Origin of the sequence: Neoroseomonas oryzicola, from assembly GCF_012163135.1 — a bacterium.
Lineage (GTDB): Bacteria > Pseudomonadota > Alphaproteobacteria > Acetobacterales > Acetobacteraceae > Neoroseomonas > Neoroseomonas oryzicola.
In genome coordinates this window covers 1-57,047 of sequence record NZ_JAAVUP010000004.1, presented here as the reverse complement: position 1 = coordinate 57,047, position 57,047 = coordinate 1, and the positions used below count along the sequence as shown (strand labels likewise).

Annotated in this window: 50 protein-coding genes and 1 pseudogene (1 of these 51 running past the window's edge); 21 read left to right on the top strand and 30 right to left on the bottom strand. The window is 68.4% G+C overall.

Annotated elements, in window-relative coordinates; translation table 11 throughout:
* The 5 genes from GWK15_RS15080 to GWK15_RS15060 form a co-directional block, all read right to left on the bottom strand.
* Nucleotides 1-602: the 5' portion of a capsid assembly protein gene (locus GWK15_RS15080; protein WP_168042182.1), read on the bottom strand. It extends 139 nt beyond the left edge of the window; 602 of the gene's 741 nt are visible here — the first part of the coding sequence; it begins with the start codon at nucleotides 600-602; the stop codon falls past the left edge of the window.
* Between the two features lie 7 nt (nucleotides 603-609).
* Nucleotides 610-2,019 carry a portal protein gene (locus GWK15_RS15075; protein WP_168042181.1) on the bottom strand — a complete coding sequence of 470 codons (1,410 nt, stop codon included), beginning with the start codon at nucleotides 2,017-2,019 and terminating at the stop codon, nucleotides 610-612.
* Between the two features lie 4 nt (nucleotides 2,020-2,023).
* The gene (locus GWK15_RS15070) at nucleotides 2,024-2,263 is read right to left on the bottom strand and encodes a hypothetical protein (protein WP_168042180.1); all 240 of its coding nucleotides are present in this window, start codon (nucleotides 2,261-2,263) and stop codon (nucleotides 2,024-2,026) included.
* A 160-nt stretch (nucleotides 2,264-2,423) separates the two neighbouring features.
* Nucleotides 2,424-2,864 (bottom strand): hypothetical protein, encoded by a 441-nt coding sequence (locus GWK15_RS15065; protein ID WP_168042179.1) that lies wholly within the window; start codon nucleotides 2,862-2,864, stop codon nucleotides 2,424-2,426.
* Nucleotides 2,861-3,235 (bottom strand): hypothetical protein, encoded by a 375-nt coding sequence (locus GWK15_RS15060; RefSeq protein WP_168042178.1) that lies wholly within the window; start codon nucleotides 3,233-3,235, stop codon nucleotides 2,861-2,863. Before GWK15_RS15060 ends, GWK15_RS15065 begins: the two co-directional genes overlap by 4 nt.
* 182 nt (nucleotides 3,236-3,417) lie before the next feature.
* On the opposite strand from GWK15_RS15060, the gene GWK15_RS15055 reads away from it, so the two are divergent.
* Nucleotides 3,418-4,068 carry a S24 family peptidase gene (locus GWK15_RS15055; protein ID WP_168042177.1) on the top strand — a complete coding sequence of 217 codons (651 nt, stop codon included), beginning with the start codon at nucleotides 3,418-3,420 and terminating at the stop codon, nucleotides 4,066-4,068.
* Between the two features lie 6 nt (nucleotides 4,069-4,074).
* Here the strand turns inward: GWK15_RS15055 and GWK15_RS15050 are convergent, their stop codons facing one another.
* Together GWK15_RS15050 and GWK15_RS15045 are read right to left on the bottom strand one after the other, a co-directional pair.
* Nucleotides 4,075-4,719 (bottom strand): FABP family protein, encoded by a 645-nt coding sequence (locus GWK15_RS15050; protein ID WP_168042176.1) that lies wholly within the window; start codon nucleotides 4,717-4,719, stop codon nucleotides 4,075-4,077.
* 49 nt (nucleotides 4,720-4,768) lie between these two features.
* Nucleotides 4,769-5,875, bottom strand: a complete 1,107-nt coding sequence (locus GWK15_RS15045; RefSeq protein ID WP_168042175.1) for a DSD1 family PLP-dependent enzyme — start codon at nucleotides 5,873-5,875, stop codon at nucleotides 4,769-4,771.
* A gap of 37 nt (nucleotides 5,876-5,912) precedes the next feature.
* Here GWK15_RS15045 and GWK15_RS15040 point away from each other — a divergent pair, with 37 nt between their 5' ends.
* Nucleotides 5,913-7,163 (top strand): flavin monoamine oxidase family protein, encoded by a 1,251-nt coding sequence (locus GWK15_RS15040; protein WP_168042174.1) that lies wholly within the window; start codon nucleotides 5,913-5,915, stop codon nucleotides 7,161-7,163.
* Here the strand turns inward: GWK15_RS15040 and GWK15_RS15035 are convergent, their stop codons facing one another.
* From GWK15_RS15035 to GWK15_RS15010, 6 genes are all read right to left on the bottom strand, one after another.
* Nucleotides 7,164-7,505: a gamma-glutamylcyclotransferase family protein gene (locus tag GWK15_RS15035; protein ID WP_168042173.1), complete on the bottom strand. Its 342-nt coding sequence runs from the start codon at nucleotides 7,503-7,505 to the stop codon at nucleotides 7,164-7,166.
* Nucleotides 7,502-8,482, bottom strand: a complete 981-nt coding sequence (locus GWK15_RS15030; protein ID WP_168042172.1) for a Bug family tripartite tricarboxylate transporter substrate binding protein — start codon at nucleotides 8,480-8,482, stop codon at nucleotides 7,502-7,504. The genes GWK15_RS15035 and GWK15_RS15030 overlap by 4 nt, the downstream gene beginning before the upstream one ends.
* 259 nt (nucleotides 8,483-8,741) lie before the next feature.
* Nucleotides 8,742-10,154, bottom strand: coding sequence for a phosphoglucomutase/phosphomannomutase PgmG (pgmG, locus tag GWK15_RS15025; protein ID WP_168042171.1), 1,413 nt, complete (start codon nucleotides 10,152-10,154; stop codon nucleotides 8,742-8,744).
* A 10-nt stretch (nucleotides 10,155-10,164) separates the two neighbouring features.
* A complete protein-coding gene (locus tag GWK15_RS15020) occupies nucleotides 10,165-11,469 on the bottom strand; it encodes a UDP-glucose dehydrogenase family protein (RefSeq protein WP_168042170.1) in 1,305 nt (434 codons plus the stop codon).
* A gap of 66 nt (nucleotides 11,470-11,535) precedes the next feature.
* Nucleotides 11,536-13,491 (bottom strand): lysylphosphatidylglycerol synthase domain-containing protein, encoded by a 1,956-nt coding sequence (locus GWK15_RS15015; RefSeq protein WP_338147264.1) that lies wholly within the window; start codon nucleotides 13,489-13,491, stop codon nucleotides 11,536-11,538.
* Nucleotides 13,488-15,107: a lysine--tRNA ligase gene (locus GWK15_RS15010; RefSeq protein ID WP_408891897.1), complete on the bottom strand. Its 1,620-nt coding sequence runs from the start codon at nucleotides 15,105-15,107 to the stop codon at nucleotides 13,488-13,490. The genes GWK15_RS15015 and GWK15_RS15010 overlap by 4 nt, the downstream gene beginning before the upstream one ends.
* A gap of 183 nt (nucleotides 15,108-15,290) precedes the next feature.
* On the opposite strand from GWK15_RS15010, the gene GWK15_RS15005 reads away from it, so the two are divergent.
* Entirely contained in the window at nucleotides 15,291-16,304 is a 1,014-nt protein-coding gene (locus GWK15_RS15005; protein WP_168042168.1) for an aspartate-semialdehyde dehydrogenase, read from the top strand.
* A gap of 438 nt (nucleotides 16,305-16,742) precedes the next feature.
* Here the strand turns inward: GWK15_RS15005 and GWK15_RS15000 are convergent, their stop codons facing one another.
* Entirely contained in the window at nucleotides 16,743-17,240 is a 498-nt protein-coding gene (locus GWK15_RS15000; protein ID WP_168042167.1) for a hypothetical protein, read from the bottom strand.
* Nucleotides 17,241-17,647: 407 nt separating this feature from the next.
* Between GWK15_RS15000 and GWK15_RS14995 the strand changes: the two genes are divergently transcribed.
* The 6 genes from GWK15_RS14995 to GWK15_RS14970 all read left to right on the top strand — a co-directional run bounded on the left by GWK15_RS14995 (nucleotide 17,648) and on the right by GWK15_RS14970 (nucleotide 24,769).
* Nucleotides 17,648-18,835, top strand: a complete 1,188-nt coding sequence (locus tag GWK15_RS14995; protein ID WP_168042166.1) for a PDDEXK family nuclease — start codon at nucleotides 17,648-17,650, stop codon at nucleotides 18,833-18,835.
* Nucleotides 18,836-18,900: 65 nt separating this feature from the next.
* Entirely contained in the window at nucleotides 18,901-19,344 is a 444-nt protein-coding gene (locus GWK15_RS26705) for a transposase (protein WP_209442230.1), read from the top strand.
* A 473-nt stretch (nucleotides 19,345-19,817) separates the two neighbouring features.
* Entirely contained in the window at nucleotides 19,818-21,776 is a 1,959-nt protein-coding gene (locus GWK15_RS14985; protein ID WP_168042165.1) for an inositol monophosphatase family protein, read from the top strand.
* A 66-nt stretch (nucleotides 21,777-21,842) separates the two neighbouring features.
* On the top strand, nucleotides 21,843-22,328 hold the full coding sequence (locus tag GWK15_RS14980; RefSeq protein ID WP_168042164.1) for a YbjN domain-containing protein: 486 nt from the start codon (nucleotides 21,843-21,845) through the stop codon (nucleotides 22,326-22,328).
* Between the two features lie 72 nt (nucleotides 22,329-22,400).
* Entirely contained in the window at nucleotides 22,401-23,678 is a 1,278-nt protein-coding gene (locus GWK15_RS14975; RefSeq protein WP_168042163.1) for a hypothetical protein, read from the top strand.
* A 497-nt stretch (nucleotides 23,679-24,175) separates the two neighbouring features.
* Nucleotides 24,176-24,769 (top strand): hypothetical protein, encoded by a 594-nt coding sequence (locus GWK15_RS14970; protein ID WP_168042162.1) that lies wholly within the window; start codon nucleotides 24,176-24,178, stop codon nucleotides 24,767-24,769.
* Nucleotides 24,770-24,924: 155 nt separating this feature from the next.
* Here the strand turns inward: GWK15_RS14970 and GWK15_RS14965 are convergent, their stop codons facing one another.
* From GWK15_RS14965 to GWK15_RS26700, 7 genes are all read right to left on the bottom strand, one after another.
* Nucleotides 24,925-25,611, bottom strand: coding sequence for a DUF697 domain-containing protein (locus GWK15_RS14965; RefSeq protein ID WP_338147275.1), 687 nt, complete (start codon nucleotides 25,609-25,611; stop codon nucleotides 24,925-24,927).
* A gap of 245 nt (nucleotides 25,612-25,856) precedes the next feature.
* Nucleotides 25,857-27,287 (bottom strand): YcjX family protein, encoded by a 1,431-nt coding sequence (locus GWK15_RS14960; RefSeq protein ID WP_168042160.1) that lies wholly within the window; start codon nucleotides 27,285-27,287, stop codon nucleotides 25,857-25,859.
* A 254-nt stretch (nucleotides 27,288-27,541) separates the two neighbouring features.
* Nucleotides 27,542-30,919, bottom strand: coding sequence for a DEAD/DEAH box helicase family protein (locus GWK15_RS14955; RefSeq protein ID WP_168042159.1), 3,378 nt, complete (start codon nucleotides 30,917-30,919; stop codon nucleotides 27,542-27,544).
* Between the two features lie 2 nt (nucleotides 30,920-30,921).
* Complete coding sequence (locus tag GWK15_RS14950) at nucleotides 30,922-32,067, bottom strand: restriction endonuclease subunit S (protein ID WP_168042158.1); 1,146 nt, start codon at nucleotides 32,065-32,067, stop codon at nucleotides 30,922-30,924.
* Nucleotides 32,064-33,602, bottom strand: a complete 1,539-nt coding sequence (locus tag GWK15_RS14945; RefSeq protein WP_168042157.1) for a type I restriction-modification system subunit M — start codon at nucleotides 33,600-33,602, stop codon at nucleotides 32,064-32,066. Before GWK15_RS14945 ends, GWK15_RS14950 begins: the two co-directional genes overlap by 4 nt.
* Nucleotides 33,603-33,682: 80 nt before the next feature.
* Nucleotides 33,683-34,525 carry an NUDIX hydrolase gene (locus GWK15_RS14940; RefSeq protein ID WP_209442229.1) on the bottom strand — a complete coding sequence of 281 codons (843 nt, stop codon included), beginning with the start codon at nucleotides 34,523-34,525 and terminating at the stop codon, nucleotides 33,683-33,685.
* Nucleotides 34,526-34,695: 170 nt separating this feature from the next.
* The gene (locus GWK15_RS26700; RefSeq protein ID WP_168042156.1) at nucleotides 34,696-35,424 is read right to left on the bottom strand and encodes an endonuclease/exonuclease/phosphatase family protein; all 729 of its coding nucleotides are present in this window, start codon (nucleotides 35,422-35,424) and stop codon (nucleotides 34,696-34,698) included.
* Between the two features lie 495 nt (nucleotides 35,425-35,919).
* Here GWK15_RS26700 and GWK15_RS14930 point away from each other — a divergent pair, with 495 nt between their 5' ends.
* Nucleotides 35,920-36,210, top strand: a complete 291-nt coding sequence (locus GWK15_RS14930) for a hypothetical protein (protein WP_168042155.1) — start codon at nucleotides 35,920-35,922, stop codon at nucleotides 36,208-36,210.
* A gap of 84 nt (nucleotides 36,211-36,294) precedes the next feature.
* On the opposite strand, the gene GWK15_RS14925 is transcribed toward GWK15_RS14930, so the two are convergent.
* Nucleotides 36,295-36,918, bottom strand: a complete 624-nt coding sequence (locus GWK15_RS14925) for a hypothetical protein (protein ID WP_168042154.1) — start codon at nucleotides 36,916-36,918, stop codon at nucleotides 36,295-36,297.
* A gap of 102 nt (nucleotides 36,919-37,020) precedes the next feature.
* On the opposite strand from GWK15_RS14925, the gene GWK15_RS14920 reads away from it, so the two are divergent.
* From GWK15_RS14920 to GWK15_RS14885, 9 genes and pseudogenes are all read left to right on the top strand, one after another.
* A complete protein-coding gene (locus GWK15_RS14920; protein ID WP_168042153.1) occupies nucleotides 37,021-37,884 on the top strand; it encodes a WYL domain-containing protein in 864 nt (287 codons plus the stop codon).
* A 596-nt stretch (nucleotides 37,885-38,480) separates the two neighbouring features.
* Nucleotides 38,481-39,128, top strand: a complete 648-nt coding sequence (locus GWK15_RS14915; RefSeq protein WP_168042152.1) for a hypothetical protein — start codon at nucleotides 38,481-38,483, stop codon at nucleotides 39,126-39,128.
* A gap of 209 nt (nucleotides 39,129-39,337) precedes the next feature.
* A complete protein-coding gene (locus tag GWK15_RS14910) occupies nucleotides 39,338-39,640 on the top strand; it encodes a hypothetical protein (RefSeq protein WP_168042151.1) in 303 nt (100 codons plus the stop codon).
* Between the two features lie 468 nt (nucleotides 39,641-40,108).
* A complete protein-coding gene (locus GWK15_RS26585; protein ID WP_168042150.1) occupies nucleotides 40,109-40,294 on the top strand; it encodes a helix-turn-helix domain-containing protein in 186 nt (61 codons plus the stop codon).
* Nucleotides 40,295-40,422: 128 nt separating this feature from the next.
* Nucleotides 40,423-42,321: a site-specific integrase gene (locus GWK15_RS14900; protein ID WP_168042149.1), complete on the top strand. Its 1,899-nt coding sequence runs from the start codon at nucleotides 40,423-40,425 to the stop codon at nucleotides 42,319-42,321.
* Between the two features lie 62 nt (nucleotides 42,322-42,383).
* Nucleotides 42,384-43,436, top strand: a complete 1,053-nt coding sequence (locus tag GWK15_RS14895) for a site-specific integrase (protein ID WP_168042148.1) — start codon at nucleotides 42,384-42,386, stop codon at nucleotides 43,434-43,436.
* Nucleotides 43,433-44,512 (top strand): annotated as a pseudogene (locus tag GWK15_RS26000) (recombinase family protein); the annotation flags it as partial. The gene GWK15_RS14895 and the pseudogene GWK15_RS26000, both read left to right, overlap by 4 nt.
* Nucleotides 44,513-45,131: 619 nt before the next feature.
* Nucleotides 45,132-47,915 (top strand): ATP-dependent DNA helicase, encoded by a 2,784-nt coding sequence (locus GWK15_RS25995; protein ID WP_245211684.1) that lies wholly within the window; start codon nucleotides 45,132-45,134, stop codon nucleotides 47,913-47,915.
* A 65-nt stretch (nucleotides 47,916-47,980) separates the two neighbouring features.
* Nucleotides 47,981-48,493 (top strand): cupin domain-containing protein, encoded by a 513-nt coding sequence (locus tag GWK15_RS14885; RefSeq protein WP_168042146.1) that lies wholly within the window; start codon nucleotides 47,981-47,983, stop codon nucleotides 48,491-48,493.
* A gap of 49 nt (nucleotides 48,494-48,542) precedes the next feature.
* Here the strand turns inward: GWK15_RS14885 and GWK15_RS14880 are convergent, their stop codons facing one another.
* The 8 genes from GWK15_RS14880 to groES form a co-directional block, all read right to left on the bottom strand.
* A complete protein-coding gene (locus GWK15_RS14880) occupies nucleotides 48,543-49,568 on the bottom strand; it encodes an AbrB family transcriptional regulator (protein WP_168042145.1) in 1,026 nt (341 codons plus the stop codon).
* Nucleotides 49,569-49,757: 189 nt separating this feature from the next.
* Nucleotides 49,758-50,498 (bottom strand): enoyl-CoA hydratase-related protein, encoded by a 741-nt coding sequence (locus GWK15_RS14875; RefSeq protein WP_168042144.1) that lies wholly within the window; start codon nucleotides 50,496-50,498, stop codon nucleotides 49,758-49,760.
* Entirely contained in the window at nucleotides 50,495-51,673 is a 1,179-nt protein-coding gene (locus GWK15_RS14870; protein WP_168042143.1) for an amidohydrolase family protein, read from the bottom strand. Before GWK15_RS14870 ends, GWK15_RS14875 begins: the two co-directional genes overlap by 4 nt.
* Nucleotides 51,670-52,656 (bottom strand): threonine dehydratase, encoded by a 987-nt coding sequence (locus GWK15_RS14865; RefSeq protein WP_338147262.1) that lies wholly within the window; start codon nucleotides 52,654-52,656, stop codon nucleotides 51,670-51,672. The genes GWK15_RS14870 and GWK15_RS14865 overlap by 4 nt, the downstream gene beginning before the upstream one ends.
* On the bottom strand, nucleotides 52,653-52,856 hold the full coding sequence (locus tag GWK15_RS14860) for a cold-shock protein (RefSeq protein ID WP_168042142.1): 204 nt from the start codon (nucleotides 52,854-52,856) through the stop codon (nucleotides 52,653-52,655). The genes GWK15_RS14865 and GWK15_RS14860 overlap by 4 nt, the downstream gene beginning before the upstream one ends.
* A 180-nt stretch (nucleotides 52,857-53,036) precedes the next feature.
* Nucleotides 53,037-54,014 (bottom strand): Bug family tripartite tricarboxylate transporter substrate binding protein, encoded by a 978-nt coding sequence (locus tag GWK15_RS14855; RefSeq protein ID WP_168042141.1) that lies wholly within the window; start codon nucleotides 54,012-54,014, stop codon nucleotides 53,037-53,039.
* Between the two features lie 106 nt (nucleotides 54,015-54,120).
* Nucleotides 54,121-55,764, bottom strand: a complete 1,644-nt coding sequence (gene groL, locus GWK15_RS14850) for a chaperonin GroEL (RefSeq protein WP_168042140.1) — start codon at nucleotides 55,762-55,764, stop codon at nucleotides 54,121-54,123.
* 51 nt (nucleotides 55,765-55,815) lie between these two features.
* Nucleotides 55,816-56,130 (bottom strand): co-chaperone GroES, encoded by a 315-nt coding sequence (groES, locus tag GWK15_RS14845; protein ID WP_168042139.1) that lies wholly within the window; start codon nucleotides 56,128-56,130, stop codon nucleotides 55,816-55,818.
* A 298-nt stretch (nucleotides 56,131-56,428) separates the two neighbouring features.
* Here groES and GWK15_RS14840 point away from each other — a divergent pair, with 298 nt between their 5' ends.
* Nucleotides 56,429-56,707, top strand: coding sequence for an usg protein (locus GWK15_RS14840; RefSeq protein ID WP_168042138.1), 279 nt, complete (start codon nucleotides 56,429-56,431; stop codon nucleotides 56,705-56,707).
* Between the two features lie 74 nt (nucleotides 56,708-56,781).
* Nucleotides 56,782-57,047: transposase (locus tag GWK15_RS14835; protein WP_168042137.1), on the top strand; the 266-nt coding region annotated here is incomplete at its 3' end.

Sequence of the window (57,047 nt, the reverse complement as noted above, 5' to 3'; positions counted from 1 at the left end):
TGAGCCAGACCCGGCTCCTTCGCGTCCATCATGCGGTGCAGGGCAATCACGCCCTCCGCCGTGGTGGACAGCGCCTCGAGCACCGGCGCGGGCAGGTTCGTTCGGCCCCAGGCGCTGACCTGCGCGGCGATGCGGCGGAAGCGTTCCTCGCCGCCGAAATGCTCGCGCAGCTTCTCGACCTGGCGCTCGGCCTCGAACTGGCTCGCCGCCTCCGCGATCAGCGACAGCAGCCGCTCGGCCGCGAGGTCGTAGACCAGCTGCGCCTGGGACGGCGTGAAACCCGCTTCGTGCAGGCGCTGGTTCACGCCCGCATCGGCGCAGCACAGCTCGTGCTTCGGCTCGATCGCGTACTCCTCGGGCGTGTCCGGCACGCCGATCGCGCGGCGGAAGCGGATGCGATCCTCCTCGGGCGCATCGGGGGCCGGCGGCGCCAGGCGCTGGGACAGGCGCTTCTCGAGCTCCCGATAGGATTTCAGCAGCGCGTCGATGCGGACGGCGCCGGCCTCCTCGTCCCAGAACTTCTCGGGGACCTCGGCCGGGCGCGCGCCGCGGGGGTCGGCGCCATCATCGGCCAGGGCAGTCTGCAGCAGGTCCTCGGGCATGAGGCGCTCACTCCTTCTCGGCTTGGGCGGGGGGATTCAGGACCTCGGCGGGCGCGCTCAGCGTCCGGCCGAGCCAGCGGGCGGCGGCGGGCAGGTCGACCTGTGCGAGGGCCTCGGGGCCCATGGCGCGCACCGCCTGCAGGAACAGCAGCGTGTTCGCCGCATCGGCGCGCCCCTGCACCTGCGCGAGCGGGCTGCGGTAGCGCAGCACCGCCTCCCGCCCGTCGAGCAGCAGCGGCGGGATCTCCCCGCGCCGCCGCAGGATGGCGAGGCAGCGGCCGACCAGCGGCGTCAGCAGTTCCGCCTGCAGCCGCCCATAGGTCGCGCCGAGCAGCCGCGCCGTCTGCGCCGACCGCTCGAGCACCTCGGTCGCCGTCATGTTGTCGCCGCGCTGCGGCCCGAGCCGGTCGGCGAGCAGCGCGCCGCGGATCCGCTCGCGCAGATCCGTCAGCACCAGCTGCGAGACGTCGAAATTCCCCGGCGCCGCGAGCGGCGTGAGCCCCGAGGACCCCGGCGCCTTCGGGATGATCGCCCCGGGTTCGAGCCGCACCGTCGCCGGGTTCAGCACGCCGTCGTCATCGGCCTGCCAGATACCCGTCGCGGCGATGGAGGCGTTCTTGAGGACAAGTTCCACCACCTTGTTCGCCGTGCGGATGTCCGGCAGCGCCTTGGCGACGGGGCCGCGGCCATAGGCCTCGCCCGGCGCCTTCAGCCAGCGGAAGGCGACGAAGGGGCTCTCGGCGAAACGCCCCTCGGCGAGCACGGTCACGCCGCGATCACCCGCCAGCACCGCCATGAAGCGGTATCCGCTGTGGTCGGGCCAGACGGCCTCGACGACGCGATGACGCGGCGCCTCGGCATCCTCCTCGGCGCCGGGCTCGACCGGCGCGCCGGGATAGCGCGCGGCGAACGCCGCGCTGCCCAGCCGCGCCGCGCGGAACACGGTGTCGAGACGCCCGGTGGGACCTTCCTCGAGCACCGCCTCGCGCAGCGGCACGGCGGTGAAGCGCAGCGCCGAGGCCTCGCCCACCGGCGCTTCCTCGACCAGCAGCACGCCGGTGCCGGCGACCACCAGGTCGAGGAAGGCCTGGTGCATCTCGAGCGCGAAGTTCGAGCGGTCGAAATGCCCCTGCAGCGTCTCCGCCGCGTCCTCGAGCGCGATGGCCGCGTCGTTGTCGCCCTCGACGGGCCGCGCGGGGGCAAGGCCGAACCAGCGCGACCAGGGCGGCGTCAGTTCGGCGAGCAGCGAGGCGGCGAGCTGCTCCGCCGCATCGGCGGCGGTCGCGTCGAAGATCGCGACGCGCCCGCCGGTCGCCGGCGGCAGCACGTGGTCGTAGCAGTCCTGCCACAGCGCATCCTGCGCGCGGCGGCGGTCGAGCGCGCGGGCATGCCGCGCAAGGATCTCCTCCGGCGTCATTCCCTCACTCCCCGAGCAGCGACTTGCGGGTCGCGGCGATGTCGGCGCTGGCGCCGAGCAGGCCGCGGGCCGAGGTGGCGATGGTGCCGGCGAGGCCGCGGCGCGCCCGGTCGCGCGTTTCGGTGCGGGATGCGGCGGCGGTCTCCTCGGCGGCCATGGCGGGGGTGGGCGCCGCCTGGGCCGGCGCGGCGGCCGGCGGGGGCGCGATGAGGACAGGCTTCGGGGCACGGAACAGGCCACCCATGCGCGCGCGGCTCCTCTCGACGATCGGTGGAAGGGATCCCGGCCCCCAAAAAGCCGCGGGCCCGGCCTTCGCTTCGGAAGGACGGGCCCGCGCAGTCGATCGGGGGAACGGGAGGAAGACCTCCGGGCGCACTTCGCCCGTTGGCGAGGAGGGAGATAGCCTAGGTGCCGGGCATGGTCAAGACTTTTTTCCTATTATGCGACAGAATCTTCACCAGGCGCCGGCACAGCCCCCAGGGCGTCAGGGCGAAGGGCGCCCCGGCCCCGAGCACGGCCCGGCACAGCCCGACGCAGGACATCGGCAGCAGGCCCGGCAGGCGCACCGGCCGCGCCGGTCCGGGATGGAAGGGCCCCACCACCACCAGCCCCGCACGCTCGTAGAAGCCCGGCAGGTCATAGGCCGCCGGCACGGTCAGGCGTGCGACCAGCAGCCGGCCGGACAGGGGTTCGACCACGGTCCAGCCGGCCTCGTCGCGCAGCGCCGCGAAGCAGTGCCGGAAGCCGCGGCGCAGCAGCCGCAGCCAGGGCTGGTCGGCCTCCCCGCCGAAGGCGATCCAGACTTCCTGCCCGGCCTCCCGCGCCTGGCGCAGCCGCGGGGTCATGCGACGATCCCCTTCACGCGCAGCGGCCATTCCAGGCGGTTCATCGCCTCGCGCCACTGGGCATGGTCGGCGCGTTCCGAGGCATGCCGCGGGTCGGGCGCGGCGCCCCGTTCCCCCCAGACGCGCATCACACGGGCGTGGATCAGGTCGATCCGCCGCTGCCGGTACAGCCGGTCGAGGCACTTGATGACGTCGTCCGGCTCGCAGGGCCGCACCTTCTCGCCCTTGCCGGCGGTGACCCGCGCGCCGTCGCGGCGAGCGATCAGCGCGGCCATGGTCCAGAGCCAGGCCTCCTCGGCCGAGCGGAAGGGTTCCGCGGCGGCGATGCTGCCAAAGCGGGGCGCATGAGCGGTGCGGGGAGCAGGGCGCATGGGGGTCTCGCCTATGAGGGGAACAATACAAGAACATTAACCGCCAAGGTTGCGCCCGGCAAGGCAAAAAAGGAAAATGTCCCTATTGCAATCCGACACCAGACCTAGGATGTATTGCCCACGACTCGGGGCGACATCTGGATTCGCGTCCTGGGCCCGGCGGAACGGAACAGCAGCCCACAATGCGGCACGACGACATCTGGCGCGCACTCGACGCCCTGGCGGCCGAACACGGCCTCTCGGCCTCCGGCCTCGCGCGCAAGGCGGGGCTCGACCCCACGGCCTTCAATCCCTCCAAGCGCATCGGCGCCGACGGTCGCGCCCGCTGGCCCTCCACCGAGAGCATCGCCAAGGTGCTCGACGCGGTCGGCCGCGGCGTCGAGGATTTCGCCTCCCTGGTCTCCGGCGCCCCCGCCCTGACCCGCGGCTCGAGCCGCGGTGGCGCCGGAAGGCGCATCCCGCTGATCGGCCTCGCCCAGGCCGGCGGCGATGGCTATTTCGACGATGGCGGCTATCCCGTCGGCGGATCCTGGGACGAGATCTCGCTACCCGACATCGGCGACCCCAACGCCTATGCGCTCGAGATCTCGGGCGAATCCATGGAACCGGTCTTCCGCGACGGCGACGTCGTGATCGTCTCCCCCGCGGCGCCGGTGCGCCGCGGCGATCGCGTCGTGGTCCGCACCGCGAAGGGCGAGGTGATGGCCAAGGAACTGCGCCGCCAATCCGCCAAGCGCATCGAGCTCGCGAGCCTCAATCCCGCGCACCCGTCCTACAGCTTCGAACTGCCCGAGATCGCCTGGATGCACCGCATCGTCTGGGCGAGCCAATAGGTCGGATCAGCCGGACTGCCCGTTCAGGATAGCCTGCAGCGGGTTCACCTGCGGCGGCGCGACGAGCCTCAGCGTGTTCGTGTCGCGATGGCTGAAGGGCTGGGTGCCCCGGATCATCAGGTCCGTCTCGATCTCGTAGGACCAACTGCCGTCGTCGTTGAAGGTGATGGCACAGCTGTAGCGGTCGGTGCGGAACGCCTCGTCGAGGAAGGTGTTCGTGCAGATGCCGTAGCGCGCATCGCCGCGCTTCGCCGAGACCGAGATCCGCTTGTCCCCGGCATTCGCCTGCCCCGCGGCCAGCAAGACCTGCCCGCGCGGGATCGTGAGGCTCTGCAGGATCAGCCCCGTCGCCGGCTCCCACAGCCAGTAGCCGACCTGGTCGTGGAAGGTGACCTGCTCATCCGGCGTATTGATGTGGATGTGATAGCGCAGCCCGTAGAACAGCTGCGGCCCGTTGGTCTGCGGATCGATCGGATCCATCCGGATATGTTCGCGGAACACGCGACGTTCGGGTCCGGCGGCCTTGGGATTGATGTCGATGCCCTTGTCCGCTGCCCAGGTCCCCGCAAGTCCGCGCAACGGCCCGAGATTGGCGAGCGCGTCGGGGGAGGCCTCGGGCTCGGCATAGATGTCTGTCGGAACAGGCAGCATCGGGCGATCCTTCGTGGGTATCGCCCGAGGCTACCGCCATCCGCTCGGTTCAGGCCATCGCGCCGCGCGCGGCGATCGGCCAAAGGCACTCCACGCGCCCCTTCCTGACGCCGACATACCAGTCGTAGCGATCGACCGTCGGGTCGCAATGCCCCGGCACCAGGCGCAGCTTCTCGCCCAGCACCGGCGCCTCGCCGTCCTCGATCAGGATCTTGCCGTGCTCGTCCGAGGCACCGGCATAGCGCAGCCCCGGCCGCTGCCACACGCCGGGCATGCCGGAATCCACCGCCACGCCCTTGTGGCCGCAATCGACCACGGCGACGCCCGGCGTCGCGCGGCTCATCACCTGCGCCAGGACGAACAGCGCGTGGCGGAAGGGCGGCGCGTCCTCGTTCTTCGCATAGTCCACGTCCATGAAGGCGTAGGACCCCGCCTGGATCTCGGTATAGACGCCGCTCGCCGCCTCGTGCCGGAAGGTGCCGGTGCCCGCACCGCCGACGATCGGGCAGTCGAGGCCGCGCTGCTTCAACTGCTCCACCGTCCGGCGCGACCGCGCCGCGGCCTCGGCGATCGCCGCAGCGCGCTGCTCCGGCGTGCGCATGTGCTGCGCGCTGCCGTGATAGGCCTGCAGCCCGCCGAAGCTCAGATGCTTGCTCGCCGCGATCCGCTCCGCCAGCGCCACCGCGGGCGGGCCATGCTCGATCCCCGCACGGCCCATGCCGACATCGATCTCGACCAGCACCGGCAGGCGCACGCCAGCCGCCTCGGCCGCCTGCTCCGCCAGCGCGATCTGCGCGGGATCATCCACGCAGAGCCCCACCTTGCAGATCTTCGCCAGCGCCGCGAGCCGCGCGAGCTTCCGCGGGCTGACGACCTGATTCGTCACCAGCACGTCCGGAATGCCGCCCCAGGCGAGCTGCTCCGCCTCCGCGACCTTCTGCACGCATTGCCCGATCGCGCCGCGCGCCATCTGCAGCTTCGCGATCACGGCCGATTTGTGCGTCTTGGCATGCGCGCGCAGCTTCGCGCCCGTCGGCGCCAGCAGCGCGGCCATGGTGTCCAGGTTGTGCTCGAAGGCGTCGAGGTCGATCAGCAGCGCCGGCGTATCGACCTCGTCCTCACGCATGCCGGGTTCGGCGGGCGGCGCTTGCAGCATGGTTCATCCCCTGACCGTGTCGCGGCATGATGCGGCGATGTTCCCTTCCGATCCAGACGTGCTGGTCATCGGCGCCGGCTGCGCCGGCATCGCCGCGGCGCGCGAACTCGCCCTGCGCGGCAGGACCTGCGTCGTGCTGGAAGCCGGCCCCCGCGTCGGCGGCCGCGCCTGGACGGAGAGCGACAGCCTCGGCGCCCCCTTCGACCACGGCGCGTCCTGGCTCCACCAGGCGGATGAGAACCCGCTGACGCCCTTCGCCCACGCGCTCGGCCTCGCGCCGATCGACCATGACCGCTTCCGCGAACGCCGCCTCTTCGCCCAAGGCCGCCTCGCCCCGCGCGAGGAGCGCCACGCCTTCGCCGCCGCCGAGGACGCCTTCTGGACCGCCATCGACGCCGCCGCCCGCGACGGAGCCGCCGACCGCCCGGCCTCCGACGCGGCCCCACGCGGCGGCCCCTGGGACGCGACGGTCGCGCATTGGGAAGGCGCCCAGATCTGCGCGGCGGAGCTCACCCGCATGTCGCTGCACGACGTCGCCGCGACGGCGCTCGACGGCCCGAACCTGATCATGCGCACGGGCGTCGGCGGCCTCGTCGCCCGCCTGGCGGAAGGCTTGCCGATCCGACTGGACGCCCGTGTCGACCGCCTGCGCTGGGGCGCGCGCGGCGTCAGTGCCGAAGGCGCCTTCGGCAGCATCACGGCGCGCGCGGCGATCGTCACGGTCTCCACCGGCGTCCTCGCGGCGGGCGGCATCGCCTTCGACCCGCCCCTGCCGGCTGAAACCCAGGCGGCGATCCACGCCCTCCCCCTCGGCCTGCTGACCAAGATCGCCTTCCGCGCGGACCATCCGGACGCGCCGGACATGCCCCCCTTCGTCAGCCTGCGCCGCGCCGTCGAGCATGACGGCGACCGGCCGATGTCCTGGATCTCGCGCCTCTTCGGCGATCCGCTGATGATCGCCTTCTGCGGCGGCGCCCGCGCCTGGGAGATGGCCGGCGACGCCCGCCGCGCCGAAGCCGAGGCCCGCGCCGAAGCGGCCAAGGTGTTCGGCGCGCGCGCCGCCGCCGCCCTCGGTCCCGCGACGGTCACGCGCTGGGCGGAGGATCCGCTCTTCCGCGGCGCCTACAGCCACGCCGTCCCCGGCGCGCAGGCCGCGCGCACGACGCTGGCGCGTCCGCTTGACGATGGTCGCCTCTGCTTCGCGGGCGAAGCCTGCCACCCGCGCTTCGCCGCCACCGTCGCCGGCGCCTGGCTCAGCGGCGTCGAAGCCGCCCGCGCCATCCCCTGATCACGGCCAGTCGCGATCCGCCTCCGCCCGCCAGGGCGGCGCGATCCAGGCCTGCGCCCGCACCGGCCCGCGCGCCGTCTGCACGATCAGCGGCGTGAGGGCATAGGCGCTGCCCTCATAGTCCGACAGCCGCGCCAGCGCCGCCGGCCCGGCGCGCAGCACCGCGCCCTCCACGGCCGCCGCCGCATCCTCGACCAGCGTCGGATAGGGCGTCCCGCGCAGGAACACGCGCCGCCAGCCGGCCAGCCGCGCCGGCCGCAACCGCCGCGCCAGGGCCGGCTCGCCCGACATGCGGGCGAGGACGTCGGGATCGAGCAGCGTCCCGTAGAGGAACAGGATCATTCAGGCCGCAGGTTCACGCTCGCCACCAGCTCCGCGATCTTCGCCGATTGCGCGCGGACCATGACGCCGAAGGAATCGGCATCGGATCCGACCGGCTCCGCGCCCACTTCCTCGCAGCGCTTCACGAAGTCGGGGTGGCGCGCGGCGGCGGCGATCTCGCGGTTCAGCCGCGCCATCACCGGCGCGGGCGTGCGCGCCGGCGCGAAGAAGCCGTTCCAGCCCTCCAGTTCGAGCGACGGAAAGCCCTGTTCGCGCACCGTCGGCACGTCGGGCAGGATCGGCGCGCGGCGGGACGCGACATTCGCCAACCCCTTGAGCGCGCCCGACCGCACATGCTGCACACAGGTCGAGATCTGGTCCCCGCCGAACTGCACGCGCCCCGCAATCAGCTCCTGCACCAGTGGCGCCGCGCCGCGGAAGGGCACGTGCTCCATGCGGATGCCGGCATCGCGCTTCAGGACCTCGCCCACCATGTTCATGAAGGATCCAGGCCCGGTCGAGCCGTAGAAGGGCGGGCTGGGCTGCGCCTTCGCCCAGTCGACGAAGCCCTTGAGGTCGCTCACCGGCACGCCCGGATTGGCGAGGATGATCAGCGGCACGTTGGCGCCGAGCGAGAGCGGCGCGAAGTCGCGCTCGATGTCGTGCGGCGGGCGGCCGGCGAGCGCCATGGTCGCCGTCGTCGTCGGGAACGTGATGTTGTGGAACAGCAGGGTGTAGCCGTCCGGCGGCGCCTTCGCGACGACGTCGGCGCCGATCGACCCGCCGCCGCCGCCGCGGTTCTCGACTACGACGGACTGGCCCATCGTCTCGGTCATCCGCTGCGCGAACAGCCGCGCCAGCAGGTCGGTCGTGCCGCCCGCAGGGAAGGGCACGACGACGCGGATCGGGCGGCTGGGAAACTCCTGCGCCAGGGCGAGCCCCGGCGCGGCAAGGGTGGCGCCCGCGGCGAGCAGCAGCGAACGGCGTGCGAAGGTCATTCCCGGTTCTCCTCCAGGGCCCTGTCCCAGGCCCCTGGAGGGAAGGCTAGACCGCTACGCGGCCTGGCTGGAAGCCACGCCCATCCGAGCCCGTCGGATCGCGGCCAAGCCGCAATCCGCGAGCGCGCAGCGCGACCGCGCCCAGATCGCCAACCGCGGCCAGCACGCCAGTGCACGGCGCGAAGGCAAGGCCGGCGGATGCCGGCCGCCCGCCGTCTGAGGGATCAAGAAACCTACTGACGCTCGCCTTCGGCGACCGTCAGTGACCCGCGTTCTCGGCCGAGAAATCCGGCGCCTCGAGCCCGCTCGCCACCAGCTGCTTCACGAGCTGCGCCTTGAGCCGCTCGAGACCCGCCTCGCTCGACGCCTCGCAGCGCGCCACCAGCACCGCCTGGGTGTTCGACGCACGCAGCAGCCACCAGCCATCCTCGGTCAGCACGCGCACGCCGTCGACGTCCTGCACCTTGGCCCCCTCGGCGGCGAGGCGGTCCTTGACCTCCTTCACCACCTCGAACTTGCGGGCTTCCTCGCAGTTGAAGCGCAGCTCTGGCGTGTTGATCACCTGCGGCAGCGCGGCGCGCACGGTCGAAAGGCTCTCGCTCATGCGCGCGACGATGCCGAGCAGCCGGACGGCCGAATACGGCGCGTCGTCGAAGCCGTACCACTTGTCGGCGAAGAAGATGTGCCCCGACATCTCGCCGGCGAGCGGGCTGCCGGTCTCGGCCATCTTCGCCTTGATCAGCGAATGCCCGGTCTTCCACATCAGCGGATTGCCGCCGGCCTTCGCCACCTCGTCGAACAGCACCTGGGACGCCTTCACGTCGGCGATGATGGTCCCGCCAGGCTTGGACTTCAGCACGTCGCGCGCCAGCACGACCAGCAGCTGGTCGCCGAAGAAGATGTGGCCCTCATTGTCGACCACGCCGATGCGGTCGCCGTCACCGTCGAAGGCGATGCCGAGGTCGGCCTTCTCGCGCTTCACCTCGGCGATGATCTGCTCGAGGTTCTTGGCCACCGTCGGATCCGGGTGGTGGTTCGGGAAGGTGCCGTCGACCTCGCCGTTGATGACGAAATGCGTCCCCGGCAGCCGCGAGGCGAGCGCCTTCACGATCGGCCCGGCCGAGCCATTGCCCGGGTCCCACACGACCTTCAGCTTTCGGTCGCCGCCGTCCCAGTCCTGCAGGACGCGGTCGGCGTAGCTCGCGGCGATGTCGACCTGGCGATCGCTGCCGCGGCTTTCCGGCACCACGTCGCCCTCCGCGGCCATGCGCCCGATCTCCTGGATCGCGCTGCCGTAGAAGGGCTTCTTGCCGATCATCATCTTGAAGCCGTTGTAGTTCGGCGGGTTGTGGCTGCCGGTGACCATCGCCGCCCCGTCGGCCTGCAGGTCATAGGCCGCGAAATACAGCATCGGCGTCGCACAGAGCCCGATCCGGCACACCTCGAGCCCGCAGGCGCGCAGGCCCGCGACCAGCTGCGCCTCAAGCTCCGGCGAGGACAGCCGCCCGTCATAGCCCACCGCGACCCGCTTGCCGCCGGCGCGCACGACGACGGACCCGAAGCAGCGGCCGATCGCGAAGGCGTCCTCCGGCTTCAGGGTCTGCCCGACGATCCCGCGGATGTCGTATTCGCGGAGCACCGTGGAATCGAAGCGGTGGCGGAAGGCGGTCATGGTCGTTCCCTCAGGGGCGGCCGATGGAGGAATAGGTGAAGCCGGCCGCGCGCATCGCAGCCGGATCCCAGACATTGCGAAGGTCGAGAACAATCCCGCCCTTCATGGCGGACTTGAGGCGATCCGGTGGCAGGGCGCGGAACTCGTTCCATTCCGTCAGCACCACCAGCGCATCGGCCTGCTGTACCGCGGCCATGGCGCTGCCGGCGAACTCCACCGCCGCCGGCAGGGCCTGCCGCGCATGGGCCGGCTGCGGGTCGAAGGCGACTACCTGCACCCCGGCCGCGACCAGCCGCGGCAGGATCACCAGCGACGGCGCGTCGCGCATGTCGTCCGTCTCGGGCTTGAAGGTCACGCCCAGCACCGCGACCCGCTTGCCCGCCGGGCTGTCGCCCAGGGCGGCGATGATCCGGTCGGCCATCTGCGCCTTGCGCGCCTCGTTCACCGCGATGGTCGTCTCGACCAGGCGCACCGGCGCCCCGGCATCCTGCGCGGTGCGCGCCAGCGCCAGCGTGTCCTTGGGGAAGCACGACCCGCCATAGCCCGGGCCGGGATGGAGGAACTTCCGCCCGATGCGGCCATCCAGCCCCATGCCCCGCGCCACGTCGTGCACGTCCGCGCCCACCTTCTCGCAAAGGTCCGCGATCTCGTTGATGAAGGTGATCTTGGTCGCGAGGAAGGCGTTGGCGGCGTACTTGATCAGTTCCGCGCTCTCGATGCTGACGGCGAGCACCGGCGTCTCGATCAGGTAGAGCGGCCGGTAGAGCCGCTTCAACACGGTGGTGGCGTGCTCGTCATCGACCCCGATCACCACACGGTCAGGCCGCATGAAGTCGCCAATCGCGCTGCCCTCGCGCAGGAATTCGGGGTTCGAGGCGACCGAGATCTTCGCCTCCGGCCGCACGCGGCGGACGATCGCCTGCACCTCCCGCCCCGTCCCGACCGGCACGGTCGACTTGGTGACGATCACCAGCGGCCCGTCGGCCGCCTTCGCCACCTGCTCGGCCGCCGCGTAGACATAGGTCAGGTCGGCATGCCCGTCCCCGCGCCGCGTCGGCGTGCCGACCGCGAGGAAGACCGCATCCGCCCCCTTCACCGCCTCGGACAGGTCTGTGGTGAAGGACAGCCGCCCGTCCCTGACATTCTCGGCGACCAGCTTGTCGAGCCCCGGCTCGTAGATCGGCATGCGGCCCGCGCGCAGGCCCTCGATCTTGTCGGGGTCGACGTCCATCACGGTCACGTCGACGCCGAATTCGGCGAAGCACGCGCCGGAGACGAGGCCGACATAGCCGGCGCCGATCATGGCGATGCGCATGGAACTCCCTCTTGGCTGGGGCGGGCGGCGGTGGAATGGCCCGCCCGGCCCGGTCTTGCAAGCGCTTCAGGGGGCATCGGCGCCCCCGGGCAGCAACGGCATGAGCGCCTCGAGGTCCCGTTCCGCACGGCAGACCAGGAAGCGCGGCGCCGGGTCCGAGGCCAGCGGGAACGGCGTCAGGCCGATATCGCCATAGACGCGCAGCAGGTCCGGCCCGACGCGCCAGAAGGCCGGGTCGACACCCGCCTGGGCGCAGATGTCCCGGAACCGCCAGATCGCCGAGACCCGGTCCCGCTCCTCCCCCGCCGGATCGCCGAGGCCGAGCCAGATGCCGTCGCGCTTCACGAAGGCGAAGCCGGCGCGCCCACCCTCCCCGAAGACGGCGCCGTCGGCCCCGCAGGCCTCGGGCGCCATGGCCCCGAATGCTGCGAGCCGCGCGCGGACCCCGGCATCGTAGGCAAGCGCAGGCGGCCGGGCCGGGCGCAGCAGCCGCGCCGCTGCGACCAGCAGCAGCACCCCCGCGACGCCCACCGCGAAGCGCAGGGAGGGCGGCGCCTCGGCCGACAGCACCAGCCCCCACCACGACAGATCGGCATAGGCGCCCTGGTAGGCGACGGTCGCGAGCGCCAGCCCGCACAGCGCCGCCGCGGCGATCGCGCCCGCCGCCTCCTTGGTCAGCGGTTCCGCCGTCAGCCGCGCCCGCCGGTAGAAGGCCCCGCGCGCGCTGCCGATCACGCCTGCGATCAGCAGGAACAGCCCGATCAGCCACCAGGGTTCGCCCCGCAGCGCGGTGATCAGCGCCCCGTTCAGCAGCAGCAGCAGCGTCGCCCACCAGGCGATGGCGAGCCGCCGCATCAGCCCATAGGCCGCGACCAGCAGCAGCGATCCGACCACCGAGGCCGCGAAATGGTTCGCCGCGTCGTCCAGCAGGTCGAGGATGCCGTCGAGCGCGTTCGGCTTCACCGGCAGCGCGCCGATGACGATCAGCGCCATCGCCGCGATCACCGCCAGCGCGCCCATCGCCGGCACCTCGAAGGAGATGGCGACGCCGCGCTCGGCCGAAATCCTCTCGAAGACATGCCGGCGCTGACTCGCCTCGAAGCCCGCGAAGAGCAGCCCGGCCAGGAAGAGCGGCACGATGTAGTAGTACAGCCGGAACAGCAGCAACGCGCCGATCACCACCGGCGCCGCCATGTGCCCCGACAGGCCGAGCAGGACCGCCCCGTCGAACACCCCGATCCCGCCCGGCACGTTCGCCACGATCCCGGCCGACAGCGCCAGCACGTAGATGCCGAGGAAATGCAGGAAGGTCAGGCCTTCCACGGGGGGCAGCAGCATCCAGAAGATCATCGCGGTCACCGCGACGTCCGCACTCGCCAGCGCCGTCTGCGCCACCGCCATGCGCAGGCCCGGCAGGTCGATCTGGTGCCCGAACATGCGGAAATGCGGCACGAAGCGCGCGAGCAGGATGTAGGACCCGACGATGCTCCACATCGCAACGCCCGCAGCCTGCATCACCCAGCGCGGCGTGCCCTCCCCGAAGAAGGGCAGCACCTCGGGCTCCGCCACCAGCACCAGCCCGCCCAGCGCGAAGCCGCCCAGGCCGAAGGTCAGCGAGGTGAAGGCGACGACCTTGGCGATCGCCCCGGGGCTCAGCCCCCAGGCGGCATAGAAGCGATACCGGATCGCCGCCCCCGACACGGTCGAGAAGCCGAGGTTGTTCGCCAGAGAATAGGCGACGAAGGACGCAAGCGAGGTCCGCGCGTAGGACACCGGATGCCCCGCATAGACCGACCCAAGCCGGTCATAGGCGGTCAGCACCAGGTAGGCGAGCAGCGTGCACCCCGCGGCCCCCCACAGCGCATGCGCCGGCGTGCTGTGCAGCGCCCCCTGGATGTCGCTCCAGTGGAGGTTGCGGAACTCCCGCTGGACGACATAGATCGCCGCGACCAGCAGCAGCAGGCCGAAGACGGTCGGCCCGTGCCGCTTGACCAGCGCGAGGGCGCGCGCGCCAATGCTCACGCGACCGGCGTCTCCCCGCGCGCGAGCGCCGTCTCGATCAACCCGATCGTGCCGGCGATGCCGTACAGCGCCACGAAGCCGCCGAAGCGCGGCCCTTCCTCCTGCCCCAGCAGCACCTGGTACAGCGCGTTGAACCAGGCGCGGGAGACACCCATCGACCCGTCCTTGTTCGGCTGCAGGAAGGGCTCGCGGCGGCCCGCGTCATAGACCAGGTCCTGGATCGCGCGGGCGCGCTCCTCCGGCTCCATCGCCTCGAGGTCCGCCGCGCGGTCGCGCAGCGCGGCCATCAGCGCGTGCAGCGCCTCGCGTTCCGCCGGGCTCGGCTCGCGGAAGCGCTTCGTCGGCGCGACGAAGTCCCGGTAGTAGTGCACCGCGTGCTCGACCAGCTTACCGAGCAGCGGCTGCGTCCGCGGCGTCGCCCCCGGCGCGTAGCGCGCGAGGAACCCCCACAGGATCTCCGGATCGTCCGCATTCACCACGCTCGCGAGGTTCAGCAGCATGGTGAAGGACACGGGCGGCTCCGGGTCGTTCGGCGCCGCCCCGCCATGGATATGCCAGGCCGGCACCGCCGGGTCCGCCGCGACGCGCAGCCGCGCGCGATGCTGCAGGTATTCGTCCACCGCGCGGGGGATCTGGTCGAAGTACAGCCGCTTCGCCCGCTGCGGCTGGTTGAACATGAACTGCGCGAGGCTCTCGGGCGGCGCATAGCGCAGCCATTCCTCGATGGTCAGCCCATTTCCCTTGGACTTGCTGATCTTCTGCCCCTCGGCGTCGAGGAACAGTTCGTAGGTGAAGGTCTCCGGCGGTTCCCCGCCCAGCACCCGGCAGATCGCCGAGGACAGCTTCACGGAATCGATCAGGTCCTTGCCCGACATCTCATAGTCGACGCCGAGGGCGAACCAGCGCAGCGCCCAATCCGCCTTCCACTGCGCCTTGCAGTGCCCGCCGGTGATCCGCGTCGCGTGGCGCGTTCCGTCCGCCGGGTCGCGCCAGATCAGCAGGTCCTCGGCCGGCCGCACCTCCTCCATCGGCACCTGCATCACGATGCCGGTCTTCGGATGGATGGGCAGGAAGGGCGAATAGGTCGCGCGCCGCTCCGGCCCAAGCGTCGGCAGGATCACCGCGCGCACTTCCTCATGCCTCTCCGCCATGCGGATCAGCGCGGCATCGAAGCGGCCGGACTTGTAGTAGTCCGAGGAGGACGCGAATTCGTATTCGAAGCCGAAGGCGTCGAGGAAGGCGCGCAGTCGCGCGTTGTTGTGGTGCCCGAAGCTCTCATGCGTGCCGAAGGGATCGGGCACGGCAGTCACCGGCCGGCCGAGATGCGTCGCCAGCATCTCCTTGTTCGGCACGTTGTCCGGCACCTTGCGCAGCCCGTCCATGTCGTCGCTGAAGGCGATCAGGCGGGAACGCTTGCCGGTCAGCAGCTCGAAGGCGCGGCGCACCCAGGTGGTGCGCGCCACCTCCCCGAAGGTGCCGATGTGCGGCAGGCCGGACGGGCCGTAGCCGGTCTCGAACAGCGCGACGTCCTTGCCCGATTTTTCCAGGCGCGCGGCCACCTTGCGGGCTTCCTCGAAGGGCCAGGCGCGGGCGGCGGAAAGGTCGGTCGGCGCGATCGTCACGGGGTCGAACTCATCATCACAGCGGAGGGGCGTTATAGGTGGCCCGGCGCCCGGACGCGACCCCGGGGGCCGCCATGCCCCCCGCCCGGGGCGGCATTCCCAGGAAAGCATTGGTCTTGCTCGGCCGTTGCGCTATGCAACCGGCCCCTTCCAGCCGTCGAAAGGACAGAGAGGGACATGCGTGTCGGTATTGTCGGCGCCACCGGTGCGGTGGGCCGCGAGCTCGTGGACGTTCTGGGGCGCCGGGCCTTCCCGGTCACCTCGCTGAGGCTCTTCGCCTCCGCCCGCAGCGCCGGCACGAAAACGAAAACGCCCTTCGGCGACGTCACGATCGAGGAATTCTCGGACGCCGCCGTGCGCGACCTCGACATCGCCCTGCTCGCGGTCTCCGGCGACTTCGCCAAGGCCCATGCGCCGAAGATGGTCGAGGCCGGGGTGACGGTGATCGACAATTCCTCCGCCTTCCGCCTGCAGGACAACGTCCCGCTGGTGGTGCCGGAGGTGAACGCCTCCGCCATCGGCGCCCATCGCCTGATCGCCAACCCCAACTGCACCACGGCGATCCTCGTCGTCGCGCTCGAGCCGCTGCGCCAGGCCTTCGGGCTGAAGCGCGTCATCGTCTCGACCTACCAGGCAGCCTCCGGCGCCGGCGCCGAGGGCATGACGGAGCTCGAGCGCGAGAGCCGCCGCGTCCTGGTCGATGGCGAGAAGCCGCAGGCCGAGGTCTTCCGCTGGCCGCTCGCCTTCAACGTCATCCCGCAGATCGATGTCTTCCAGCCCAACGGCTACACCAAGGAAGAGATGAAGGTCGTGTGGGAGAGCCGGAAGATCATGGGCGTGGCCGATCTCCCGGTTTCCTGCACCGCGGTCCGCATCCCGACGATGCGCGTGCACGCGGAAGCCGTGACGATCGAGACCGAGCGCCCCGTGACGCCCGACGCGGCGCGGGAGGTGCTGCGCCGTGCCGCCGGCGTGAAGGTGGTGGATGATCCGGCGAACGGCCTCTACCCGATGCCGATCAACGCGACCGGCCAGGACGACGTCGAGGCCGGCCGCATCCGGGCGAACCCGGTGTTCGGCGATTGCGGGCTCGACTTCTTCCTCTGCGGCGACCAGCTGCTGAAGGGCGCGGCCCTGAACGCGGTGCAGATCGCCGAACGGCTGCCGGGCCTGGCGCGCAAGGCGGCGTGAGACGCGGAAGGGGGAGAAGGGAACTTCTCCCCCCTTCACCCCCCTCAACCTTCTTTGGGATTTTGGGTCCGGCCGCCGTGGCCGTTGCCCGTGACCAGAGAAGGGAGGGGGATCGGGGCCTGGATCCCCTTGTACCGAACTCGAATGTCTCCTCCCTAACCTGCTTCAAGCCCGATGACAGGTTCAAATCGGGGATGCGCTGACATCTTGATTTGCTGCTCGTCGGATGATGCGGGGGTCGGCATCAGCCTGCGCGAAACCGCGTCAACACGAAGCCACCCTTGACCGCGGACCGGTTCAGGCTTTGCCAAAGAACGAGAGATATCTCGGCTTTGGCGCCGCCTTTTGCAGTCCACTGAGCGGAGGCGGGTCCGCATGGTCCAACTCTCTTATAGCCGGTGCATCCCCAAGCAGCGGCAGGTCGCCCAGCTGATCGGCTCAGAATACGTCATCCTTCTCAGGCCGATCAGGGAGGCCAGCGTCGCGCAGACGGCGTAGGGTGGTAGTCCTCGATCGCGCCCCCGGCCACCGAAGCAGAAGCAGATCGCACAAGAACGCACGCCAAGCGCTGCGCAACGCGTCTGCCGCTTGGGTGATGCAGGGCAGATGATGGTCAAGGACGGCCTGCTCGCCGGAGCGAGGGGTGTACTCGAATACTCCGTCGGTTGGATCAGGGATCGATGCGTATAGGCGCGGTAGGCGGCGGGCGATCAGCGGCAACCCACGAAGCTGCGCCTCGCGCGGGCCGATGTCGTCCTCCCACCCCACGCCGAACTCTGTCAGCAGTAGCGTCAGAAGGTACTGATGCCAGGCAACCACGTCGCTTGCCTGTCCTTCTTGGCGAAAGGTCCAGTTAGCCAAGATGACCCCGGCTAGGTCCGGCAAGTCTATCGGCTGATCCGGGTCGCGCAACCAGCGGCCTGGGTAAAGCTCCATCGGGCCCTCCATCTGGAGCCGGCAGCATACTCAACAACTAGATACTGCCGGAGGCCTGCGCAGAAAGCACGGCACGGTGCCCTGACGATCGTCACCTGCTCGGTGCTCGGATCCACCGCGACCTCGATGCACTCGATAACGTTGAGTTGTCGCTCCCCGATCTCGTACTCGGAGAGAAAACTCTAGGGGCGCCCGATGCGGATCGCCAGTTCGGTCTGCGTCAGCCCCGCCACATTGCGTTTGGCAACGAAGACTTCCTTCAGCCCTGGTCGGCGAGGCGAACGGCGCGCGCGTCGCATGGAGGGGCCAATCCATTCTAAGCGGCTTGCTCGTTACAAACCTCGGCTCGGATAGCCCAGAATTGGATACGCTCGATCGCCTCGCCGAGGTCACAGAGGGGTGCGTGCATGATCTACGAATTCGACAATGAACAGAACCCCAAGGGTCACCGGCTTCACCGCTTCCAGATCTCCCGTGGGGTCTGTCAGCCGCCCGGTGGGGGCGGTCAGTCGCCCGAAGCTTGGCTGCAGGACCGGCTCTTCGAGAACCCGGATCTTCTGCTGGCCGGAGACGTCGACCCGCTCTTCCACGAGTTCAGGCCCCTCGCCAAGGAACTCCTCCTGGATGGGGGGACGCGCGCAATCGACCTATTCGGCATCTCGCCGCTCGGCGGCGTGGTGCTTGTGGAGGTAAAACTCGGCCGAAACAGCGAGGCCCGCCGCGAGATCGTGGCCCAGGCGCTCGAGTATGCGGGCGCGCTTCGACGGCTGGGCTACGACGGCCTCGAGCGCCAACTGCTCGGGCAACGAAGCGGCGTTCTCACACCGTCCGGCCCTGCGACCATTTACGAGGCTGTCGGCGCACCAGCCGGCATCGATCCGGCCGCTTTCGCGGAAGCTGTTGATCATAACCTGCACCTGGGGCGAGTGCTGCTAATCCTGGCGCTCGACACGGTTCCTCCGAGCCTTCGGCTACTCGTCGACGATCTTCGCGCTCTGCCAGGTCTTCCGTTCGAGATCGGAATTGTTGAGATCGGATGCTATCGGGGCGACGTGCCGGGGCGCTTCTTCATGACACCCCGCCTGATGCATCGCATGAAGTCGGTCGAGCGGAACATCGTTCGCATCGACGAGGCGAGGTCTGTCATCGTTACTGAGGCGACCTCGGACGCTGGACGACGCACCCTGACCGAGGAAGACTTCTTCCGGGAACTAGCCCAGGTTGATCCCTCTCTGCCAGAACGGCTGCGCACCTGCCTGGCAGAGCTTGAGCAGCTCGGGGTCTGGACCGACTGCCGTTCCATGCTTGCAGTACGAGGACCCACCCGGGAGGGCCAAGCTGTCGCCCTAGCGTACGTTGAACGCAACGGCTCCGTGACGATCAGCCCAGCACGACCGGCTCTCATCGACGCAGGGCTCGGAGATAAGCTGAAGGCTTATCTCATGTCCGTCGCGGGCGCCATCGGCGGTCAGGCGATGATCGACGAGAACCCTTGGAACTGGAAGGTGAAGGTTAACGGACGAAATCCAAGAGTATCGGACCTCGTCGCTGTGAGCCAGCCCTGGGCGTCCGCTATCGCCGCCCTGCTGGAGTAAGGATCGCGCCGCACAAACAATGACCTGACCCCCGCGCATCAGTTCGGCGGCCTGGTTTCTTCGATGTGGAGGAGAGGCTGCGCGAGCTGTATCCGAAGAATGACGACCTCGAGCGGATCGCAGCGCTGGTGAATTTCGCCATTTTGCGCGCTGCGTTGGAGTGGGCGGCGCCGCGCGCGGACGGTGCCCAAGGTGACCGACCCTCCTTCGATCACGTGTTGATGTTCAAGATGCTGCTACTGCACGCAAGGCACGGGCTGTCCGACGAGCGCTGCGAGTACGTGATCAAGGACCGTCTGTCCTTCATGCGCTTCCTTGGCCTGGGGGCTGGCCGACCCGATGCTAGACGGGATCGCAGGGCCGGGCGTGCGGGCGAAGCTGGACGAACTCGAAGCGCGTCGGCGAGAACTCGAAAACTGGGCGGTCGCGGCGCCGCCGGCTCCTCCAGCCCTCCCCCCACATGGCCCCGGTCTACGCACAGCAGATCGCCGCCCGGTAGAGGCACTTAACGCCGACGTTCGCAAGGAGGTGTTTGAGGCCGCCAAGGTGCTGATCGAGAGGGTCGTGATCTCGCCTCCCGATAACCCGGGCGATCCGCAGCGCATCGAACTGACCGGCAACCTCATCACCATGCTTCACGCCTCCGGGGTGAACACCGCAGCAGGTGGCGCTACCTTCGGCTCATGCCTCCCAGCCATAATCATAAGTTCGACAAGAGGGGGGCTGGGGGCATGGATCCCCTTATGCCGAACATTGATCAGTGTCGGATAACCACCCCAAGTCGCTCGACCACCTGATCGTCTCGACGGACCTGCGTACCACTCGACGGTCCGAAAATGCGCATTATCGTTGAACCAAGAGCTAATTTCATTTATACAAAGCGCCTCTTCAAAATTAATCGCTGCACGCCCTTCGAATACGCTTCGAGGGGCGAAGTATTTTTGCGCGCCTTCCACAAGCTAAATCCACAAGGAGGATCATATTGAAGAACATCGCACAGGACATTCTCCCACAGACCATCGAGATCGCGCAGCAAGCCGGCCGTATGCTCGCGAACGAATTCCTTCGTACTGAAGGGCCGCGCGGCAATCGCGGCCATGCCTCAATTGATGACGAGATTGCGCTGTTCCTCCGCGATCGCCTCGTTGACCTCTTCCCGACGCGCTGGGTCTGCGAGGAGACCCCACACGTCGACGAATATTGGCCTGAGGCCCCGGTAGAGCCCTTTCGAACCTTCGAATGGCAGGGCGTATCCGTTTGCTCCGGAGACTTCGGCTTCAACGACCGCGCGACCCGAGACCGCCGGATGGCCTTCGCTGCCAACCGCGGCTACTGCTGGGTTGTCGATCCACACGACGGCACCAGCGCCTTTCTTCAGGGCTACCGCGGGACGGCTGTCTCGATCGCGCTACTGAAGGCGGGTCGACCGGTCCTCGGCGTCGTGCACGCGCCACTTCCGCCGGATCGCAGCTCGGACACCATTGCCTGGGCGGAAGGCCGCGCGGGGGTCATTCGCAATGGCGAGACGTTGCCGAAGCTTCTCCCGAAGCGCGGCCTTCAGCCGGGGGACGTTGTATTCGTCAGCCAGGCCGCGAGCGGATGGCCGACCCAGAATGCTGAGGCCGTCGCGCCAGCGCGCTTCGTGGCACTGCCCTCAATTGCCTATCGGCTTGCGCGCGTCGCTTGCGGCGATGCCATTGCCGGCGTCTCACTCAATGGACCGTGCAGTTGGGACTACGCTGCCGGGCACGCGCTGCTCCTCGGGGCAGGCGGCACCGTTGTCGATCAGCTTGGCAGCGACGTCTCCTACACCAAGGACGGATATAGTCAGGTCGGCCAGTGTTTCGGTGGCGCCATTGGGGCGGCGGCGGAACTCGCTGTGCGAAACTGGCGTCTCGTGGGTCGCGGTCCACGTGAGGTGGCAGAGCATCGGCCCATCGTTCCCGGGATCGCAGACGCGACGAGCCTGTCGAGGGCCGTCGGCTGCCTACTGGGCCTGATCTCCGGCGACGCGCTTGGCAGCCTCGTCGAGTTCCAAACTCCCAAGGCGATTTCGGCTTCCTACCCCGCAGGGGTCCAGGATCTTGCCGATGGGGGAACCTGGGACACGATTGCGGGTCAGCCGACCGACGACGGCGAGCTGGCCCTTGCGCTCGCGCGCGTGCTCGCGGACCGCTCCCAATGGTGCGACGATGCAGTCGCGGCTGCCTATGCGAACTGGCTCGCCTCTGGCCCCTTCGATTGCGGCATGACAACCGGAACCGCCTTCCGTGCCGCTCTCATGGCCCAGTCGGGTCGCGCTGCAGCCGCGCGGGCTGCTGCGAATGCCGAGAGCGAGGCGAATGGCGCCCTGATGCGTGTAGCTCCGGTCGGCATCTGGGCGCGCGATCCTGCGGAAGCTGCGCGGGTAGCTCGGGAGGACGCCCTGCTGAGCCATCCCAGCCCTGTGACCAGGTCGGCGTCTGGCGCCTTCGCAGCAGCCATTGCCGTCGCCATTGCCGGCGGTGACAGGGACGCGATGCATAGGGCGGCGGAAGCGGAGGCCTCGGGCAGTCCTGCCATCGCGGACGTGTTGCGCGCAGCCAAGGCGGGCAACGGCGTAACGGATGCGGTGACGAACCAGGGCTGGGTTCTCCATGCCTTGAAGAACGCCTTCCACCGGCTCTGGCATGCGTCGAGCGTTGAGGCGGCATTGGTCGCCACGGTCGGGATGGGCGGGGATACGGACACGAATGGAGCCATCTGTGGGGCTCTGCTCGGCGCTGCCTATGGCGCCGATGCGCTCCCCACGCGATGGACGATGCAGGTGGCTAGTTGCCGACCGATCGCTGCTTTCGGAGCCATGCGGCCACGGCCGGCGGCATTCTGGCCGGTCGACCTGCCTAGCCTCGCAGAGAGGCTTCTGCAGCAGAGGAGGATCAAGCAAGGCCTGCCAGCCTAAGGCAACCCAGCGGCGCAGCATGCCGCGGTCGTGCCCCCAAACGGATCAACAGCAACGGAGAAGCGCATGAAGAGCATTAAGGAAAACGTTCAAACCTGGATCGATGATCAGGGCTTCCGCGGTGTCCACGTTGTGGAGCACGAGCCCACCGAGACGATGTTCGCATGGACCTACAGTTCGCGCGTCGCGACCTATGAAGCTTTCGTGGATGCCGACGAACAAGACGGCGTCCTCGCCATCACGATTTACCTGCCGCTGATGGTGCCGGCAGCGCACGAGGCTGCGGTCAACATGATGATTATGCGGCGGAACTACCATCAGCGCTTCGGCGCGGTGGAGTACGGCGGCCGCGATGGGCGCCTCCGGTATCGCACGACAACGCTCCTCGGGAGCGACCGCAATACCACGGAAACTGTCGACTTCCTGTTCTCCTGGGCCAATCGCATGGCGGACGAGGCCATGATGCAGCTCGGTGCTCTCCTCTTCCGGGATGCGCCCTCGATTGAGGCTCCGCGCCTCGAAGCGCTCGGCGCGCCGGCCACCGTTCACTGAGCGAACCAGGCGCGTCGCCGGCCGCGCCCAGAACCGACAACGGAAGTCCACACGAACAGGAAGGAGCCACGTATGATCGTCTTCCCGCACGCAAACCAGCAAACCATGGATGAGGATGAGTTCCTCGCGCGATGGCTTGTCTGGTTCGATGGTCCACGGTCCTTCGGTAAGGCCGAGGCCACCGACGCGGTCCCTCGTCTGCATTCGGCCGTCGGCTATCAAGCACTTCTCGATCAGGAGCGCGGCCACGGCCTTGACGCCTTCTGCCGACGCATCGTTCGGCCGCCCTACCGGAACACGATGCAGGCAACAGGGCCCTTCATGCGGGCCAACGCCCACGTGCTTAAGCCTGCAACCGTGATGAGCACGACGGGCAGAAATGCGCTGGGTGCAAGACTGCGCGCGGAAGTGTGCGCTCGCCTGGGGCGGATCCGCGCGAATTCTGCGCTGATGGTCGCCGCCGAGGCGCACGTCGCTTCAGATATCGATGTCGAACGGGCCGGCCAAATCTGGGAAGCTGTCGGCACGGCGCCCATATCGACGAACGACACCTCACGGGCTGCGAGACCCGCTGCACCTTCGGCCTTGAGGGGGCGGAAGGACTTCGTGAAGCAACTCGTGACTACGATCGCGGAGGAACCGTTCCAACCGAGATATCGTGGGCGCTGCATCGGTCAGCCTGTGGTGGGGTGGACCAACAGGCTGACGAGTTACTTCTGGCCGCGCCCGGAGGTCGGGCTCGAGCCGACGGCCGCGGCGCTGCATCAGCTTGAGGAAGAGGGGCGGATAGTTGTCGGGCTTCTGGACGACCGATCAGATGCGGCGCAACAGCGGACGGTAGAGTGGGCTGAACGGATCCTGGCGTGGGGTGGGGTCCCGCAACGGGCTGTCACCGCCGATATCGTCCGCGCAGTCATCCGCGCCGCTCTCACCCGGGAGCCAGGCAGTGCTCCGATGAACAGCGGGTGGACAAAGGTGGCCGCCTTCGCGACGGCGCCGCTCGAAGACCAGGACAGGGCGGACGCGATCTGGGACAGTCGCGTGTCGTGGTCGCTCGTGCGTCGGGCCGACGGCATCTTCTCAGCGGCGGGGATCAGCGCGTTGCCAGACTGGTTCTGGCCGATCGGCAAGGTGCCTGGCCGCGGCGGCACGCGCTGGAGCCAGCCCGTTCAGTCCTTCTGGCCGAATGGATATGGACGTTGGTCTGCGCATTTCGCGGCGGCCGACCTAATTCGGGCAATCCGGGACGAGTTGAATGGCTCCGGCGTCGCGGCGCATGATGCATCTGGAAGTCAGGTCGCCTGGTCCATCCGCGCGGTGGAAATGGTGCTCTTCATGGACGGGTACTGACCCATTGATTGGCGCACGCCAATGCCCACGTCTCGCTGTCGCGTGGGTTCAAATCGGGGACGCGCAAACGTCTTGATTTGCTGCTGACCAGCTAATGACGGCCTCCGGCGTCGTCAGCAACACTTCCCCGTTTGCCTGTCCGCCGTGACCACCTGACACGGCGGCGCAACCCGCTAATGATAATCGCTCCTACAACACGCGATAGAACACGATCTACGCGAAGGGCATTGCATTTACGGAAATCAATAAGTCAACATCGCGCGTAAGGCCAAGCGAGGTCGGCCATGACCGCGGACTGTGAAGAACCGAGGCAGGAGGAAATCGACCCTGCTCGTAACGCTCCATTGCCCCCATGGGCCGGCAAGAAGGCGCGGCTGAGCCAGGCCAGTCCCCCCAGCACACCGGCGACGCCTCCCCCTCCCGGCGAGCGGGAACGCCCAGAGAGATCTGCCGCCGAGGAAGCGCCATTGCCCCCATGGGCCCACAAGAAGGCGCGGTTGAGCCAGGCCAGTTCCCCCACCAGCACACCGGCGACGACCACCCCTTCCGGCGAGCGGGAACGCCCAGAGAGGACCGCCGCCGAGGAAGCGCCATTGCCCCCATGGGCCGGCAAGAAGGCGCGGTTGAGCCAGGCCAGTCCCCCCAGCACACCGGCGACGCCCCCCCGTCCCGGCGAGCGGGAGCGCCCGGAGAGAACCGCCGCCGAGGAAGCGCCATTGCCCCCATGGGCTCGTCGTGGCGCAAGCGGTTCGCTCGGCGACGCCTCCGATACCGTAGTCGCAGTTGCCAGCAAGATTGCAGGGGCAGCACATGCGGCCGCGCCGATCGCTGTTTCTGTAGGAGCCGCCAGCGGATTGGCCTTCGTAGCGGCAGCAAGGATGAGTGCGTCAGGTCTTCTGAAGGCAAGCGAAATCGCTATTGAAGCCGCCAAGAGTGATAAGGCACACGACATCTACAAGGCCATTGGCCATCTTGCGGAGGAAGCAGCGAGAACGGCACTGTGGGCGGCGAAACACGAAGTAACGCGCGCCGCCTTGGACGTTGCAAAAGATGCGATCATTTCCGTCATAGAGAACGCGCCCGAAGATTGAGAGATTATCGAAGAAGTTATCGGGATTACATTCAGTTAAATGAGTTCAAGATTTAGAGATCCGGCTGCGCGGCCTTGAACCCCATCATCGAGCGGATACACTGCGCGGTCACGACTTCGGGCGCAGTCGCAGTCCTGCAACTATTCCCTCAGCTTTCATACGGGCCGGCAACTCTCTGCCGTTGCGAATGCCAGGCGCAACATCCGGCGAGCGGCCACGGCTGCGCCCGCCGCCTGACCGGCTAGCCCTCCGGCCATCGGGGAGTTCAACAAAGCTTCTGTCGCAGAAGAAACAACGATGTCGACCGCCGCCACGGCACCGGCGTCGATTGCGACGCGTTGGAATAGCGCAACCGTACCAATCACGCCGGGCCGATGCCCGTAAAGCTGGGCAACTTGGCGGACCAGCCTTGCGCCACGCCAGATGACCAGAACTCCATCCAAACCAGGCCAAGGACTAACGGCAGTCGCCGCCAAGACCTGAACAGCTGCCGAATGTCCGACCGCAGAAGTTCTCTTTTCGACTTCAGCTAGAGGGCCGGCGCGTAGAAGGTCACGCAACGTCGCCGCGTCTGGCGCATTGATGATGACCTTCCGGACATCTGCGGAGACGCCAATGGCTTGCATCCAGCCTTCAGCGTGTCGCCGAGCGATCGATATGTCCTGGCTCGCCAGACCGCGTCGCAAGGCATCGATCTCCGCTAGAGCAACGTAACTGCGCCATTCCCGAATTGCGGACCACCCAACAACAAACGCCATCGGCGCAAGGGCAGCCGACGTAGCCAACCCAAGCCAACTTGATCGTGAGAATTGATCGGCGACGAAATTGACGAACTCGAGCACGGCCAAGCCGACGAGGAGTAGGAAAAGAGCGATCACTCCAGCGGTAAATGGAGCCCGCTCGAGGGATGGCACCGACAGGGTGGCAACATCACCGTGCCGGACTGCGCCTTGGGGGCCCTCGGCGTCGCTTAGCCAACCGCGTAATCCGACCACCGCAGGCTCTGGCGGAGATGGCGCTGGATTGGCGGTCGCACCGCCTGGGGCGGAGGAGGGCTGTGGCTCATCGAGGAAGCGTGGCCCCTGTGTCATAGCTCATCCCTCAGCAAGTCGGCGAGGACGGCATCGAGGTTGATGTGCTGGATCGGATGTGCGTCGCCGGGTGCAAACTCAGGAGGCGCAAGCTGGGGCATCACGAAATATGGGTTCGACCAGTAGGCCTCCGGCACCTCTCCTGCCGGCACGAAACCAGGCTGGAACGGACGTTGCCGGTTTTCACCCAATGGTAGGCCCTGGACGGCCCGGTGCGTGCGGCCTTCCGCATCCCTCACGTCGATATCCGTGGTGCACCTCACGGCGGCGACGGTGTGGTACGTGGCGCGCCCACGCTTCGGAACCTTGCCGGCCTCGATGTAGTACTGGAGGGTCTTACGCAAGTTGTCCCTTTGCAGATCGTCGACGTGATCCGACTTGGTCGCGGCGAACGCAATGGACTTGATACCTCTTCCCGGAAGCCAATCACGTTCCAGCAGCCGCGCATACGCCTGTCCGATACTCCGTAGGGCACGCGTTGTGTCCTCGAATGCCTCGCGACCCGCGAACAATGCACCCAACACGTCCACGAGCACCACCTGACGCGTGAAGCGGCTAAAGTGCTTCTCGAAAAAGTCTGCGCGCACGTGCTTCTTGTACTCCTCGAAGCGATCGCGCAGCAGCGCACCTAACGTGCCACGAACCGGCGATGGTGCGCCCAACCAGGGAAAAAAGTGCATCAGCGGTATCTCGCCGGCTGGTCCCGGCATTAAGAAGCGCCCGGGTTGCAGCCATCGTAGGCCGGCGTCCTCGCGGGCGCGCCGCAGCGCGTCGCGATAGAGACGAAAGCCGTGGGTCGCAGTCTTGTCGGATGCGGGCGCAGCGGATTGAAGCGCTCCCAGGAAAGCAGTGAATTCCGCCGCGAACCTCGACCGTGGAGGCTGCGACAGATCGGCAAGGACCTCTGCTGACCAAGTCTCGTAGGATTGTTCCAACAAGGGCAAGTCCATAAGCCATTCGCCAGGATAATCGAGCAACTCGAGCCGCAGCACGCGGTCACCCGCAAACTGACCAAGCCTCGAAGAACGGCGCAGCTTCAGTCTCAGCGTAGTCATCGCCGGGCGGTCGGTAACGGGCGGCCAGGTCGCTGCCGTCCCCCGCGCAAGTTGATCTCTCAGGCCTTCGTAGTCAAAGAACGGAAAATCCTGTGTTCCGGCGTTTTCTATTTCGGCATCCAGCAGACGTGAACTGCAGGCATCGTTCTCTCTGAGTAGATCTGCCAGCTTCGGGAGCGTATTCTTTCTATTCCCTGCCACTCCGCGACCCATCGCTAGCAGATTACTGATCATTGATACCAGGAAAACTGTCTTTCCTGCCCTGCTAAGACCCGTTACCGCGATACGCTCGGTATCTAAGTTAACAGCATTCCAAGCGGCGTCCCGGGTCGCGTGGAACCCATCTCGAATGACGATCCCAAAGCTGCTCATGCGCGGTGCGTCCTCCCGTCGGGAACACCCCGCCCCGGAGCGGCGCCCCCAAACAACGCCTGGTCAGCGGGCTTCAGCGACCTGCGGCCCCAGCCTCCCGTTCGGTCATCCTTGGCAATGTGGCCCCCGTTGATCCACCCCATCGGCATCACTCCACAGCAACAACCTTCGGCACCCCATTCCCAGAGGGGATCGGCATGCGAGTTCGTCATTCTGCTCGCGTCGACACCGTCTAGCGCTCGGAGGCGGAGAGATCAGGCTGCGGCACGATCACGGACCCTTCTGAGAATGGCTACGAGTTCGTCCACATCCCTTCCTTGAAATACACCCTCCACACCCTGGTCGTTGATGTGCGTGAAAGGCGGCTCGTAGAGACGCTCGATCTTCACCGCTCCTTGCTCGGTCAGGTGCTCGACGATGATGTCAATGAACTCAATTTGAGCCGGACGCAGGGTTTTGCCCGCCAGGAACTCAGCGAAGGCAGCCTTCGCCGCACCGCGGTCCATCCCAACAAGCGAGCGCACGAACAGCCCCAGCCCTTCGCTATCCCTCTTCGCGCGCTCGATATCTTCGGGCGTTCCGATCCCTGCTTCCCCAAGCATTCGCTCCAGTTCCTCGAGGTCCGTCGGCGTCAACGGCCGGTTCATGCGCAGCTTGTTCACCGCGACGTGGTTCTCGTGCTCGAGCAGGAAGTGCCGTGCCTTGCGGCGGAACTGCTCGTAGCTGTCGCCGACCGAGAGCTTCTCGAACTCCACGTGGACGCCGTCGCCGATCTCGTCCTCGAAGTCGGTGTAGATGATCGCGCGCTTCTTCACCTCAATCAGGTGCACCAGGCCGCGCAGCTTCTTCCGGGCCGTCTCCAGCATCCCGACCGTGACGTCCTCCCACCAGGCGTCGCTCTGAAGGTCCTGGATCAGCTCCAGCTCGGCCTTGATAGCGGGGATGGTCGACTGTTCCTCCAGCGCGCCGGCGATCTTCGCCACCTGCTCCCGCAAGCGGTCGAAGCCGGGCTCGCTCTTCAGTACGCAGAGCTGCAGGTTCAGCAGCAGAAGGTCGAAGCGCTTCGCCTCTTCCCGCTCCGCCTCGGTCTCGGACGGCAGGCCGGCGAGACCCTCGGCCAGCTCATGCCGGGCCGTATCATCCAGCGCCTGCCACGCCTCGGGCTTGGTGTATGCCTCCACCAGCCGCCGCCGTGGGCGGACGATGAAGTTGTCCAAATTCATCGCCGCGACCTCGGTCCGCAGCGTCTCGGCGGCCTCGGCGCGGAGCGGCGGCTCGGTCTCATGCGCGGTGCCAGCAGCCACGCGGCTGTCCACCGCGCCGATCAGCTCCAGCCGCGCCTTGAAGAGCTTGGCGCCCAGGCCTTCCCCGACACTGCCCTCAACGCCAGCCGCCTCCTGGCTGAAGAACTCCAGGTTCTGGCAGAAGTCGAAGACGTAGAAGAATTCCTTGTGCCGCCCCGGCCCAAACAGGTCCTTCCGCAGCCGGGTGCCGCGGCCGATCATCTGCCAGAACTTCGTCTTCGACCGCACCAGCTTGAAGAAGACGAGGTTCACCACCTCCGGCACGTCGATGCCGGTGTCCAGCATATCCACGCTGATGGCGATGTGCGGCGCCTTCTCTGCCGCCGAGAAATCATCGATCAGGCTCTGCGCATAATCGACCTTGAAGTCGATCACCCGGGCGAAGCTGCCCTTCAGGTGCGGGTAGGCAAGGTTGAACCGCTCCTCGATGAAGACCGCATGGGCGTGGTTCTTGGCGAAGACGATCGTCTTGCCGAGCCGGTCACCGCCCGCGACCTTCTGGCCCCGCTCCATCAGGTGCTGCAGCACCTTGTCTACGGTGTCGGCGTTGAAGAGCCATTTGTTGACCGCCTCGGCCTCCACCCGGTCGGGCGGGCCGTCCTCCTCACCCCATTCGGCGGCGTCCCACTCCTCCTTCTCCTCCTCGGAGAGCTTGTCGTAGGCGATGCCGTCTCGGACGAATTTCAGCGGCACCGACACGGCCTTCATCGGCACCAGGTAGCCGTCCTTCACCGCCTCATCGAGGCCGTAGACATCCGTCGGCACGCCGGTCTCGAGTTCGAACAGCCGGTAGGTGTTGCGGTCGATCTCGTCCTTCGGCGTGGCGGTCAGGCCGACCAGCAGGCTGTCGAAGTAGTCGAAGATGGCGCCGTACTTCCGGTACACCGACCGGTGCGCCTCATCGATGATGATTAGGTCGAAATGGCCGGCGCCGAAGCGGCGCTGATCCTCCCGAGCCTCGTCGATCAGCTTCATCATCGTGGGGTAGGTGGAGACGAAGACGCGGCCCTCGGCCGTCTTGTCCGTGACCAGGTTCACCGGGGAGGCCGCCGGCAGGTGCGCCTTGAAGGCGTTCACCGCCTGGTTCACCAGCGCCACGCGGTCCGCCAGGAACAGGATGCGCTTGGCCCAGTTGCAGCGCATCAGCAGGTCGGCCAGGGCGATGACGGTGCGCGTCTTGCCCGCCCCCGTCGCCATCACCACCAGCGCCTTGCGGAGGTTGTCGTCCTCGAAGGCTTCCCCGATGCGGCGGATGGCGCGGGTCTGGTAGGGGCGCTCGACGATCTGCCCGTCGATCACCGCATCCTTCAGCTTGCGGCGGGTGGTGCGGCGCTGGATCAGTAGTTCCAGCTCCGGCTTCTTGTAGAAGCCCTGCACCTCGCGCGGCGGGTAGCGCGTATCGTCCCAGATCCAGTGCTCATAGCCGTTGGAGCAGAAGATGACCGGGCGCTGGCCGGTCATGCGCTCCAGGCAATCGGCGTAGAGCTTCGCCTGCTGCTGGCCCTTGCGCGGGTCGTGGCGGGTGGCCTTGGCCTCGACCAGCGCCAACGGCCTGCCGTCGTCGCCCCACAACACGTAGTCCACGAAGCCCTCGCCCTTGGCGTTGGGCATGCCGGTGACCGGGTACTCGCGGACATTCGCGGCGTCCGGGTCCCAGCCGGCCTCGCGCAGGAGGCGGTCGATCCAGAGGTCGCGGGTAGCGGCCTCGTTGTAGTCGTGGGTGTCGGGGCGCGCGGCGGCGGCGGCGCGGGCGGCGGCTACTTCCTCCCGCAGGCGGACCAGCTCGGCGTCGAGATGCGCGCGGTCGGCCAGCAGCGCGGCCAGCTTCTCGTCCTTCGCGCGGAGCTCGGCCTCCAGCTTCTGCAACTGCGCAAGCGTCTGCTGCGCCACGGCGGCGGCGGGCCTGGGCACCTTCGCCTGGTCGAAGGCGAGGCCATCCGGCGGCGGCGCGCCGCGCGCATAGGAGCGGACGAGCCAGAAGGTGAAGTGGAACAGCTCCTTCAGCGCGGCCAGCGCGTCGTACTGCTTGAAGGGCTTGGCGCTGTGGACGGCCTGGTTGCCGAGGTCCTTGATCAGCCGAGCCTTGGCGAAGATGGCCGGGCCGACGGCCTCGCGGAAGCTCGGCTCGTGGATCAGGGCGCTGAGGTTGTCCTGGTAAGGCAGGACGAGCGTCTTGTCGGCCTTGTAGAGCCAGGCGACGGCGAGTTCGAGGGTGCGGCGGGCGTAGAAGGCGGAGGCGCGGGCATCGGCCAGCGCCAGGGCCTCGGCGCGCGCCGCCGCGTCATGTAGGTCCGGCCATTCCGTCTTAAGGAAGCCGAACTGCGACATGGCTAGAGTTCGCCCCGGAAGGCGCGGTGTTGGAGGGAGGTGAAAAGGGCGTCGAGCTCTGTGGCAGACCGGCGCTGTCGTTCCACGCTCTCATCCAACTCCGCGATGCGTTCGACATACAGAGCTTGCAGCGCCATGGGGGGAACGAAGAGACGGAGGGATCGAACGTCGTGCTGGTTGATGCTCGACTGGTTCACGGCGTTCTTTGCGGATGCCAGAATTTGCTGCTTGATGAAGGGTGATTGCAGAAACTGGATGACATACTCAGGAAGAACCCGCGCCCGATCGACGGATAACCGCATCATATTCGATTCGAATACGGTGCACTCGGGAAGCTCGGGCACAAGCGCGCTTTTCCCCAGGTACTCCAAGCTGTTCACGCGATTGATGAGAACGTCGCCCGGCCGCAATCCAAACAGCATCTGATCTTCCGATGAGATCCGGAGCCGCCGAAGCGATGCGAGCTTTGTGATGCGCCCATCGTAGAATGCGTCGATCCGAACGATAGGCGTCCCGCTCCCGTAATCGGACGACGGCTTATACAAGCCGTTCTGCGGCCCTTTGGTGATTAGCTCGCCGAGCGAGGCAGTGGGCCATTGTCTGGGATTGCCCGCTGGATCTCCGAACATCTCGACAAAGATCGCCCGTGCCATCCCGTCGAATTGCGTCAACGCCGCGCGCCGTTTCGCCCGCAGCGCGTCGGCCTGGTCGAGGATGGCGGCGATGCGGCGCTGATCGGGAAGGGAAGGCAACGCCAGCACCAGGCTTCGGAGAACTTCCGGATCAAGATGCGGGACCGTCGCACCCTTCGCCTTTTCCCGAAGATGGGATTGGCTTGCCCTAACGAAATGGCCGAGGAAGCCCGTATCCACGTTTCTCGATCGCGGCCGTAGGCGCGCAAGCGTGCTCCCGATCGCCCCGGACAGCCCGAAGTTTGACGTACCCGCGTTGGCGCCATCCCAGGCAATGATGATGTCCTCGGGAACAGCGTAGACCATGCCGCGTTCACTCGGCGCGTATTTGAGAACGGCTTCGGGCCTCAGATCGTCGATCTGCAAGAGCCTAACGGAACCGGGCGCTTCCTCCGCCAAGATCCGCGAAGGCTTGCGACCCTTCGCGATATCTACAAGTTCACCCAACGGGATCACGCCAGCATCCCCTCCAGCGCCTTCATCCCGTCGCGGATCTCATCCTCCAGCCGCATCAGATCGGCCAGGATCTCCTTCGGCGCCCGGTGCGCCACCTCCTCCCGCACCACCTCCTTGTAGCGGTTGATGGACAGGTCCCAGCCCGCCGCCGCGATCTCGGCCTTCGACACGCAAAAGCTCTGCGCCGTGCGCGGGCGCTCGCGTTCGGCGCCGTTGCGCGCCTGCCAGCGCGCCAGCGCGTCGGGCAGGTTGTTCCGCGCCTGCTCGGCCTGATCCAGCGAAGCCCGTGGCACGGGGCCGAGCTTCTCCTCCGGCAGCAGCGGCTGGCGCTTGTCGTCCAGGCTCCAGCCATCCGCCTGCATGTCGTAGAACCACACATCGCCCGTGCCGCCGCTATCCGTGCGGGTGAACAGCAGGATGGCGCAGGACACGCCGGCATAGGGGCGGAACACGCCCGACGGCAGTGAGACGATGCCGTCCAGCTTCTGCTCCTCCACGAGGATGCGCCGCAATTCCTTATGTGCCTTCGATGACCCGAACAGCACCCCGTCCGGCACGATCACCGCCGCGCGCCCGCCGGGCCGCAGAAGGCGCAGGAACAGTGCGAGGAACAGCAGCTCCGTCTTGCGCGTCTTGACGACGGCGGCCAGGTCCTTCGCCACGCTCTCGGCGTCCAGCGCGCCGGCGAAGGGCGGGTTGGCGAGCACCAGGGTGTAGCGCCCCGCATCCTCCGCATGGTCCTGCGCCAGGCTGTCGCGATACCGGATGTCCGGGTTCTCCACCCCGTGCAGCGCCATGTTCATGCTGCCGATGCGCAGCATGGTGCTGTCGAAGTCGAAGCCGTGGAACATGTGGTGGTTGAAATGCTCGCGCAGAGCGTCGTCACGCATCACCTGCGGGTGGTGCAGGCGGAGGTATTCGCTCGCCACCACCAGGAAGCCCGCGGTGCCGCAGGCCGGGTCCACGATCACGTCCTTCGGGCCCGGCGCGGTCATCTCGACCATCAGCTCGATGATGTGGCGCGGCGTGCGGAACTGCCCGTTCTGCCCGGCGGTCGCGATCTTGCCGAGCATGTATTCATAGAGGTCGCCCTTGGTGTCGCGGTCCTCCATGGGCACGTGGTCGATCATGTCCACCACCTTCGCCAGCAGGCCGGCTGTCGGGATGGTGAAGCGGGCGTCCTTCATGTGGTGGGAATAGGTGGACCCGTCCCCGCCCAGGGTGCGGAGGAAGGGGAAGACGTGCTCGGCCACCACGCTGTGCATCTCGGCCGGCGCCATGTGCTTGAAGCGGGACCAGCGGAGGTCGTCATAGGCGCGGCCGCGGCTATCCTTGCCCTCGGGGAAGACGCGCTTCTCCATGGGTCGGTTCAGCCGGGCGGATTTGCGTTCCTCGAGCGTGTGCAGCTCGTCCAGGCGACGGATGAAGAGGAGGTAGGTGATCTGCTCGATGACCTCGAGCGGGTTGGAGATGCCGCCGGTCCAGAAGGCGTTCCAGATGGCATCGACCTGGTTGCGGATGTCGCCTGTGAGCATTTCGGTTCCTGTTGGTGCCGGCGGCTCGGTGCTTGGACCGGGTAGCCGGCGAGTTCATCTATTCTTGAGGGGGATCGGTCTTACTGACCAGAGGTTTCGTCGCGTCCGGCGCTTCTGGCATGACAGGCAGCGCGCGCAGCCGCGAGTACTGCGAGGTCCCGCTCCCGGCCCTTGGCGTTCGTGGTCTGGGCGATGAGGTCGGCGGCCTCGTCGAATGTCGCCCAGCGGATCGAGGCAGTCTCCTTGTCGAACTTCCCTGGAGCACCGGCCGGCACCATCAGGAAGTAGCGGTTCACCGTGGTACCGCCGGCAAAGCTACCTGGCAGGGGCCTGGTGATCTTGGCCTTGTAGCCGGTCTCCTCCTTCACCTCGCGGAGGGCGACCTGTTCCGGCGTCTCGGGCTTGTCTTTGTCGGGCTGACCCTTCGGGAAGGTCCACACATAGCCGTCGAAGTGCCTGGCTGGCTCGCGCAACAGCACGCGGTTTTCAGCATCGAGGACGACGCCGCCATAGGCCACCTTGAGGCCGTCGGTCGACACCTCGGCGGCCTTCGGCACCGAGGACACGGACGCAGATTTCGAGGCCTCGTCCGCCTTCAGGCCGAACAGGACATCCCAGACCTTGCCGTAGGTTGCCGCACGGGTCTTTCCCTGCCGCTTCGCTACCTCGTCCTTGAAGTTCCCGTACTCGATGCTCATCGCGATATTGGCGAGAGCAACAGCGACGTCTCCCCGCGGCGCCCGCGCGCGATAGCGGTAGTCGGTACCAGCATGCTCCTTGGTCGGACCCAGGCTCGGGAGGAACTCGGACCGCAAGCGATCAAGGTCACCTGCGACCCGGGCGCGCACGGTGAGGCTGCCTTCTGCCTTGTCACCTGGCTTCTGGACGACACTGAAGAAACCGAAGGACGTGATCAGCCACATTGCCTTTTCTTTCCTTCCACTGGCCGCGCAGTCGGCTCGGTTGTCTTTCCATCGTTGTCAGCCCAACGGCAGCACGACCTCATTTCGCCGGCATCGCAGCCGCGAAGCATCCGGGTCGCACAAAGTGTAACGCTCGGGGCTACGCGACGAACTGAGGGAACGCGTGGACATTATCGGGAGCCGGCACGCCGCAGCTGAATGTGCAGCCCGAAGTGATCACTCAGTGGACGGCCGGATGGGCCCACGTTCGAGAGACTGCGAACGAACGCCACTTCCAGGTCCAGTGAATGGTGCAGGTGATCGATCGAGGCCTTTCGAAGAGGCTCAATGGCCCCTTCCGTCGCGCACCGAAGGGACGATGGAAACGCCGCCTGCAATTCCCGATGAACCTCTACCGGCGTGTACCGCCGCGGCAGGCGTTGGTTGTAATCGCCGAGGACCAAGGTCGCCCGCGATGGGTCTTCGGATCTCAGCATCCTCCCGAGCCCCGCTACGAATTGGCGGTGCTCATCCCAGGGGCGCCTATCACGCCGTCCCGAACGAACATGCGCTTGGGCCCAAGGAATACAGATGCCGTGGACCCGAATGGTTCCAGCCCGCGTCTCGGTCGTCGCGGAGACATACCTGCCTGGCGGAAGTTCGTGGTCCCCGACCGCATCGATGTTGCGCCACGGCGCCCGGCTCCACAGCATCACCTTCAAGCGGCCATCGCCATTCGGATACCCATAGTTCGCCGACGCGACAGCTGTGTGCGGGAGATCAAGGAAATCAGGATGACCCTCCGTGATGCAGACGAGGTCAGGTTCACATTCCTCAATTCGAGCCCTTAACTCGCGCCCGTCTCGAGAGTGACGATCACGAAATTCAATGTTCCAAAGAACGATGCTAAGGGCAGTCATTCGTAGATCGCATTCCGCAGGTTGAGTGGGGCTGACACGCCGCAGGCCCAAAACGCGCTCCAGATGTCATCGACCTGATTACGGATTTCGTCCGTGGGCATTTCGGTGCCTGTTGGGGCCGAGGTCCGGGTGCTTGGCTGGCCCTCCCCCCCGGCGATGTCATGCATGTTTGTGAGACGGCGAACATTCGCGCCAGAGCTTTTGCGGCCAGGGTCAGGAGATGCCCGACGCCCAGGCCGCGTTGTGGGTGGCGAGGCAACCATGGCGGACGAAGCGGTTGAATGGCCGCGCGCATCCGTATAGGTTTGCAAGGCGCCGATTTGATCGACGCAGTCAGTGAGTGTCGAAATCTGCCGGTATGACTTCGACCTCACCGCCATACGATGGCGGCACGGCTTGGCAAGGCAACGTTCACCCGTCGGCAGGGGGAACACTCCGCCTGAACTGCATGGTGCAGTTGGCAGACAAAGGAGCCTTGCTTTGAGCATTCTTTTGATGTCCCGCTTCAAGCCCTCGCGTGGTGGACACGCGCCGGGCGACCTGCGCGATGCCTTCTTCGAGCTTCTCGATCGCTTTGAGGATTGGGAAGAGGGCGACCCTGCGCCGACCATCGAACTCCGCGGCAATACGCTTACGGCGGCTGCGCTTTGCGGCCTGCTTTGGAATTGCACGGACATCCTCCCCTACGGCCACCGGGAACTTCTATCGGACGCCGGGTTCGAAGGTCGCGGCACGTTCGGCTGCGCCGCGCGCTGGCTCCGGCAGGAGTACTGGCCCGCGTCGTAAAGGACGACGCGGCCCGGCTTCGATAGGCTGAGAGTTGGGGCGGCGGATCCCGGGGGCTGCTGGGACCCGCCGCCCTCCCCCTGGTCAGACGCCCGTGCGGGCGGCCTGGCCAAGCTGGTGCAGTCGCCGCAGTTCGGCGTCGCGATCCCGTTCGAGGATCCCCATGGTCCGCTCGCATTCGCGCATCGTGGCGTCCGTGCAGGAGGCGCGCGCCGCGGCGATACGCTCGTCGTAGCTGCGGCGGATTTCGGCCGCGCGGACGGCGTAGTCCTCCGGCGTGCTCGGAGGGGTGGTGGGCACGCCGGGAACTGCCCCATCCGCGCGCGGCAGAGAGACCATCACGCTTCCCGGGTAGCTTCCGGCGGCCCCGGAGGCCGCGTCGATGGCGATGCCGATCAGCCCGCCGATTAGGATGTTCCCCGCCGTCATCGGCTGGAAATCCGAACCAACGGCGGCGGTGCCGACGCCATGCCCCGGCCGCGTGCAACGCACGTCGATCGCGCGCATGGACTTGCTGACCGAGACGCTGCCCGGCGTCGGGTTGACGATGCCGACCGTCTCGCCGCCGCGGATCAGGGTGCAGGATGCACCTGGCGGGTCGGTGACGACCGAGATGGTGGACGTGGTGCCGGTGGTTATTGTGGCGCAGGCCGGCACGGTCAGCGCGAGGAGCAGCGGCGCCAGGAGGCGCCTCAGGGGGAGAGGCATCGGACTGGAGTTTCCCGGTTGAGGTGGTCTGGGCGCCGCCTCGCGGCACGAATAGAAACTATGCTTGTTGTGCCGACACGTCAACATAGTTTCTATGTGCATATGGATCCCAACTCGCCGCCCCCTCCCACCGACATGCGCCATGGTGCTCGCGCACGGCTGCGCTTCCTGGACGAGCAGGCGTTCTGGGAAGGCCGGGTGAACCGGGCGGACCTGATGGAGCGCTTCGGCGTCTCAGTCCCGCAGGCGACGGCCGATCTCGGGAAGTATCAAGAGCTGGCGCCAGGCAATCTGCTCTACGACCGGCACGCCAAGGCATATTTGACGACCGATGGCTTCCAACCAGTTTTTGGGACGCCATCGGCCGAGGCGTGGCTCCACCGTCAGGCAACTGGCGTTCCGGGCCAGAATTTCGCGGTCGAGGTACTGCCGATGCCCCGGCGTGAACTGAATGCGTGGCTGGTGCGGCGCGTCGCAGGCGCCCTGCGCAGGCGGCGTTCTCTCGAGATCCTGTACCAGACCATGGAGGCGGAGGAGCCGGACCCGACCTGGCGATGGGTGACGCCGCTCGCCATCGCCTCGGATGGCCTCCGCTGGCACATGCGGGGTTTCAACCATGCCGCTGAGCGGCACGAGGACATGGTTTTTCCGCGCATGCTGGAGATCCGGGGAGAGCGCGCAGCCGAACCAGTACCGCGCGACGAGGATTGGGAAACACTGGTCTCCGTGCACATCCGGCCATCGCAGGACCTGAGCCCGAGCCAGCAGCGGGCGGTCGCCGCCGACTTTCAGATGCAGGACGGCATCGTCGAGGTGCCGGTGCGCGCCGCGATGCTCTTCAACTTCCTGCGGCGGATGCGGCTGGATCGCGGAGGCAGGCTGATCGAGCTCGCCAACGAGGCCGACGTGAAGAAGGTTCTGCGGAGCGTGAGCACACGCTACTCGCGCACAGGTGAGTTCTTCTGACAGGCAGCCAATTCGGCAACTGTACTCGGATTAATGCAGACCGGGAGCATGGCCAACGAGCGCCTCAGGGCGCTTCGCGACGGCCGTCGAAAATCGACAGGTTCTTCCAGCAACATTCCCGTGCCGACTGCCATGCGGCGCCGTACGTCCGACGCGCTCTGTGCCCTGCCATGGGCACACGGCCGGACGGCGTGGTCGGTTTCAGACGGCAGCGCGCCGAACGAACGGGAACTGTGGGACTGGTGGCATTCACCCAAAGGGCACCGCTGACGCTCGATGCCCAAGGCCACCCGGGGGTGCAGGCAGCCCTCGTGAAGAAGCGAGCGTGCCGCGTGTCCGCCTCCAGGGGCACGCGGGCCCAGGGCGACGGGCCGGCTCCGCCGGAACAGATCGCGAGGGCAGGCGGGACCATCCGGCGCTTCGGCGCGGGACTGGTCCCGCTTTGCCCGAAGCTCCGAGCCTCACCACCAGAACAGGGACTTACTACTCATAGTTGAGCGGACGCGATTTTGCTTCGGTTTCGGGACGATCTATTGCGGCCTTCGCGCGTTTGATCTTCACCTTCTCCCTGCTTCACCCCCGCCGATGAGACACGGATGACCTCGACGCCCGACTACGACCTGCTGGCTGTCACCTACCTCGGCGCGCAGCAGGCCGGTCCGCGCCTGCGCGATCTGGCCTTCCTGGTCGCGAAGTATCGGTCGACCAACGAGACGCCAGGCCGGCGCAGCGCTCGCAAGGCGGACCTCAACGCGGTCGCCGGTGCCGCCGGGCGCCTCCAAGCGGCGCTGGGGAAGATCGATCTCCGCTCGCAGGTGGAGGCCCTCCAGTTGGGCGTCGAAAGGCGCGACGAGCTCGCTCGCGACGCCGCGTCCCTGGCGTCCCAAGCCTCGAAGGCTCCGGCCGAGGTCAGCCAGCACCAGTACCAAACGCGCCTGACCGAACTGCACCGTCTGGAGAACCTGCTTGCGACGGTCACGCTTGGGTTCGGAGCGCTCGCTGACCAGCAAGCGGTGGCGACGGGTGGCGGGCGTCCCGAACGGCACGATGCGCTTGTGATGGGCCTCGAGTGGCTCCTGGGCCTCTGGAAGCAGTACCGGTCGGACGCGCCAACCATGAGCGAGAACGCGAAGGGCTTTGGCGCATTCGCGTTGGAGATGCTCGCGAACGACGCCGTCGGTTTTTCGGCCGGGACCGTCCGCGGAGGCGTGGTTGAGATCCTGAAGTCCACGGGCAGTCGCTGAACAGGTCGCACCACCATCCCGGCCCCTTAAGAACTGCACTGTATTAAGAGGGCATATGCCTAATATTATTGTGATTTCTGCGGATTTTTCGCCGTAATTATTTGATTTATTCAAAGGGGTGACAATATAGCGGAAGCGGGCGGATATCCTCCCGCTTGATTGGCGGCGCATGAGCAGCCGCCAAGCCAATCCTCGTGAAATTGGAGCACATGATGACCGAGCAATCGGAGCCGGGCGCGCCTGCGCGCCTGGATTGGCTCGAGCTGTCCGAAGACCTCCAGGCTGTCGTCGACGCCTCGCGTGACGTCGCGACGGCGGTAGACCGCCTCACGGCGGAACACGACCGCCTGGGCGGGACGAACGACGCGCGCCAGCTGCAGGAGGCGTTGGACAACGCGAACCAAAACCTGGCGAGCGCGGCAGACGCCCTGGATCGCGCAACGCGGCGGCTGTCCGAAAAGGCCGTCGCGATCGTCGGCTTGGCCCTCGATGCGGAGCACGGGCGAATGTAGCCCGCCACTATGACCAAGACCCCGTCGGAGCAATCCGGCGGGGTCTTTCGTTTTCCTGCTTGGTTGGCGCGCCTGGAGCGACGGAGCGGAGGAGCCCAGGCCGCCGGCCGCAGTCCGCGTCGAAAATCGGGAGGTTTTCCGAGTAGCGCGTTCTCGCACGCGTCCGACCATGCCGTTACTCGGCTTGATCGCCATGAGCGGTCGCCGCACCCCGTCATGCCAGAGCGCCAGCCACCGGAACACGCCGGCGACGAAGGCGTTGCCGGGGACCGGTGCTGATCGCGAGCAGGGTCACGCGCTCGCCTCCCACGAACCTCCCGGTTGCGAAGACTTCACACGGTGGTTTGCCCTCGTCGACGCGCTGGCGGACGATGCGGTGCGCCGCTCCTGGGAAGGGGCCCGTTCTGTCCCCCAGCCAAGCTCCGCTGCGACGATGGCGAGCGCCACGCGGCACAAGGGTCGCCCGTCGTGACAGACGACAAGGAGCCGCTCCTCCTAACCGCGCCAGAGGTCGCGCAGATCTTCGGCATCGGCGTCCGCACGCTGTGGAACTGGGAACGGGACGGGATCCTGCGGCCCGCCACGCGCATCTGTGGCCGCCGCTACTACGCGCGCGCCGACGTCGAGCGCCTGATCCGCTCAGGGTGGCTGTGAAAGCATTGCGTTTCCAACGGCTTCGTACGTCCCCTGCGAAAGGGTCGGCCGTTGATCTCCTGCATGATGGGTGGGCCGCGCCGAAGAACTACCGGCTGTTTCCTGTTCGCCAAAAATGGATACCCACGATGAACAAGATGACCCCGCCCGCCGCGATGATCGCGGCCAACGCTAAGCCCTCCGCTGCCTCGCGCATCGCACCGCCCCTCAGCGCGCTCGCCGTCGCCGGCCGCAAGGCGACCCGCGCCTGCAAGCGCATCGGCAAGGCCGGGCTGCCGGCGATCCCCGGGCTGATCGACAGCTGGGACGACCTCACGCCCTCCCGCCGCCGCGACCTCCGCACGGCGGTCACCATGCTCGGGCGCGCCGCCGGCACGGACCTCGGCGCGATACCGTTCACCGTGGATAACGTCCGCGCCATCCTCTCGGCGACGACGCCCGCGGCCTGCGGCGTCAGCGACACGACCTTCAAGGCCTACCGCGGCTGGATCGCCTACCTTCTCAAGCGCCTCGGCCTGATGGAGGAGCGCCGCCGCAGCGCCGCCGACCTGCTGCCGTCCTGGGAGCCGCTGATCGCGGCGATGTCCGACGACAAGGGCTGGATCCGCCTGCGGGCCTTTGTCCGGTATTGCTCGGCGCACGGCATCGTGCCCGCGGCGGTGAGCGATGCAACGGTGGGCTGCTATCGGGAACACCTCCGACAGCGCGACATCCGGGGCACCGCTCACGCGACGATCCGCCGCGTCGTCAGCGCCTGGAACAAGGCCACCGCGACCGTGCAGGGCTGGCCCGCGCATCGCCTCTCCGCGCCCCTTGTCGAGCCGCGACAGTATTCCCTGCCGCTCGAGGCGCTCCCGGCTTCGCTGCGGGCGGATATCGAGGCGTTCCGCCAGCGGCTGTCGGGCGCCAACCGCAAGGGGCTGTTCCAGCATGACGGGCTGCGCCGCCCGCTGCGTCCGCGCTCGGTGCAGACGCGCATGGTCGCCCTGCGCCTCGCCATCGCCGGCCTGGTCCACTCTGGCTTTCCCGTCGAGCGCATCACCGCCCTCGCCGTGCTGCTTGAGCGCGACAACCTCCAGACCCTGCTGAACTGGCACCATCAACGTGGGGGCGGGAAGGTCGGCGCGCAGCTTGGCATCATGGGTGCGACGCTCGCGATCCTGGCGCGCCACCACGTCAAGCTCCCGACGGATCGTCTCGGCCCGGTCCTCGAGGATCTCAAGGAGGTTCGCCCGCCCAAGCAGCGCTTCATGACGGCCAAGAATGAACGGCGCCTCAGCCAGTTCTCGGACCCGGACAATCTCGGCGCGTTCCTTCATCTGCCGAACACGCTGTTCAGCCTGGCCGAGCGCATCCGCGACGGCACCCCCGAGCATCCCGGCGTCGAGGCCCGACCGCCATGCCCGCGCGAGGCGGCCTGGCTCGCCGCCATCGCGCTCGCCATCGAACTCGAATTCTGCTGCCCGCTGCGGCTGAGCAACCTTGCGTCGCTCCGCATGGGCCAGCACCTGCTCCGGCTCGGCCGCGATCGCGAGAAGGTCACGCACCTGATGATCGCCGGCGAGGAGACGAAGAACTCGGATCCCATCCGCTGGCCGGTCAGCGCGGCGCTCGCGAGGGCGCTGGATCGCTACGTCACGGGCTTCCGCCCCCACAGCGGGCCCGGCTCCTCCTCCGACTGGCTCTTCCCGCATCGCGACCGCGCGGACGCCCATCGCGACCCGGGCGGCCTCGCCAAGGCGATCGTCGACGCGGTCCATCGTCACGCCGGGGCCAAGGTGAACGTCCACCTGTTTCGCGCCTTCTGCGGCTCGCTGGTGCTGGAGGAGACGCCCGAGGCGATCGGTGACCTGCAGCTCCTGCTCGGCCACAGGACCATGGAAGTCAGCATGATCTTCTACCGCTCCCGCAAGACCGACCGCGCCGCAGAGCGTCTCGCGGGCATCATTGAGCGGCGCCGCAAGGAGACGCGCGCTCTGGTGCTCGGCAAACAGGTCCGTAGCCGGATCCGCCGGAGGAAAACGTGAGGGGCCCGCGCCTCAGTCTGCCCTTCCCGGCGTGGCCGGCGGAGGACCGGCGTCTCTGGGAGATGCGGACCACACCGTCGGCAGGGCTGTTCGGCCCCAACCGCCTTGCGCGTCGCCTGCGCCCGGCGACGCTGCGCAAGGCCTTCCAGGACTACGGCGTCTGGCTCGGGTTCCTCGCGCGGCACGATCTCCTCGATCCCGGCACGGCGCCGGCCGTCCGGGCAACGCCGGCGCATCTCGACGACTTCATCGAGGACCAGCGCGCGCGGGGGAACCGCAACACCACCATCCGGGCTCGCCTTTCCGGCCTGCGCATCGCGCTGCGGCTGATCGCGCCGGAGGCGGATACGCGCTTCATGGTCCGCCCGCACGGCATCCCGCTCCGCCGCTGGCTGCCGGAGCAGCCCCGCGCCCGCCCTTACCTTCACCTGCGCGAGATCGCCGATCGCGCACAGGCGCATTTCCGGGCTGGGCTCTCTGGGCGCGGCTATGCCAACGGCGCCTGCGCCATCCGCGACGCCGCCCTTATGGGCATGCTCGCCATGCGCGGGCCGCGCATCGCCTCCGTCGCCAGCATGGCGATCGGCAAGGATATCCAGCGCCAGGCAGACCGCTGGGTGATCAGGCTGCCGCCCGAACATGTGAAGACCCAGGTGCCGATCACCTGGCCGGTGCCGGATGAGATGAGCGAGATGCTCGACGTCTACGTCGAGGTGGTCCGGCCCAAGCTTGCCGGCGCGGCACCGACCGATGCCTTCTGGATCGGGGCGGGCGGTACGCCGCTGACGACGCGCGGATTGACGGACGCCGTCCGGCGCCGCAGCCGAGAATGGTTCGGCTGGTCCTTCGGGCCGCATGCCTGCCGCCGCTTCATCACCACGACGGTCGCGACCGAAGCACCGGAACTGCTTCCCGAGGCCGCCGCCATGCTCGGCCATGGCGCCGAGGTCCAGATGAAGAACTACAATGAGGCCAAGGCAGACGCTGCCGCACGGCGCTATGCTGACCTGATCGAACGTCTGCGTCAGGAAACGGAAATCCTGGCGGCGAGGAGGTACGGGTGGGATCGGATCGGCCGCGGCGGACGGCAGCGCCAGGGACGGGGCAGCCGATGAGCCTCCGGGTCGCCATCTACGCGCGCTTCAGCTCGGAACTGCAGAACGCCGGATCCATCGAGGACCAGGTGCACCATTGTCTGGCGTATGCGGAGGGGCAGGGCTGGACCGTCGTAGAGACTTTCACCGACGCCGCGATCTCCGGCGCCACCACCCTTCGCCCCGGGTACCAGGCCCTGCTGGCCGCCATGCGGGCCGGAGACGTCGACGCCGTCCTCGCCTGGAGCCAGGACCGCTTCTCGCGCGACCTGGAGCACGTGGCCGCGTTCGACAAGCAGGCGCGCTTCCTGGGCGTGCAAATGCATACGGTCACCGAAGGCGAGATCGACCCGCTCAAGCTCGGGGTGAAGGGCATCTTCAACGCCCAGACGCTCGTCGACATCGGGAAGCATACGCGGCGAGGGGAGGCGAAGCGTGTCCGTCTGGGACGCAGTTTCGGCCGCGTACCCTACGGGTATCGCATGATCCGCCGCCTCGGTCCCGACGGCGAGCCTGAACGTGGCCTGCGCGAGCCCGACCCGATTACCGCCCCCGTGGTTCGGCGGGTCTTCGAGGCATATTGCGCCGGGCGCAGCCCGCGCGCGATCGCACGGCAATTGAATGCAGAGGGCGTCCCTGGCCCGGACGGCGCGCCTTGGAACGACGCGACGATCCGCGGCCGACCGAAGCGCGGCGATGGCATCCTGAGAAACCCGATCTACGTCGGCCGCCTGGTCTGGGGACGCCACAAGAAGCTCCGCGAACCGGTCGCCGGCCGCAAGGTGCTGCGCATGGCTGACCCAGAGAACATCATCGAATGTGCGGTGCCCGAGTTGCGCATCATCGATGAGGCGCTTTGGGAGAAGGCGCAGGCTCGCCTCATGGCCGAGGCGGCGCCTGTCTCCGCGGAAAGCCGCCCGGCCTTCTGGGAACGCCGCCGGCCTCGGCACCTGCTCAGCGAGAAGGTCGTCTGCGGCTGCTGCGGCCGGACCTTCACTTCGCTCGGCAAGGACTACCTCGGCTGCTCCGCGGCGCGAAACGGCCACGGCTGCCGCAATACGCGGCGGCTCCGGCGGCCCCAGCTCGAGGCGCAGGTGCTCGAGGCGCTCGCTGCCCGGCTGATGCATCCCGAACTGGTCAAGCGGTTCTGCGCCTCGTTCATCACGGCCTGGAACAAGCGCCGCGCGGAGGCCGCCGGCGCGAGCGCCGGACGGGAGCAGGAGCTACGCGCCGTGGAGCGCAAGCTCGCGAACCTCGTCGACGCCATCGCGGACGGGCTGAAGGCACCTGACCTTCAGCAGAAGCTCGACGAGTTGCGGGCGCGTCGCGACGCCTTGCAGGCCGAGATCGGGCGCGAGATGCCGCCCGCGCCAGCGCTGCACCCGAACATCGCCGAGGTTTACGCCTCGCAGGTCGCCCGCCTCCGGGAGGCGCTCGACGCAGAGGGCAACCCCGCCGCGCTCGAGGCCGCCCGGGCACTGATCGACCGGGTGATCGTCTCCCCCGGCGACGGGCCCGATGACCCGCCGGGAATTGAGTTGGTCGGCCGGCTGATGCAGATGCTTCAGGCGGCAGATGCTTTCAGGCCCGGGGAAGTGGACACCGCCAGCGATATCGTTGCCTCTATGTCCACATGTTCGGCAAAAGAGGAGATAGGGGCAGGTTCCCCTCCCCCGACCTTCACGCCAGCGCCGCCCACGCCTGCTAGGGTGCGCCATGGCCACCGCTCCGCGACTCCTCCTGCCCGACGTGCCGTCGCTCGTCGCGGGCTTCGGCCGTGCCGTCCTGCTGACGACGGATGGCGAGATCGAGGTCCTCGACACCCAGGCTGCGGCGAAGGCGGTGCGCGACACCGCGCCGCTGCTCGTCCACGCGCCGGCGACGGCGCGCCGTCTCGGCCTGCCGGACTTCGACGCCGCGCACGACCTGCTGGAGCTCTTCGCCTTCTGCCGCCCGGCGGAACCCTGCGCACCGACGCCGCGCGGCCTCGCCCTCGCGCTCGACCTGCCGCAGCCGGCCGATGAGGAATCGGCGGTCGCGCTGCTGCCGGACATCGCGACACATCTCCTCCAGCACCTCGCCGACACGCGCGAAGCCCCGCGCAACCGCGATGCCGCCGCGCTCGCCGCGCGCATGGGCGAGGCGGGCTGGCCCTGGGCGCCCTCGGTCCTGGCAGCCCTCGGCGACCCCAAGGCCAAGCCCGACGCCCGCGCCTACAAGGTCTGGCGACGCCTCCCGGAATGGGAGGACAACGCGCCACCGACCCCGGCGGCCTCCTTCCCGGTGGAACCGGCCGAGGCCCGCCGGCGCCTGGCCGAGATCCTCGGCCCCGGCGCGGAACAACGTCCCCAGCAGGCCGACTACGCCTCCGCCGCCGCCGGCGCCTTCCAGCCTCGTGCCTATCCGGGCGCGCCTGCCGTGGTGCTCGCCGAGGCCGGCACCGGCACGGGCAAAACGCTCGGCTATGTCGCCCCCGCCAGCCTCTGGGCCGAGAAGAACGGCGCCCCGGTCTGGATCAGCACCTTCACCCGCAACCTGCAGCGCCAGATCGACCAGGAGACCGCGCGGCTTTTCCCCGACCCCGAGGAACGCCGCCGCCGCGTCGTCCTGCGCAAGGGGCGCGAGAACTACCTCTGCCTGCTGAACCTCGACGACCTCACCGCGGCGATCCCGGCCCCGCACCTCGCCGTCGCGCTCGGCCTGGTCGCGCGCTGGGCGCTGGCGACACGCGACGGGGACCTGCTCGGCGGCGATTTCCCCGGCTGGATCGCGGAGCTGTTTGGCCCCTCCGCCGTACTGCCGCTCGCGGACCGTCGCGGCGAATGCATCCATTCCGCCTGCCCGCACTACAAGGCCTGCTTCGTCGAGCACTCGATCCGCCGCGCCAAGACCGCCGAGATCGTCGTCGCCAACCACGCCCTCGTCATGGTCCAGGCCGCCCTCGGCGGCGGGGAGGACGGCCCGCCGCTGCGCCTGGTCTTCGACGAGGGCCACCACCTCTTTGACGCCGCCGATTCCGCCTTCTCCGCGGATCTCTCCGGCGCCGAGATGGCCGAGATGCGCCGCTGGCTGCTGGGTGCCGAGGGCGGCCGGTCCCGAGCCCGCGGCCTGCGCCGGCGGCTCGAGGAACTGATCGGCGACCGCCCCGACCTCGACGCGCAGCTCGACGCCGCGCTGCAGGCCGCCCGCGCCCTGCCGGTCCATGGCTGGCCGTCGCGGCTCGGTGGCAGCACCCCCGCGCGCCCCGACGAAACCCCCAATGCCGGCGAGACCTTCCTCCGCGCCGTGCGCGAACAGGTCCTCGCCCGCACGCAGGACAGCCGGGACGCCGGACTCTACGATTCCGAATGCGACCTCTTCCCGGTCGCCGAGGCGCTGCCACCGGCCGCGGAAGCCCTCGCCCGCGCTTTGTCGCGCCTGGAGGAACCCGCCCGCGCCCTGCGCGACCGCCTCGCCGCGCGGCTCGAGGAAGAGGCCGAGGAACTCGAGGTCGGCGACCGCATCCGCATCGAGGCCGCCTGCCGTGCCCTCGAACGCCGCGTCCTGATGCCCTGCCAAGCCTGGCAGGGGATGCTCGCCACCATCCAGGGCGATCCACCTGAACCCGGCATGCGGCCGACCTTCGTCGACTGGCTCTCCCTCGAACGCCGCGGCGGCGCGGACACGGACGCGGGCATGCACCGCCATCACCTCGACCCGACCGAGCCCTTCGCCCGCGCCGTCGCCGCCCCCGCCCATGGCGTGCTGATCACCTCCGCGACCCTGCGCGACGAGGCCGAGGCCGACGACGACCCCGAGACCGCCTGGCACGAGGCCGAGGCCCGCACGGGTGCGAGCCACCTGCCGATCCCCGCGATCCGCGCCGCCGTCCCCTCCCCCTTCGACTACGCGTCCCGCACCCGCTGCCTCGTCGTCACCGATGTCGCGCGGGAAAACCCGGGGCAGATCGCCGCCGCCTTCCAGGCACTGTTCATGGCGGCCGGCGGCGGTGGCCTCGGCCTCTTCACCGCCATCCGCCGCCTGCGGGAAATCCATACCCGCATCGCCGGCCCGCTCGAACAGGCCGGAATCCCGCTCTACGCCCAGCACGTCGACGCGATGGACAACGCCACCCTGGTCGATGTCTTCCGCGCGGAGGAACATGCCTGCCTGCTCGGCACCGATGCGATGCGGGACGGCGTGGACGTGCCGGGCCGCGCGCTGCGCCTGCTGGTCTTCGACCGCGTGCCCTGGCCGCGCCCGACCATCCTGCACCGTGAACGGCGCCTGCACCTCTCGGGCGGGCGGCCCAAGGACTACGACGACCGCGTCGCCCGGCACCGCCTGCGCCAGGCCTTCGGCCGACTGATCCGCCGCGCCGACGACAAGGGCGTCTTCGTCATGCTCGACGCGCGCTGCCCGTCCCGCCTGCTGCACGGGCTGCCGCCCGGCGTGCTGATCCGTCGCCTCGGCCTCGCCCAGGCGGTCGCGGAAACCCGCGCCTTCCTCGCCGAACCCTGACCCCTTCCGTCCGTGCCCGCCCGGGAGCATTGTTTGCCCCGAACCGAGGCGGGAGGAGAAAGCCCATGCCCATGACGCTCGATGACTTCGTGCAGCGCGCCCGCGCCGCGCTGAAGGGCCACCCCGGCGCCGAAGGCCGCCAGATGGTCTGCGACCTGGTGCGCGAGGCCCTGAAGGACCCCGCCTTCGTCGCCGCCAACATCAACGACAAGACGCCCGAGCGGCAGGTCCTCTACGAGGATCCGGAACTCGGCTTCACCGTCCTCGCCCATGCTTATCACGACGCCAAGACCTCGGGCCCGCACGACCACGGCCCGTCCTGGGCGATCTACGGCCAGGCCGCCGGCGAGACGATCATGACCGACTGGGAGTGCCTCGCCCGCCCGAGCGAAGGCACGCCCGGCAAGGCGAAGCGCATCCGCGACTACGCGATGAAGCCCGGCGATGCGTATCTGTACGAGCCCGGCATCCTGCACTCCCCGCGCCGCGACGGCCCGACGCGCCTGCTGCGCATCGAGGGGATGAACATGGATCGCGTGAAGCGCCTGCCCTACCAGCCGGTCGACGCGGCCGCCTGATCCGCAGCGGGGGTGGGCCGAGCCCTCCCCCGCGGCTCCACGCCGCCGGTCATTCCTTCCCCTGCCGCCCATGCAGCAGGCGGAAGGCCGGCGGCGTCAGCACGGTGACGAGGAAGATCCGCGTTACGTGCAGCGTCACGATCAGCGCGACGTCGAGGCCCAGCACCTTCCCCGTCAGGCTCATCTCCGCCACGCCCCCGGGCGCGGTGCCGAGGATCATTGCTCCCATCGGCTCGTGGAACAGCCAGGACAGCAGCACCGCCGCGGTCGCGCAGCCGGCCATCAGCAGCAGCACCTGGCTCACGGCATGCGGGAGGAAACGGCGTAGCGGGCGGATGCTCTCCCGCCCGAAGGCCGCACCGAGGCTCGTGCCCAGCACCACCTGCGCCGCCGCCGTCAGCCAGGGCGGCAATCCGGACAGCGTGATGCCCGAGGCCGTCACCGCCGCCGTCACCGCGAGCGGCCCCAGCATCCATCCCGCCCGGACGCCGACCCGGACCAGCAGCATCGCCGCGGCCAGCCCGCCGGCGAATTGCAGTGCCAGGACCCAGGGCACGAAGGGCAGGATCGTCGCCGCCTGCGGCACATCCCCCCGCAGGCCGAGCAGCGCGAAGATGTTGGGCACCAGCACCACCACCGAGCAGACCCGCAGCAGCTGCGCCAACGCCACCGGCCCCGGCCGCCCGCCATAGACCTCGGCCAGCATCGCCATGTCCGCAACACCGCCGGGAATGGAGGCGAACCAGGCCGTCGCCATGTCCACCTTGGCGCGGCGCGCGAGGATCGGCGCCAGCGCCGCCCCGATGGCAAGGGTGATGAAGGCCGCCAGCAGCAGCACCGGTGCCTTGGCCATGAGCACCGCCGCCGTCGCGGGCGTGAAGTACAGGCCGAGCGCGATGCCGATGATGCCCAGGAAGACGTTGCGCAGCTGCGGATGGCCTTCCGCCGGCGCCCCCGCGATGCGGGCCGCGGCGACCGCCACCAGCGCCCCGATCAGCCAGGGCAGGGGTAGGTGCAGCCAGGCGAAGACCGCGCCGCCGACACCGCCCAACGCCAGGCCGAAGGCGACGCGCAAGGCCCTCGCCGCGGTCACCGGCGGCGGACCACGCGGCGGAGATGAGACTTGTGAATGCGAGACGCTCCTGCGTGGGGACCCGGCGGCCCATGGTGGCACGCAAGTCTCACGCCAAGAACATGACGCTTCCTGACCCGACGCGGCCTGGCATCATTCGCGAAGACCCTTCGCGTCCACGGAGCGGATCCGTCACCGCCGCGCCGCGGCGACCTTCGCCCGATAGGCTTCCACCCGCGCCTTCAGCCCCGGCCGCGCCACCGATCGCGCCAGCGCCGCCAGGTCCCCCGCATCATCCGCATGCCGCGTGCGCCCATGCAGCGCCGCGACCGTCGTGGCATCGAGCCGCGTCGCGGCCGCATGCACGGCCCCGATCGCGCCGTCGACCGCGTCCTCCTCGATCACCGCGGTCGCGAGGCCCAGTTCCAGCGCCCGCTGTGCCTCGATTGCCTGCCCGGCGAGCAGCACCTGCCGCGCCGCGGTGTCGCCCACCAGCCCGGCCAGGCGCCCGGTCCCCAGCACCAGCCCGAAGGCCGGCCCGGGAAAGGCGAAGGACGACCCACGCAGCGCGATGCGATGGTCGCAGACGGCGAACAGGTCCGCCCCGGCCCCGAACACTCGCCCGCCCGCCACGGCGACCGTCGTCACCGGCAGCGCATGGATCTTTTGCAGCAGCAACTCGATGCGCAGGATCCGCAGCGCCAGGTCGCCATCGCTGATGGCTTCGAGATCCGCAAGGTCGAGCCCGGTGCAGAAATTCCGCCCGCGCCCGCGCAGCACGATCAGCCGCACGCCGTCTGCGAGCACCGCGTCGATGCCGGCATCCAGCGCGTCCACGATCTCGGCGCCGAGCGCATTGCCGCGCTCCGGCCGCGCGAGCCAAAGCGTCGCCGTCTCCGCGGCGCGCTCCACGACAACGGAGGCCTCGGTCACGCCAGCAGCGCCCCGTCGCGCGCGACGACGCGCCCGCCCGAGACGACGAGTTTCCGCACCGGCCGCGCCACCACCGCTTCGGCAAGGCTGCGTGCCTCCACCAGCACCAGGTCCGCGCGCGCGCCGGACGCCAGCCCGTAATCCGCGAAGCCGCATCCCTTGGCCCCGGCCGCGCTCACGCAGTCGAAGGCGATCGCGACCTCGTCGTCGCGACGGAAGTTGTTGCGCAGACCGATGAGCATCGCGCGCTCGAGCATGTCGGGCGACCCATACGGCGTCCAGGTGTCGCGGATGCCGTCATTCCCCCCGAAGATCGTCACCCCCGCCGCGCGGCAGGGGGCGACGAGCGGCACGGGCCGCGAGGCCGGCGCCGTCGTCGCGATGCCGACGCCCAGAGCCGCCATCCGCGCCAGCAGTGCATCGCGATCGCGCTCGGGAATGTCGCCCAGGCAGAAGGCGTGGCTGACGACGACCTGCCCTTCCATCCCAAGCGCGCGCGTGCGCTCGAGGATCAGGTCGAGCGAGAAGGCCCCCATCGTCCCCGGCTCGTGCAGGTGAATGTCGACCGGCTTGCCGTGCTTCTCGGCCAGGCCGAACACGACATCGAGGTGCTTCACCGGATCGCGCTCGATCGCGCAGGGATCGAGCCCGCCGACGATGTCCGCCCCCATCGCGAGCGCCGCATCCAGCAGGCTTTCCGTCCCCTGCCGCCCGAGGATGCCCGATTGCGGGAAGGCGACGACCTGGATCTCCTGCAGTCCGCGCATCGCCTCGCGCGTCTGCAGCACGCGCTCGACATGCGTCGTGCCGCCGGACGTGTCCACATCCACATGGCTGCGGATGCGCGTCGTCCCCGCCGCGAGGAAGGCCTTCGCCATCGCGAGCGACGCCGCGCCCGCATCATGCCCCGTGCGCGCACGCCATTCGCGCTCGGTGTCGATCTTGTCCTCGATGCGCGGCCCGACCTCGTTCACCAGCCAGTCCGGCAAATGGAAGGTCGTCTTGTCGAGGTGCGTGTGCCCCTCGACGAAGGCGGGCAGCAGCAGCATCCCCCGCCCGTCCTCCTCGGGCGTGCCGGCGGGCGCGGGCCCGGCGGCGATGCGCCCGCCCACCACCAGGACATCGGTCGCCGTCCCGCCCATCGGGCGGACGTTGCGCAGCAGAAGGTCGGTCATGCTCTCCCCAGCACCCAATCGCCGAACAGGTCGAGGTCGATGTTGCCGCCCGACAGCACCAGGCCGACGCGCTTGCCGCGCATCGCCTCGCGTTCCTGCAGCATCGCGGCCAGCGCGGCGGCGCCGGCGCCCTCGGCCAGGTTGTGCGTGTCCTGCCACAGCGCGCGGATCGCCGCGGCGACCTCATCGTCCGTGACGGTCACGATGCGTGCCGCGCCACCGCGGATGATCTCGAAGGCCTGCGGATCCGGCACGCGTGTCGCCATCCCGTCGGCACGCGTCTCGGCGCGGTTGGTCGTCACCACGTGCCCCGCCGCGAGAGAGAGGGCATAGGACGGCGCGCCCGTGCTCTGCACGCCGATGATCTCGGTGGTGAGGCCCAGCAGGTCGCGCGCCAGGATGCAGCCGCAGATGCCCGAGCCCATGCCGATCGGCACGTACAGCGCATCGAGCGGCGGGCTGCCGCGGAAGAATTCCAATGCATATGTCGCGACGCCGAGCACCAGGTCGCGTGCGAAGGAGGGCGCGAATTCCAGCCCCTCGACAGCCGCAAGCCGCGCAGCTTCCTCCCGCGCCGCATCGAAATCCTCGCCATGCTCGACGAGCCGCGCCCCGAAGGCGCGCATCGCCGCGTTCTTCTCGGCGCTGTTGCCGTGCGGGACGAGGATGGTGACGGCGACACCCTGCTGCCGGCCCGCATAGGCGAGCGACTGGCCGTGATTGCCACGCGTCGCGCTGATCACGCCCGCGACCCGTGGTCGCTCGCGATTGAGGCGTTCCATGTAGACGAGGCCGCCGCGCACCTTGAAGGCGCCGGTCGGCGTGTGGTTCTCGTGCTTGACCCAGACCTCGGCGCCGCTGCGCGCCGAAAGCAGCGGCCACGCCAGCTGGGGCGTCGCCGCGAAGGTCCGGTGGACGAGGCGCGCCGCCGCCTCCAGTTCCTCGAGCGTGAACATCGGGGACGCGGCGCGCGGAAGCCTCAAACCGGCTTCAGGTTCACCGCGGCGGCCTTGCCGCGCTCGGTCGCCACGTCGTAGCTGACCTTCTGGTTCTCGTTCAGCCCGGTCAGGCCGGCCTTCTGCACGGCGGTGATGTGGACGAACACGTCCTTGCCGCCATCCTGCGGGACGATGAAGCCGAAGCCCTTCGTCGCGTTGAACCACTTCACGGTGCCGATCGCCATGCGATCCCCTCCTTGTCGCCGCGGGCGCGATGTTCGCGACCGCCATGTCGCAACCGGACCCGGGATCGGCTTGGAGGCGACCGGGTCTCCGGAGGCACGGCAAGGCGAGGCAAGGAACAGCTCGACCTTTCGATCTGACGCAGATTGCGCCGGGGGCGTCAACAAAACCGTGCGACCGGATCATTCCACCCGGATGCCGAGCTCCGGAATCGTGCGCCCCCAGAAGGCGTGCTCGTCGCGCACCTGCGCGATGAAGGCCTCGGTCGAAACGGGTGCTGCGAGCGGCTCCAGGCCATCGCGCCCGAGCTTCTCGTGGAAGGCCGGCATGGCCGCGATCTCGGCGACCGCGGCGCGCAGCGCCGCGACCGGCTCGGCCGGCGTGCCGGGCGGGAAGAAGGCACCGTGCCAGCCGGTCACGGCATATCCGGGCAGCCCCTGCTCGGCGACCGTCGGCACGTCGGGGAAGGTCGGGGAACGGCGCGCGCCGGTCACGGCGATCGGGCGAAGCTGCCCCTCGCGCACCAGCGGGATCGCGGGAGGCGGGGAGGAGATGTTGAACTGCACCGTCCCGTTCACCGCATCCATCAGCGCCGGAGAGGTGCCGCGATACGCGACGTCGGACAGCTCGATGCCGGCCATGCGCGCGAGAAGCTTGCCCGCCAGGTGGTTGTTCCCGCCATTGCCGGAATGGCTGAAGGTCACCTCGCCCGGCTTGGCGCGCGCCTGCGCGATCAGCTCCTGCAGGTTGGTCACCGGCCAGCGCGGATTGCCCACCAGGATGTACTGGTAGTTCGCCAGGATGCCGACCGGGATCAGCACGCGCGCGGGATCCTCGCGCTCCGGCGTGCGGTAGACATGCGGGTTGATGACGATGTTCGAGGACACCGCATAGAGGAAGGTGAAGCCGTCGCCGCGCGCGCGCACCGCGGCGAGCGTGCCGATCGACCCGCCGGCGCCGCCGCGATTGTCCACCACCACCGTCTGGCCGATCTTCTGCGACAGGATCTGCGCGAACTCACGCCCGACGATGTCGGTCCCGCCGCCCGCGGCATAGGGCACGATCATGGTGACCGGCCGGTTCGGCCGCCAGCCGCCCTGCGCGCGGGCAAGGGCAGGCGCGAGGAGCGCGGGTGCGAGCAGGATATGGCGGCGCTTCATGGGCGTTTCCCCGGACAGGCAGATTTCGCCGCCCCATAGCACACCGGAACGAAAAAGGGGCAGTCCCGTAGGACTGCCCCCTCTCGGTCTCCCGATCCGCGAAGGATCAGAAGTCCATGCCGCCCATGCCGCCCATGTCGCCACCGCCGGCCGGGGCCGCGGCCGGCTTCGCCGGACGCTCGGCGACCATCGCCTCGGTGGTGATCAGCAGCGAGGACACCGAAGCGGCGTCCTGCAGGGCCGTGCGCACGACCTTGGTCGGGTCGATGATGCCGGCGGCGACCAGGTCCTTGTACTCGTCCGACTGCGCGTCGTAGCCGAACTCGTACTTGTCGGTGCGGAGCACCTCACCCGCGACCACGGCGCCGTCCTTGCCGGCGTTCTCCGAGATCTGGCGGATCGGCGCCTGGATCGCGCGGCGCACGATCTCGATGCCGACCTGCTGGTCGTTGTTGTCGGCCTTCAGGCCGGCCAGCTTCTGGGAGGCGCGCAGCAGGGCCACGCCGCCGCCCGGGACGATGCCTTCCTCGACCGCGGCGCGGGTCGCATGCAGCGCGTCGTCGACGCGGTCCTTGCGCTCCTTCACCTCGACCTCGGTCGAGCCGCCGACGCGGATCACCGCGACGCCGCCCGCGAGCTTCGCCAGGCGCTCCTGCAGCTTCTCACGGTCGTAGTCCGAGGTGGTCTCCTCGATCTGCGCCTTGATCTGCTCGCAACGGCCCTTGATGTCGTCCTTCTTGCCGGCACCCTCGACGATCGTGGTGTTCTCCTTCTCGATCCGCACCTTCTTGGCGCGGCCGAGCATGGCGAGCGTCACGGTCTCGAGCTTGATGCCGAGGTCCTCGGAGATGACTTCGCCGCCCGTCAGGATCGCGATGTCCTCGAGCATCGCCTTGCGGCGATCGCCGAAGCCCGGCGCCTTCACGGCAGCGATCTTGAGGCCGCCGCGCAGCTTGTTGACCACCAGGGTGGCCAGCGCCTCGCCCTCGACGTCCTCGGCGACGATCACCAGCGGACGGCCCGACTGCACCACCGCCTCGAGCAGCGGGAGCATCGGCTGCAGCTGGGACAGCTTCTTCTCGTGGATCAGGATGTAGGGGTCATCCATCTCCGCGATCATCTTCTCCGCATTCGTGATGAAGTACGGGGAGACGTAGCCGCGGTCGAACTGCATGCCCTCGACGACGTCGAGCTCGGTCTGGATGCTCTTCGCTTCCTCGACCGTGATGACGCCCTCGTTGCCGACCTTCTCCATCGCCTGGGCGATCATCTCGCCGATCTCGGTCTCGCCGTTGGCGGAGATGGAGCCGACCTGCGCGACCTCGGCGGAGGTCGTGATCTTCTTGGTCTTGGACTCGAGTTCCTTGACCACCTCGGCGACGGCCTTGTCGATGCCGCGCTTGAGGTCCATCGGGTTCATGCCGGCGGCAACCGCCTTCGCACCCTCGCGCACGATGGCCTGGGCCAGCACGGTCGCGGTGGTGGTGCCGTCGCCGGCCAGGTCGTTCGTCTTCGAGGCCACTTCGCGCACCATCTGGGCGCCCATGTTCTCGAACTTGTCGGCCAGCTCGATTTCCTTGGCGACCGTCACGCCGTCCTTAGTGATGCGCGGGGCACCGAAGGACTTGTCGATGACGACGTTGCGGCCCTTCGGGCCCAGCGTCACCTTCACGGCGTCGGCCAGGATGTCCACGCCGCGGATCATACGCTCGCGGGCGGAGGCGCCGAACTTCACGTCCTTAGCAGCCATGTGTCTCTACCTCTGGAATTCTGTGTTGATCGGGGAAGCGGAAGCGGCGCCTCAGGCGGCCTTCTTCGCCTCGGCGGTGCCCTCGAGGATGCCCATGATGTCGCTCTCCTTCATGATGAGGAGCTCCTCGCCATCGAGCTTCACCTCGGTGCCCGACCACTTGCCGAACAGGATGCGGTCGCCGGCCTTCACGTCGAGCGGGCGAACCTCGCCCTTCTCGTTGATGGTGCCCGCGCCGACGGCGACGACTTCGCCTTCCTGCGGCTTTTCCTTCGCGGTGTCGGGGATGATGATGCCGCCGCGGGTCTTCTCTTCAGCCTCGATACGGCGGACGAGAACGCGGTCGTGCAGGGGACGGAACTTCATGAAGCTATCCTCTCCTGAGCCTCGGAATGAGACGGCTCGCCCTGGGAAGCCTGGCCGGTTGCCGGAACACCCCGGCCGTTAGCACTCCCCCCAGAGGAGTGCCAGCGATCTAAGCCCCGGCTCCGGCGGCGTCAAGCGTTCGGCAGCACTCGTCGAACGCGAGTGCTAATAGATTGATATTATAAGATTTTTCTTGCCATGCGCTGCACCGCACATGTCATCCTGATGACGGCGAGCGACCCGTCAGAGGCCCCGCCCGCCTGAAACCGCACGGCGCCACCGCACAGGGAAAGGCAGAATGACGGTGCTGCAGGGACTGGAACCGATCCTCCGATTCCGCGACTGGCGGATGACCACCGCCGAGTTGCTCTACCACATGCCGGACCACCCCCACGTCCTGCAGAGCTACGTCTGGCAGAAGATCGACCACGCGCCGGAATTCCCGGAACTGAACCGCTTCCTGGATTTCTGGCAGCGCGAGATCGACGGCCCGCTGCATTCCGTCCGGGTCGCCTGCACCGCGCTGACCCGCCCGGCGGAACTGCGCTACGCCAACGGGGTCTTCACCCTGCACTAGGCTCCAAACCCAATCAGTTCTCGCTGCGGCGCGGTGGGGTGTGATTCAAGCTGCTGGGTAGCGGAGCTTGGATCATGTCGGGTGAGTTCTGGCTTACAGACCGGCAGTGGGCGGCACTGGCGCCGCTGCTGCCGACGAACCAGCCTGGCGCGCGGCGGGTGGACGACCGGCGCGTCATCAGCGGCATCGTCCATATGCTCAGGAACGGCGGGCGCTGGCAGGACTGCCCGGCCTGCTACGGTCCGTCGACCACGATCTACAACCGCTACCATCGGTGGTCGGGCCGCGGCATCTGGGCTGGCATGCTGGCCGCGCTCGTCGAGGCGACGCCGGGCGGGTT

What these genes read in the sequence shown, in the direction of transcription:
- GWK15_RS15075 (WP_168042181.1), bottom strand. Translation starts at nt 2,019, where the DNA reads ATGACGCCGGAGGAGATCCTTGCGCGGCATGCCCGCGCGCTCGACCGC.
- GWK15_RS15070 (WP_168042180.1), bottom strand. Translation starts at nt 2,263, where the DNA reads ATGGGTGGCCTGTTCCGTGCCCCGAAGCCTGTCCTCATCGCGCCCCCG.
- GWK15_RS15065 (WP_168042179.1), bottom strand. Translation starts at nt 2,864, where the DNA reads ATGACCCCGCGGCTGCGCCAGGCGCGGGAGGCCGGGCAGGAAGTCTGG.
- GWK15_RS15060 (WP_168042178.1), bottom strand. Translation starts at nt 3,235, where the DNA reads ATGCGCCCTGCTCCCCGCACCGCTCATGCGCCCCGCTTTGGCAGCATC.
- GWK15_RS15055 (WP_168042177.1), top strand. Translation starts at nt 3,418, where the DNA reads ATGCGGCACGACGACATCTGGCGCGCACTCGACGCCCTGGCGGCCGAA.
- GWK15_RS15050 (WP_168042176.1), bottom strand. Translation starts at nt 4,719, where the DNA reads ATGCTGCCTGTTCCGACAGACATCTATGCCGAGCCCGAGGCCTCCCCC.
- GWK15_RS15045 (WP_168042175.1), bottom strand. Translation starts at nt 5,875, where the DNA reads ATGCTGCAAGCGCCGCCCGCCGAACCCGGCATGCGTGAGGACGAGGTC.
- GWK15_RS15040 (WP_168042174.1), top strand. Translation starts at nt 5,913, where the DNA reads ATGTTCCCTTCCGATCCAGACGTGCTGGTCATCGGCGCCGGCTGCGCC.
- GWK15_RS15035 (WP_168042173.1), bottom strand. Translation starts at nt 7,505, where the DNA reads ATGATCCTGTTCCTCTACGGGACGCTGCTCGATCCCGACGTCCTCGCC.
- GWK15_RS15030 (WP_168042172.1), bottom strand. Translation starts at nt 8,482, where the DNA reads ATGACCTTCGCACGCCGTTCGCTGCTGCTCGCCGCGGGCGCCACCCTT.
- pgmG (WP_168042171.1), bottom strand. Translation starts at nt 10,154, where the DNA reads ATGACCGCCTTCCGCCACCGCTTCGATTCCACGGTGCTCCGCGAATAC.
- GWK15_RS15020 (WP_168042170.1), bottom strand. Translation starts at nt 11,469, where the DNA reads ATGCGCATCGCCATGATCGGCGCCGGCTATGTCGGCCTCGTCTCCGGC.
- GWK15_RS15005 (WP_168042168.1), top strand. Translation starts at nt 15,291, where the DNA reads ATGCGTGTCGGTATTGTCGGCGCCACCGGTGCGGTGGGCCGCGAGCTC.
- GWK15_RS15000 (WP_168042167.1), bottom strand. Translation starts at nt 17,240, where the DNA reads ATGGAGCTTTACCCAGGCCGCTGGTTGCGCGACCCGGATCAGCCGATA.
- GWK15_RS14995 (WP_168042166.1), top strand. Translation starts at nt 17,648, where the DNA reads ATGATCTACGAATTCGACAATGAACAGAACCCCAAGGGTCACCGGCTT.
- GWK15_RS14980 (WP_168042164.1), top strand. Translation starts at nt 21,843, where the DNA reads ATGAAGAGCATTAAGGAAAACGTTCAAACCTGGATCGATGATCAGGGC.
- GWK15_RS14975 (WP_168042163.1), top strand. Translation starts at nt 22,401, where the DNA reads ATGATCGTCTTCCCGCACGCAAACCAGCAAACCATGGATGAGGATGAG.
- GWK15_RS14960 (WP_168042160.1), bottom strand. Translation starts at nt 27,287, where the DNA reads ATGAGCAGCTTTGGGATCGTCATTCGAGATGGGTTCCACGCGACCCGG.
- GWK15_RS14955 (WP_168042159.1), bottom strand. Translation starts at nt 30,919, where the DNA reads ATGTCGCAGTTCGGCTTCCTTAAGACGGAATGGCCGGACCTACATGAC.
- GWK15_RS14945 (WP_168042157.1), bottom strand. Translation starts at nt 33,602, where the DNA reads ATGCTCACAGGCGACATCCGCAACCAGGTCGATGCCATCTGGAACGCC.
- GWK15_RS14940 (WP_209442229.1), bottom strand. Translation starts at nt 34,525, where the DNA reads ATGTGGCTGATCACGTCCTTCGGTTTCTTCAGTGTCGTCCAGAAGCCA.
- GWK15_RS26700 (WP_168042156.1), bottom strand. Translation starts at nt 35,424, where the DNA reads ATGACTGCCCTTAGCATCGTTCTTTGGAACATTGAATTTCGTGATCGT.
- GWK15_RS14930 (WP_168042155.1), top strand. Translation starts at nt 35,920, where the DNA reads ATGTCCCGCTTCAAGCCCTCGCGTGGTGGACACGCGCCGGGCGACCTG.
- GWK15_RS14925 (WP_168042154.1), bottom strand. Translation starts at nt 36,918, where the DNA reads ATGCCTCTCCCCCTGAGGCGCCTCCTGGCGCCGCTGCTCCTCGCGCTG.
- GWK15_RS14920 (WP_168042153.1), top strand. Translation starts at nt 37,021, where the DNA reads ATGGATCCCAACTCGCCGCCCCCTCCCACCGACATGCGCCATGGTGCT.
- GWK15_RS14915 (WP_168042152.1), top strand. Translation starts at nt 38,481, where the DNA reads ATGACCTCGACGCCCGACTACGACCTGCTGGCTGTCACCTACCTCGGC.
- GWK15_RS14910 (WP_168042151.1), top strand. Translation starts at nt 39,338, where the DNA reads ATGATGACCGAGCAATCGGAGCCGGGCGCGCCTGCGCGCCTGGATTGG.
- GWK15_RS14900 (WP_168042149.1), top strand. Translation starts at nt 40,423, where the DNA reads ATGAACAAGATGACCCCGCCCGCCGCGATGATCGCGGCCAACGCTAAG.
- GWK15_RS14895 (WP_168042148.1), top strand. Translation starts at nt 42,384, where the DNA reads ATGCGGACCACACCGTCGGCAGGGCTGTTCGGCCCCAACCGCCTTGCG.
- GWK15_RS25995 (WP_245211684.1), top strand. Translation starts at nt 45,132, where the DNA reads ATGGCCACCGCTCCGCGACTCCTCCTGCCCGACGTGCCGTCGCTCGTC.
- GWK15_RS14885 (WP_168042146.1), top strand. Translation starts at nt 47,981, where the DNA reads ATGCCCATGACGCTCGATGACTTCGTGCAGCGCGCCCGCGCCGCGCTG.
- GWK15_RS14870 (WP_168042143.1), bottom strand. Translation starts at nt 51,673, where the DNA reads ATGACCGACCTTCTGCTGCGCAACGTCCGCCCGATGGGCGGGACGGCG.
- GWK15_RS14860 (WP_168042142.1), bottom strand. Translation starts at nt 52,856, where the DNA reads ATGGCGATCGGCACCGTGAAGTGGTTCAACGCGACGAAGGGCTTCGGC.
- GWK15_RS14855 (WP_168042141.1), bottom strand. Translation starts at nt 54,014, where the DNA reads ATGAAGCGCCGCCATATCCTGCTCGCACCCGCGCTCCTCGCGCCTGCC.
- groL (WP_168042140.1), bottom strand. Translation starts at nt 55,764, where the DNA reads ATGGCTGCTAAGGACGTGAAGTTCGGCGCCTCCGCCCGCGAGCGTATG.
- groES (WP_168042139.1), bottom strand. Translation starts at nt 56,130, where the DNA reads ATGAAGTTCCGTCCCCTGCACGACCGCGTTCTCGTCCGCCGTATCGAG.
- GWK15_RS14840 (WP_168042138.1), top strand. Translation starts at nt 56,429, where the DNA reads ATGACGGTGCTGCAGGGACTGGAACCGATCCTCCGATTCCGCGACTGG.